The organism is Marinomonas sp. TI.3.20, from assembly GCF_038155025.1.
Classification (GTDB): Bacteria; Pseudomonadota; Gammaproteobacteria; order Pseudomonadales; family Marinomonadaceae; genus Marinomonas; species Marinomonas flavescens.
In genome coordinates this window covers 1-57,671 of record NZ_JBAKAS010000009.1, presented here as the reverse complement: position 1 = coordinate 57,671, position 57,671 = coordinate 1, and the positions used below count along the sequence as shown (strand labels likewise).

The 57,671-nt window shown below is 42.0% G+C and carries 53 protein-coding genes, 1 tRNA gene and 1 pseudogene (1 of these 55 running past the window's edge); 35 read left to right on the top strand and 20 right to left on the bottom strand.

The annotated features are described in order from the left end of the window. The 4 genes from lon to V6259_RS10685 all read left to right on the top strand — a co-directional run. Positions 1 to 2,033 carry the 3' portion of an endopeptidase La gene (gene lon / locus V6259_RS10700; protein ID WP_207923179.1) on the top strand. Its footprint begins 355 nt before the window's first position, so 2,033 of the gene's 2,388 nt are visible here — the last part of the coding sequence; its start codon lies off the left edge, out of view; its stop codon occupies positions 2,031 to 2,033. Positions 2,034 to 2,158: 125 nt separating this feature from the next. Beyond that, positions 2,159 to 2,431 (top strand): HU family DNA-binding protein, encoded by a 273-nt coding sequence (locus tag V6259_RS10695; RefSeq protein ID WP_133010540.1) that lies wholly within the window; start codon positions 2,159 to 2,161, stop codon positions 2,429 to 2,431. A gap of 7 nt (positions 2,432 to 2,438) precedes the next feature. After that, positions 2,439 to 2,515 (top strand) — tRNA-Asp (locus tag V6259_RS10690). 78 nt (positions 2,516 to 2,593) lie between these two features. Further along, positions 2,594 to 4,426 carry a SurA N-terminal domain-containing protein gene (locus V6259_RS10685; protein WP_341584512.1) on the top strand — a complete coding sequence of 611 codons (1,833 nt, stop codon included), beginning with the start codon at positions 2,594 to 2,596 and terminating at the stop codon, positions 4,424 to 4,426. 211 nt (positions 4,427 to 4,637) lie between these two features. On the opposite strand, the gene V6259_RS10680 is transcribed toward V6259_RS10685, so the two are convergent. The 7 genes from V6259_RS10680 to V6259_RS10650 are packed head-to-tail and all read right to left on the bottom strand — an operon-like array spanning position 4,638 to position 12,550. Next, positions 4,638 to 5,561, bottom strand: a complete 924-nt coding sequence (locus tag V6259_RS10680) for a Dyp-type peroxidase (protein ID WP_341584511.1) — start codon at positions 5,559 to 5,561, stop codon at positions 4,638 to 4,640. A gap of 41 nt (positions 5,562 to 5,602) precedes the next feature. Next, the gene (locus V6259_RS10675; RefSeq protein WP_341584510.1) at positions 5,603 to 7,459 is read right to left on the bottom strand and encodes a BatD family protein; all 1,857 of its coding nucleotides are present in this window, start codon (positions 7,457 to 7,459) and stop codon (positions 5,603 to 5,605) included. Next, a complete protein-coding gene (locus V6259_RS10670; protein WP_341584509.1) occupies positions 7,453 to 9,201 on the bottom strand; it encodes a VWA domain-containing protein in 1,749 nt (582 codons plus the stop codon). The genes V6259_RS10675 and V6259_RS10670 overlap by 7 nt, the downstream gene beginning before the upstream one ends. Then, the gene (locus tag V6259_RS10665) at positions 9,198 to 10,196 is read right to left on the bottom strand and encodes a vWA domain-containing protein (protein ID WP_133010545.1); all 999 of its coding nucleotides are present in this window, start codon (positions 10,194 to 10,196) and stop codon (positions 9,198 to 9,200) included. The genes V6259_RS10670 and V6259_RS10665 overlap by 4 nt, the downstream gene beginning before the upstream one ends. Next, on the bottom strand, positions 10,189 to 10,665 hold the full coding sequence (locus V6259_RS10660; RefSeq protein ID WP_133010546.1) for a DUF4381 domain-containing protein: 477 nt from the start codon (positions 10,663 to 10,665) through the stop codon (positions 10,189 to 10,191). Before V6259_RS10660 ends, V6259_RS10665 begins: the two co-directional genes overlap by 8 nt. Continuing rightward, a complete protein-coding gene (locus tag V6259_RS10655; RefSeq protein WP_341584508.1) occupies positions 10,665 to 11,576 on the bottom strand; it encodes a DUF58 domain-containing protein in 912 nt (303 codons plus the stop codon). The genes V6259_RS10660 and V6259_RS10655 overlap by 1 nt, the downstream gene beginning before the upstream one ends. 5 nt (positions 11,577 to 11,581) lie before the next feature. After that, the gene (locus V6259_RS10650) at positions 11,582 to 12,550 is read right to left on the bottom strand and encodes an AAA family ATPase (protein ID WP_133010548.1); all 969 of its coding nucleotides are present in this window, start codon (positions 12,548 to 12,550) and stop codon (positions 11,582 to 11,584) included. 129 nt (positions 12,551 to 12,679) lie between these two features. Between V6259_RS10650 and V6259_RS10645 the strand changes: the two genes are divergently transcribed. From V6259_RS10645 to V6259_RS10625, 5 genes are all read left to right on the top strand, one after another. Continuing rightward, the gene (locus V6259_RS10645; RefSeq protein WP_133010549.1) at positions 12,680 to 12,901 is read left to right on the top strand and encodes a DUF2835 family protein; all 222 of its coding nucleotides are present in this window, start codon (positions 12,680 to 12,682) and stop codon (positions 12,899 to 12,901) included. A 41-nt stretch (positions 12,902 to 12,942) separates the two neighbouring features. Next, entirely contained in the window at positions 12,943 to 13,983 is a 1,041-nt protein-coding gene (locus V6259_RS10640; protein ID WP_133010550.1) for a quinone-dependent dihydroorotate dehydrogenase, read from the top strand. Between the two features lie 386 nt (positions 13,984 to 14,369). Next, positions 14,370 to 16,547 (top strand): bifunctional 23S rRNA (guanine(2069)-N(7))-methyltransferase RlmK/23S rRNA (guanine(2445)-N(2))-methyltransferase RlmL, encoded by a 2,178-nt coding sequence (gene rlmKL / locus V6259_RS10635; protein ID WP_341584507.1) that lies wholly within the window; start codon positions 14,370 to 14,372, stop codon positions 16,545 to 16,547. A gap of 90 nt (positions 16,548 to 16,637) precedes the next feature. Further along, on the top strand, positions 16,638 to 17,495 hold the full coding sequence (gene purU / locus V6259_RS10630) for a formyltetrahydrofolate deformylase (protein ID WP_133010552.1): 858 nt from the start codon (positions 16,638 to 16,640) through the stop codon (positions 17,493 to 17,495). Positions 17,496 to 17,743: 248 nt separating this feature from the next. Then, positions 17,744 to 18,004, top strand: a complete 261-nt coding sequence (locus V6259_RS10625) for a formyltetrahydrofolate deformylase (RefSeq protein ID WP_341584506.1) — start codon at positions 17,744 to 17,746, stop codon at positions 18,002 to 18,004. Between the two features lie 71 nt (positions 18,005 to 18,075). On the opposite strand, the gene V6259_RS10620 is transcribed toward V6259_RS10625, so the two are convergent. Then, a complete protein-coding gene (locus tag V6259_RS10620) occupies positions 18,076 to 19,143 on the bottom strand; it encodes a DUF3549 family protein (RefSeq protein ID WP_341584505.1) in 1,068 nt (355 codons plus the stop codon). A 100-nt stretch (positions 19,144 to 19,243) separates the two neighbouring features. Here V6259_RS10620 and V6259_RS10615 point away from each other — a divergent pair, with 100 nt between their 5' ends. The 5 genes from V6259_RS10615 (at position 19,244) to can (ending at position 24,133) form a co-directional block, all read left to right on the top strand. Next, positions 19,244 to 19,591, top strand: coding sequence for a YqcC family protein (locus V6259_RS10615; RefSeq protein ID WP_341584504.1), 348 nt, complete (start codon positions 19,244 to 19,246; stop codon positions 19,589 to 19,591). 5 nt (positions 19,592 to 19,596) lie between these two features. Further along, entirely contained in the window at positions 19,597 to 20,436 is an 840-nt protein-coding gene (locus V6259_RS10610; RefSeq protein ID WP_341584503.1) for a DUF1853 family protein, read from the top strand. 62 nt (positions 20,437 to 20,498) lie between these two features. Beyond that, entirely contained in the window at positions 20,499 to 22,514 is a 2,016-nt protein-coding gene (locus V6259_RS10605) for a putative bifunctional diguanylate cyclase/phosphodiesterase (RefSeq protein ID WP_341584502.1), read from the top strand. A 133-nt stretch (positions 22,515 to 22,647) separates the two neighbouring features. Continuing rightward, on the top strand, positions 22,648 to 23,511 hold the full coding sequence (locus V6259_RS10600; RefSeq protein ID WP_341584501.1) for a putative RNA methyltransferase: 864 nt from the start codon (positions 22,648 to 22,650) through the stop codon (positions 23,509 to 23,511). Further along, a complete protein-coding gene (can, locus tag V6259_RS10595; RefSeq protein ID WP_133010559.1) occupies positions 23,501 to 24,133 on the top strand; it encodes a carbonate dehydratase in 633 nt (210 codons plus the stop codon). Before V6259_RS10600 ends, can begins: the two co-directional genes overlap by 11 nt. 142 nt (positions 24,134 to 24,275) lie before the next feature. Here can and V6259_RS10590 read toward each other — a convergent pair whose 3' ends face one another. Both V6259_RS10590 and V6259_RS10585 read right to left on the bottom strand, forming a co-directional pair. Then, positions 24,276 to 25,229 (bottom strand): LysR family transcriptional regulator, encoded by a 954-nt coding sequence (locus V6259_RS10590; protein ID WP_133010560.1) that lies wholly within the window; start codon positions 25,227 to 25,229, stop codon positions 24,276 to 24,278. Positions 25,230 to 25,310: 81 nt separating this feature from the next. Continuing rightward, positions 25,311 to 26,507: an AGE family epimerase/isomerase gene (locus V6259_RS10585; protein WP_341584500.1), complete on the bottom strand. Its 1,197-nt coding sequence runs from the start codon at positions 26,505 to 26,507 to the stop codon at positions 25,311 to 25,313. 172 nt (positions 26,508 to 26,679) lie between these two features. On the opposite strand from V6259_RS10585, the gene V6259_RS10580 reads away from it, so the two are divergent. Then, a complete protein-coding gene (locus tag V6259_RS10580) occupies positions 26,680 to 27,906 on the top strand; it encodes an ROK family transcriptional regulator (protein WP_341584499.1) in 1,227 nt (408 codons plus the stop codon). A gap of 35 nt (positions 27,907 to 27,941) precedes the next feature. Beyond that, positions 27,942 to 29,435, top strand: a complete 1,494-nt coding sequence (locus V6259_RS10575) for a TyrR/PhhR family helix-turn-helix DNA-binding protein (RefSeq protein ID WP_341584498.1) — start codon at positions 27,942 to 27,944, stop codon at positions 29,433 to 29,435. 64 nt (positions 29,436 to 29,499) lie between these two features. Here the strand turns inward: V6259_RS10575 and V6259_RS10570 are convergent, their stop codons facing one another. The 4 genes from V6259_RS10570 to V6259_RS10555 all read right to left on the bottom strand — a co-directional run bounded on the left by V6259_RS10570 (position 29,500) and on the right by V6259_RS10555 (position 32,312). Further along, on the bottom strand, positions 29,500 to 29,658 hold the full coding sequence (locus V6259_RS10570) for a hypothetical protein (protein ID WP_341584497.1): 159 nt from the start codon (positions 29,656 to 29,658) through the stop codon (positions 29,500 to 29,502). Positions 29,659 to 29,778: 120 nt separating this feature from the next. Next, positions 29,779 to 30,600: an HAD family hydrolase gene (locus V6259_RS10565; protein WP_341584496.1), complete on the bottom strand. Its 822-nt coding sequence runs from the start codon at positions 30,598 to 30,600 to the stop codon at positions 29,779 to 29,781. A gap of 110 nt (positions 30,601 to 30,710) precedes the next feature. Further along, entirely contained in the window at positions 30,711 to 31,061 is a 351-nt protein-coding gene (locus V6259_RS10560; protein WP_341584495.1) for a HopJ type III effector protein, read from the bottom strand. 54 nt (positions 31,062 to 31,115) lie between these two features. Continuing rightward, positions 31,116 to 32,312 (bottom strand): Bcr/CflA family multidrug efflux MFS transporter, encoded by a 1,197-nt coding sequence (locus V6259_RS10555; protein WP_133010566.1) that lies wholly within the window; start codon positions 32,310 to 32,312, stop codon positions 31,116 to 31,118. 298 nt (positions 32,313 to 32,610) lie between these two features. Here V6259_RS10555 and V6259_RS10550 point away from each other — a divergent pair, with 298 nt between their 5' ends. Together V6259_RS10550 and V6259_RS10545 are read left to right on the top strand one after the other, a co-directional pair. Beyond that, positions 32,611 to 34,452 carry an ABC transporter ATP-binding protein gene (locus V6259_RS10550; RefSeq protein WP_341584494.1) on the top strand — a complete coding sequence of 614 codons (1,842 nt, stop codon included), beginning with the start codon at positions 32,611 to 32,613 and terminating at the stop codon, positions 34,450 to 34,452. Between the two features lie 12 nt (positions 34,453 to 34,464). Next, positions 34,465 to 34,794, top strand: a complete 330-nt coding sequence (locus tag V6259_RS10545; RefSeq protein ID WP_133010568.1) for a DMT family transporter — start codon at positions 34,465 to 34,467, stop codon at positions 34,792 to 34,794. A gap of 105 nt (positions 34,795 to 34,899) precedes the next feature. Here the strand turns inward: V6259_RS10545 and V6259_RS10540 are convergent, their stop codons facing one another. From V6259_RS10540 to V6259_RS10530, 3 genes are all read right to left on the bottom strand, one after another. After that, positions 34,900 to 36,684, bottom strand: coding sequence for an alpha-amylase family glycosyl hydrolase (locus V6259_RS10540; RefSeq protein WP_341584493.1), 1,785 nt, complete (start codon positions 36,682 to 36,684; stop codon positions 34,900 to 34,902). A gap of 83 nt (positions 36,685 to 36,767) precedes the next feature. After that, positions 36,768 to 37,994 (bottom strand): glycosyl transferase, encoded by a 1,227-nt coding sequence (locus V6259_RS10535; RefSeq protein ID WP_133010570.1) that lies wholly within the window; start codon positions 37,992 to 37,994, stop codon positions 36,768 to 36,770. Between the two features lie 124 nt (positions 37,995 to 38,118). After that, complete coding sequence (locus tag V6259_RS10530) at positions 38,119 to 38,940, bottom strand: HAD-IIB family hydrolase (RefSeq protein ID WP_341584492.1); 822 nt, start codon at positions 38,938 to 38,940, stop codon at positions 38,119 to 38,121. A gap of 248 nt (positions 38,941 to 39,188) precedes the next feature. On the opposite strand from V6259_RS10530, the gene V6259_RS10525 reads away from it, so the two are divergent. After that, positions 39,189 to 40,073 (top strand): DMT family transporter, encoded by an 885-nt coding sequence (locus V6259_RS10525; protein WP_341584491.1) that lies wholly within the window; start codon positions 39,189 to 39,191, stop codon positions 40,071 to 40,073. A 216-nt stretch (positions 40,074 to 40,289) separates the two neighbouring features. Here V6259_RS10525 and V6259_RS10520 read toward each other — a convergent pair whose 3' ends face one another. After that, the gene (locus tag V6259_RS10520) at positions 40,290 to 40,718 is read right to left on the bottom strand and encodes a DUF3010 family protein (RefSeq protein ID WP_341584490.1); all 429 of its coding nucleotides are present in this window, start codon (positions 40,716 to 40,718) and stop codon (positions 40,290 to 40,292) included. Positions 40,719 to 41,040: 322 nt separating this feature from the next. Between V6259_RS10520 and V6259_RS10515 the strand changes: the two genes are divergently transcribed. From V6259_RS10515 to V6259_RS10470, 10 genes are all read left to right on the top strand, one after another. After that, positions 41,041 to 42,273, top strand: coding sequence for a pyridoxal-phosphate-dependent aminotransferase family protein (locus V6259_RS10515; RefSeq protein WP_341584489.1), 1,233 nt, complete (start codon positions 41,041 to 41,043; stop codon positions 42,271 to 42,273). 387 nt (positions 42,274 to 42,660) lie between these two features. Further along, a complete protein-coding gene (locus tag V6259_RS10510) occupies positions 42,661 to 43,653 on the top strand; it encodes a Bug family tripartite tricarboxylate transporter substrate binding protein (protein WP_341584488.1) in 993 nt (330 codons plus the stop codon). Positions 43,654 to 43,737: 84 nt separating this feature from the next. After that, positions 43,738 to 44,178 carry a tripartite tricarboxylate transporter TctB family protein gene (locus tag V6259_RS10505; protein WP_341584487.1) on the top strand — a complete coding sequence of 147 codons (441 nt, stop codon included), beginning with the start codon at positions 43,738 to 43,740 and terminating at the stop codon, positions 44,176 to 44,178. 2 nt (positions 44,179 to 44,180) lie between these two features. Continuing rightward, positions 44,181 to 45,701: a tripartite tricarboxylate transporter permease gene (locus V6259_RS10500; RefSeq protein ID WP_341584486.1), complete on the top strand. Its 1,521-nt coding sequence runs from the start codon at positions 44,181 to 44,183 to the stop codon at positions 45,699 to 45,701. 121 nt (positions 45,702 to 45,822) lie between these two features. Further along, complete coding sequence (locus tag V6259_RS10495) at positions 45,823 to 46,506, top strand: response regulator transcription factor (protein WP_133010578.1); 684 nt, start codon at positions 45,823 to 45,825, stop codon at positions 46,504 to 46,506. Continuing rightward, entirely contained in the window at positions 46,469 to 47,938 is a 1,470-nt protein-coding gene (locus V6259_RS10490; protein ID WP_341584485.1) for a sensor histidine kinase, read from the top strand. Before V6259_RS10495 ends, V6259_RS10490 begins: the two co-directional genes overlap by 38 nt. Continuing rightward, a complete protein-coding gene (locus V6259_RS10485; RefSeq protein ID WP_133010580.1) occupies positions 47,935 to 48,993 on the top strand; it encodes an ABC transporter substrate-binding protein in 1,059 nt (352 codons plus the stop codon). The genes V6259_RS10490 and V6259_RS10485 overlap by 4 nt, the downstream gene beginning before the upstream one ends. A 107-nt stretch (positions 48,994 to 49,100) precedes the next feature. Continuing rightward, a complete protein-coding gene (locus V6259_RS10480; protein WP_341584484.1) occupies positions 49,101 to 49,721 on the top strand; it encodes a methylamine utilization protein in 621 nt (206 codons plus the stop codon). 121 nt (positions 49,722 to 49,842) lie between these two features. Further along, entirely contained in the window at positions 49,843 to 50,709 is an 867-nt protein-coding gene (locus tag V6259_RS10475; protein WP_341584483.1) for a DUF3034 family protein, read from the top strand. Next, positions 50,703 to 51,134 (top strand): group I truncated hemoglobin, encoded by a 432-nt coding sequence (locus tag V6259_RS10470; protein WP_341584482.1) that lies wholly within the window; start codon positions 50,703 to 50,705, stop codon positions 51,132 to 51,134. Before V6259_RS10475 ends, V6259_RS10470 begins: the two co-directional genes overlap by 7 nt. Positions 51,135 to 51,214: 80 nt before the next feature. Here the strand turns inward: V6259_RS10470 and V6259_RS10465 are convergent, their stop codons facing one another. Beyond that, positions 51,215 to 51,349 (bottom strand): hypothetical protein, encoded by a 135-nt coding sequence (locus V6259_RS10465; RefSeq protein WP_276312837.1) that lies wholly within the window; start codon positions 51,347 to 51,349, stop codon positions 51,215 to 51,217. A gap of 385 nt (positions 51,350 to 51,734) precedes the next feature. Between V6259_RS10465 and V6259_RS10460 the strand changes: the two genes are divergently transcribed. Beyond that, the gene (locus V6259_RS10460; RefSeq protein ID WP_240536928.1) at positions 51,735 to 52,520 is read left to right on the top strand and encodes a YoaK family protein; all 786 of its coding nucleotides are present in this window, start codon (positions 51,735 to 51,737) and stop codon (positions 52,518 to 52,520) included. Between the two features lie 96 nt (positions 52,521 to 52,616). Next, the gene (locus V6259_RS10455) at positions 52,617 to 52,961 is read left to right on the top strand and encodes a carboxymuconolactone decarboxylase family protein (protein WP_133010585.1); all 345 of its coding nucleotides are present in this window, start codon (positions 52,617 to 52,619) and stop codon (positions 52,959 to 52,961) included. Positions 52,962 to 53,036: 75 nt separating this feature from the next. Here V6259_RS10455 and V6259_RS10450 read toward each other — a convergent pair whose 3' ends face one another. Beyond that, entirely contained in the window at positions 53,037 to 53,876 is an 840-nt protein-coding gene (locus V6259_RS10450) for a YcgJ family protein (RefSeq protein ID WP_341584481.1), read from the bottom strand. A 282-nt stretch (positions 53,877 to 54,158) separates the two neighbouring features. On the opposite strand from V6259_RS10450, the gene V6259_RS10445 reads away from it, so the two are divergent. The 4 genes and pseudogenes from V6259_RS10445 (at position 54,159) to V6259_RS10435 (ending at position 57,552) form a co-directional block, all read left to right on the top strand. Further along, positions 54,159 to 54,752, top strand: coding sequence for a hypothetical protein (locus tag V6259_RS10445; protein ID WP_341584480.1), 594 nt, complete (start codon positions 54,159 to 54,161; stop codon positions 54,750 to 54,752). A 774-nt stretch (positions 54,753 to 55,526) separates the two neighbouring features. Continuing rightward, a pseudogene (locus V6259_RS20050) lies at positions 55,527 to 55,683 on the top strand (IS91 family transposase); the annotation flags it as partial. A 325-nt stretch (positions 55,684 to 56,008) separates the two neighbouring features. Further along, positions 56,009 to 57,112, top strand: coding sequence for a hypothetical protein (locus tag V6259_RS10440; protein WP_341584479.1), 1,104 nt, complete (start codon positions 56,009 to 56,011; stop codon positions 57,110 to 57,112). A 173-nt stretch (positions 57,113 to 57,285) separates the two neighbouring features. After that, the gene (locus V6259_RS10435) at positions 57,286 to 57,552 is read left to right on the top strand and encodes a transposase (RefSeq protein WP_341584478.1); all 267 of its coding nucleotides are present in this window, start codon (positions 57,286 to 57,288) and stop codon (positions 57,550 to 57,552) included. The last annotated feature ends 119 nt before the right edge of the window (positions 57,553 to 57,671 follow it).

The window sequence follows — 57,671 nt, the reverse complement described above, 5'->3', positions numbered from 1 at the left end:
ATGAGTCTGAGCACAATGTGATTCGCGGTGCGTTGCTAAAGCAGCTTGATGAGTACGTTGCCGGCAGTAAGCGTATTCCTGCAGAAGTGGTAACCTCAGTTAAGTCGATCGATGATCTTTCAAAGCTGATCGATAGTATTACTGGTCACATGAGTCTAAAACTTGAAGATAAACAGCAAGTTCTCGAAATTGATTCGTTAACAGAGCGTGGCGAATATTTGATGGCGTTAATGGATGGTGAATTAGACATCGCCCATCTTGAGAAAAATATTCGCAGTCGCGTCAAAAAACAGATGGAAAAAAGCCAGCGTGAATACTATTTGAATGAGCAAATGAAAGCCATTCAGAAAGAGCTTGGTGATATGGAGGATGGCGCTAGTGAACTAGACATTCTTCAAGAGAAAATTGCTGAAGCAGGTATGTCTCCAGAAGCAACAGAAAAAGCAGAAGCAGAATTGAAGAAATTGCGCATGATGTCTCCGATGTCAGCGGAAGCGACAGTAGTGCGTGGCTATATTGACTGGTTGGTTTGCCTCCCTTGGAAAAAACGCAGTAAGGTTCGAAATGATTTGGCCTATGCAGAAAAAATCTTGGATCAAGATCATTATGGTTTACAAGATGTAAAAGAACGAATTCTTGAGTTCTTGGCCGTTCAGCAGCGTGTGAAAAAAGTAAAAGGCCCAGTATTATGTCTTGTTGGACCTCCGGGTGTAGGTAAAACATCATTGGGCCAGTCTATTGCCAAAGCGGTAAATCGTAAATACGTGCGTATGGCGTTAGGTGGGGTGCGTGATGAAGCGGAAATTCGTGGTCATCGACGTACTTATATCGGCTCTATGCCAGGTAAGTTGTTGCAAAAATTGGCAAAAATCAAAGTTAAAAACCCACTGTTTTTACTTGATGAAATAGACAAAATGGGCATGGATCAACGCGGAGACCCGGCGTCTGCTTTGTTGGAAGTGTTGGATCCAGAGCAAAACCATACGTTCAGTGATCATTATTTAGAAGTAGATTATGATTTGTCGGATGTCATGTTTATTTGTACTTCAAATACGATGAATATTCCTGGCCCGCTGTTAGATCGAATGGAAGTTATTCGTATCCCTGGCTACACAGAAGACGAAAAGCTTAATATTGCTAAGCGTTATTTATTGCCTAAACAGATTAAGTTAGCGGGTTTGAAAGAGAAAGAAATTCAAATTTCAGATGAAGCGTTGATGGATGTTATTCGTTATTACACTCGTGAAGCGGGTGTGCGTGGACTTGAAAGAGAGTTAAGTAAGATTTGCCGCCGAGTTATTAAGCAACAAACCTTAAGTAAAGAGGCAAAAACCGTCAGTGTGTCCTCTGAAAATCTAGAGGAATTCTCTGGTGTGCGTAAATGCAGCTATGGTAAAGCGGAAGAAAAAAATCAGATTGGACAGGTTACTGGTCTAGCGTGGACATCCGTCGGTGGCGAGTTGTTAACGATTGAAGCCGCAGGAATGCGTGGTAAGGGTCGTAATGTTAAGACTGGTTCCTTAGGGGATGTGATGCAAGAATCTATTCAAGCGGCCTTAACGGTTGTTAGGAGTAGAGCTGTCGGTCTAGGTATTGATGAAGATTTTCATGAGAAAACCGACTTGCATTTGCATGTTCCTGAAGGGGCTACGCCGAAAGATGGTCCAAGTGCTGGTGTGGCTATGTGTACCGCCATTGTGTCAGTGCTAACAAAGATTCCTGTTAAAGCCTCTGTGGCGATGACAGGTGAGATTACGTTGCGTGGGGAGGTGTTACCTATAGGTGGGCTTAAAGAGAAGCTCTTGGCTGCTCATAGGGGCGGGATTAAAACTGTTATTATTCCTCAAGAAAATGCGCGTGACTTAAAAGAAATTCCTGATAATATCAAAGCAGATCTGAAAATTATTCCAGTAAAATGGATTGATGAAGTGCTAGATATAGCTTTAGAGTACATTCCTTCACCAAAAAAGGAAGAAACCTTGGCTTCAAAGGAAAAAACTGTTGATGAACAAGAAACTGTGAGTCATCATTAGTTCAAACCCCGTGTTGACAAGGGGTAGGGAGGGCTTGTATAACTTTGGCTCGACCTTGTCGGTAGGCTTTTATACAGCACCGAAAATAATTCTAAGGAACAACGACAATACTGAAGGGGTAAAATGTGAATAAATCTGAACTGATTGATGCTATTGCGGCATCTGCTGACCTATCTAAAGCTTCTGCTGGTAATGCACTTGATGCGACTCTTAAAGCAATTGAAGGAGCTTTGTCAAAAGGTGACCAAGTAACATTGGTAGGTTTTGGTACTTTTGCAGTTAAAGAGCGTGCGGCCCGTACTGGTCGTAATCCTCAAACAGGTGCGGAAATTCAAATCAAAGCAGCGAAAGTTCCTGGTTTTAAAGCCGGTAAAGGTCTTAAAGACGCTGTAAACTAATGAATTAGGAGCAGTAGTTCAGTTGGTTAGAATACCTGCCTGTCACGCAGGGGGTCGCGGGTTCGAGTCCCGTCTGTTCCGCCATTAAATACAAAAAGGTGTATTCCCAGCGGAATGCACCTTTTTTATATACGAATTATCATAAATTCATTGGGAGGCATAATGCTCCAAGATATAAGAGATAAGTCACAAGGCATTGTAGTAAAGATCATCGTAGGCTTTATTGTCGTGACTTTTGCTCTATTTGGCGTTGATGCATTAGTTAAAAGCTTTCATACGACCGATAAAGTAGCGGAAGTTGATGGTACTGATATTACTCGTGCGCAAATGCTTCAGGGAGCTGAGACTCAGCGTCGCCAGCTCATTTCTATGATGGGCGGCAAAATTGATCCTGCATTGTTGCAAGAAAATGTGCTGCAAAGTCGTGCTATTAATGAATTAATTCAACGTGCATTGTTAAGTAATCAAGCTAAATCGATTGGTTTGGGTGTTTCTGATGAGCAAGTGAATTCATACTTGCTACAAGCAGAGCAGTTCAAAACAGATGGTAAATTTGATCAAACAAAGTATTTAAGCTTCATTAATTCTTTGGGCTATACGCCGCTCGCTTTTAAAAATCGAATCAAAGAAGATATCCTTATTCAGCAAACCAGAAATGCGATTGCTGGATCAGAAATTATTTTGCCATATCAAGTGGATAGTATTGCTCAATTGCAATCGCAAGAGCGTTCTTATGACTACGTAAAATTTTCGTTAGCAGATGAAACTGAGAAAACCAGTATTTCTGATAAAGAACTAAAAGCTTACTATGACGCTCATCAAAGTGACTTTAAAACGCCAGAGGAAGTGAAGGTTAACTACGTTGTTATTAAGTCATCTGATTTTGATAGCAAAGTGAAAGTGACTGACGCTGAACTTCAAGATGCTTATAAAGCATTTGTAGCGGGATCTGCTAAAGAAGAGCGTGAAGCGTCTCATATCCTTATAGACACTTCAAATCGCACAGAAAAACAAGCTGAAGCTCGTTTGGCTGAAATAAAAGCTAAGTTAGCGGCAGGTGCTAAGTTTGCTGACCTTGCTAAAGAATATTCTGATGACATTGGTTCTAAAAACAAAGGTGGTGATCTAGGCTATATTGCTAAAGGATCCATGGTGAAACCTTTTGAGGACACTTTATTTAGTATGAAGAAAGGTCAGGTTGAGTCAGTTCAAACAAAATTTGGTTTGCACCTAATTAAACTTGACGCCATATCTGAAGCTAAAGTGCCTAGTTTTGCGGATAAAAAAGCAGAGTTGAAGAAAACGCTACTTGCTGGCAAAGCGCAAGATGCGTTGCTAACGGCGCATGAAAACATTACTGATTTAGCGTATGCGAGTGATAAATTAGATCCGCTTGCTAAAGAATATGGCCTTAAGGTTCAGCAAAGTGCTTATTTTAGTCGTCAAGGTGGTTCCAGCGCTATAACGAGTAATGCTTCTGTTATTGCGGCGGCTTTTAGTGATACCGTTCTTAAAGATGATCAAAATAGTGATCTGATAGACATTAACGATGGCGAAGTCGTTGTGTTGCATCTTGTTGATCATAAGAATGAAGCTGTTAAGCCTTTTGCCGATGCGAAAGCAGAAGTAGCGTCTGATGTTGTCCAAGAAAAAGCGGCCGCTGCGGTTAAAGCAAAAGCAGATGCGGCTAAGACAGCAACGGATACAAAATGGCAGAAAGTGACACTGGCAAAACGAGGTCAAGATGAAATTACCTCTTTAGCTTTTACTATGCCACATCCGAAAGACAAACCAGTGATGGAAGTTAAATCGCTTACTAACGGCGATTCAGTTTTGATTCGTTTGAATAAGGTAGAAGCGGGTTCTGATAAAGCGACCGATGATCAGAAAAAAGCGTACGAAAGCTATCTGAATCAAACGCAAGCTAACATGAGTACTCAAGCTCAAGAGAAGTTGTTAGAAGACAATGCAGATATTGAGCGTACAGCGCTTTAATCTCTCCGTTTTTTAAATCTAAAAAGGCCGCTCATTTGTGAAGCGGCCTTTTTTTGTTTTGTCTTACTATCAGAGGTGAAGGTGAAGGCGTTAGATTCTGTTAACGTTTTTTTGATCGCGTTTAGTTAGATTTAAAACAATTAAGCCACCCGATTTAAAGGAAAAAGGGGGCGGCTTAATGTGATAATGGTGAGAGTCTGAAGGCTATGGGTTAGTTTTTAAGGGCGGCTAACCAGGTCACAGGGGGAATGAAAAAAGCGTTACCAGTGTGTGCGGTAGTGAACTTCATCAAATGGTCGGTATGGCCATCCTCATCACCTTTCACCATACTTTCTAGCATTCGATTAAAGGTATTGGCCGTTTTGCTGTAGCTGGCAAACATCAGACCTTTTTCTGTGAGTGAGGCAAAAGGCATGCTGTGACGTAATATCTCCAGCGATTGTCCGTTGCTATCTTTTAAAGAGGTTCGTTTAGTGTGGGCATGGGGTGACTTTTGAGCAGAATCATATTCTTCATTGGAGTATTTAGTACGTCCATACACATCTTCTTGGCTCTTTAGGTCTTGGTGCTCCCATTTTTCTAAATCGTGGACAAAACGCATTAGGTTTAGGTAAGAGCCATATTCAAAGTCAGGGTCTTCTTTGCCTACCAAAGCGACCTGCTGGCGGTCTTTGCCTGTCGGGTTCTCTGTACCATCGACAAAGCCAGTGAGATCGCGATTATCCAAGTATTTAAAACAGCTCACTTCTTCTACTATCTCAAGGCTATGATCAAAAGCTTGGAACAAAGCATTAGCCAATTGATAAGTCGCGTCTCGACGCATTGAGCGGATGTGAAAAATCAGTTCGCCTGAGGTTTCTTTTACCTCAACATCTTGGTTTTTAAAATGTGGGAAAGGAGCTAGGTCATGGGGTTTTTTGGCGTCATCAAAAAGAGGCCAGACCGTATGGTTTAACCCAATTGAGGCATACAGCTCGGCCTCAGGAAACTGCTTTGCTATGGCATCAATAATATCGGTCGAGGCCGCGAGAGCTTGTTTCGCTTGCGTCACACGGTCGCGCACTAGATTAAATGTGATAAAAAGCGCATCACTGGATGCTTCTGGGGTGATACCAGTTTGATATGCGTGTGTCATTGTTGCCGTTTTCTCCATAAAATGGGTCTGTTCAGGCCAGTTTAAAAATTCGGATACAGTGTTTTTAACTGACTAGCTTGTGATTTTTTTGGCTGCCCGCTTTGGTATTCCTCAAGTGCTTCCGCCAGCGGAGTGCCTTGCCATTGGTTACTTGATTGATTGGAATACAGCATAAGCTCCGCTTCCATTAATAATTGAGTCAGCTTAACAGAAGAGGCTAAGCGTTTAATGTCATCAACGCTTTTAATTTGCTCATCTCCCCAGCGGTGTCTTGACCATTCTAGTAAGTGAGATCTTAGTTCTGGAAGGTTGTCCTGTTTACAGCATTGCACCAGACTCTTGAAAGCGCTTGTTTCATCGTTTGAGCTCAATGGAGCGAATTCTTGTAGCGTAGGTACAATATTCTCTTCGTTTATAGGGGGGCTTTTTCTCTTAAAGAAAATGATTAGCCATGCTGTCAGTAGGGCGGCTAATAAGACAATTAACGCAATAATGAGGTAGAGGCGCCAAGAAGGGCTAGTATTAGTTTTTTGTTTTTTGTCTGGTGTAGCTAGCGTTGTTGCTGTCTTCTTTTCTTTTTTTGCTAATGAAATAGGAGCGCCCGTATCATTTTTTGGCGTAGCTGTGTCTATCTTCGATGTTGCTGAATGACTGATTGGTTTACCAGAATCATGATTGGATGTTTGCTTTTTATCATTTTGTTTAGCCTGAGCGGGAGCTGGTAGGGCGGCAATATTGATTGTCTTCGTCTTCGCATTGGCAATTTCTGTACTTTCTGATGTGGTATTCCAATAGGTTACATTCACATCAGGCAGCGTTAGTGGGCCCGGTTTAGTGGGGACGACTTCAATTTTTAGTAACTGATGTCCAGTGATGCCTGCGTCTGTTTTTTCACTGCTAAATTTAATGGGCTCTGGGTACAGTTTGTAATCTGGTGTGCTTTCAAATGTTATTTGTGGAATTTGCTCTGGTAAGGAATCTTTGGCGCTGATATTGATGGTCCAAATTAGTGTGTCACCGACTTTTGCTGTGTTGCTGGTTTTTGTTAGGTCGGTTGAAACGCTAACCGCTTTGCTAGGAAGCCAATTGTCACTGGTGTAGCTCGCAGGGATAGGTTGCACTTGCAGATTGATTGGCTCGCTTTGAATCTTAATGATTCGTTTACCAGAGGCGGTGTTAACCATGGCACGAACTGTTTGTGGGGCGATATTAATCAGCCCGCTTTTCTGTGGGAAAACAAGGTACTTTCGAGTTAATACCTGGTATTGAGTGCCCTTAATCGTTTGATAGCCCATTTGATCGTCACTGAGTCGCTCGATGACTAAATCTGGGTTCGAGGGAGTCGAAAGGTTGGCATTTTGTAAGGATACAGAGGTAAGCAGTTGCTCGGTAAGAATGACTTGTTGCTGCAGGTAAGGTGCATTTTCTGTTACTTGCGTTTTCACTATTACTGGTGGGTTACCATTACCGTCAAGAATTTGTGGGGCATTTTTGACGGTTAGAGTTAGGGGTTGAGACTCATGGCCGCCAATAGTGATGGATGGAATTTCGATTGTTCCTACCGATTTTGGCATTAATGAGATGACCCAATAACTTAATGCGGTATTAGAACCTAGGTTGAAGCTAAATTGACTGTTTTGGCTCTGACCTAAAATATCAAAGTTTTTCTTTAGGACGCTCAAGTCTGGGCCTTTACCTGTTTTGGTAAAGTCTGCTCTTAGGGTGAGTTGTACCACGTCATTTTCAGCAACTGTACTTTTATCTAAAGAGGCGACAACGCTATCGGCATAAACAGAGAAGGAGGACGATATTAAAAGTAAGGCAATCAGTAAGGTGACGGCATTACGTAGCGTCTTAGCTAAGGTGAATAATGAATGGAACAGACGCTTGGTTACCATGGGTTTTGTTCATCCTCTTGACTGAATTGGTTTTCGTGACGCTTTTCTTGATGAAGGTACCAGAGCTTACGTTGTAATAAGGTGCCAGGGTTATCTTGTATTTGCCTTAACCATTGATTAAGTGCTTGTTTCTGTTCGTTATTAAGCTTTTCTTTGGCTTCTTTTTGCTGCTCTTCTTTGTTGCTATTACTTTTTTCTTTATTATCCTCGGGCGACGGCTTTTTGTCTTGTTTTTCAGGTGTTTTATTGTCTTTTTTAGGGTTGTTATGGGAAGACTGTTGGTTTTTTGAATCAGATGAGTCTTTGTTAGACTGTTGGTTTTTAGAATCAGATGAATCTTTGTTCTGTTGTTTCTTATTCTGATCTTTTTGGTTTTTCTGCTGTTTGTTTTTTTTCTGTTGCTGTTTTTCCAAATAGGCTAGATTTTCTTTGGCTTGTTTGAATGTAGGATCTAGTTCTAAGGCTTTTTTATAGGCGTTGATAGCGTCTTCTGTTTTACCAGATAAAGCTAATGCGTTACCTAGGTTGTAATTATCCGCCACACTACTTTTGAGTGTTGATAGGGTTTTAGCCGCTTGGTCGTAATGGCCTAAAGCGTAATCTGATGCTGCCTTCCAGTCTGGACGTTTAAAGTGTTTTTCTGCTGTTTTCCAATCGCCTTTATCAACGGCTTGTTGGCCCTGTTGATCCGCAGTCATAAACCAGTCAAGCGGTGAAGCCGAGGCTTTATTAGATGGTAGAGAGAAAAAGCCAATAAGTAATATAAATAACATGCCTCGACGAAACTGGAATGCTAGCCATAGTAAAAAAGGAAGTGCTAGCCATTGACCTTGGTCTATCCAGTGGATGCTTTTGTTGTCTGCTTGCTCAGATTTGTTCTGAAGGACTGCTTGGCCTGTTATTTTATTCAAATCCGTTTGATCTAATCTACCGTGATAGAAGTTGCCACCTAGTTTTTCGGTGAGCGCTTTTAAATCGTCAATTGGTGTGGATGGAATAACGGCCTTACCGTTAGATTTTAGAGGTCTGCCATCAGGGAGTTGTATTTCTCCCCCTTTTTTAGTGCCAACGGCGATAAGGTCTAAGCGCACGTTATGGTCTTTTAGTAAATCTGGGATTTTGCTTTGGTCCTTTGCGTCTAGGCTATCGGTTAAAACAATCAGATGTACTGGTGTTTTTTTACTTGGAAGTAGAGACAGAGCCTTCTGAATTCCGCTGGTTAAATTGCTACCATAAACGGGCATGATGAGAGGGTTTAGCGCGAGTAAAAAGTGTGTGATTGTTTTTTTATCTTGGCTAAAAGGGCTGATGGTATAAGCATCGCCAGCGAAGGCAACAAGAGCGATATCGCCGTCTTTACTTTGTGACAGGATATCTCTGATTGTCTGCTGTAGTCGAGTTTCTCGGTCAGGCTTAATGTCTGTTGCGTACATTGACATAGACTGATCGACGACTAATACGGTTTTATTGGTCGACTCAAACATCGTAGAGGCGGCTTTAGTCCAACTGATGCCAGCAAGCCCAAACCAGCAAAGGCTAAAGCAAAGTAAGCCAATCCATTTGTTGGCAGTTCGTTGTGTTCCTTTATGCTCTAGAAATACTAATAGGTTTTTATCAATGGCTCTATTTAGTGTCGTTGACGAAGCGTGTTGATAGCGGATGAAAGCAAATACTAACCAGGTCGCAGGAATGAATAGTAGCCAATAGGGACGATCAAAATGGATCATATCGAGGAAGGTCATGCTTTTTTCCTCATTCTAAGAGTTAATTTTCCACTGGATAATAAGGCGAGTCCTAAAAATATCATCGAGACAAGGCCTAGCCAGTGAAAGTAGCTAGTGATGGGGCGTTGCCAAATATTTTGGGCAGGCGTTGGTTCTAATTTATCTAATGTTGCATAAATACGACGTAAATCAGCCGTGCTTTTCGCCCTGAAATATTCGCCACCGGTTTTATGGGCGATGCTTTTTAGCATTTTCTCATCAAGGTCGCTAGAAGGGTTGATCGTTTGTGGGCCAAAGAATCCTTGGACTTGCATGCTGTCCGCACCAATGCCAATCGTATGAATGCGTAAGTGCTGGGTGGCTGCAAAGCTAGCGGCTTGATCAGGATTCACTCTGCCTGCTGTGTTGGCGCCATCTGTCATTAGGATGAGTACTTTTTTGTCTGAAGGTTTATTTTCGAGGCGCTTGATCCCCAGTCCGATGGCATCGCCAATCGCGGTTTGCTCACCTGCAAAACCTATTTGTTCTTCTTGAACGAGTTGATTTATGGTTTTTGTATCGAAGCTCAGCGGAGCTTGTAAATACGCTTTTGAGCCAAATACAATCAATCCAATTCTATCGCCGCGTCGTTTTTTGATAAAATCGGATAAAACCGCTTTTTCGGCATCTAGGCGATCAACAGGATGCCCATCAAGGGTCATGTCTTTGATTTGCATGCTGCCAGATAAATCCAAGGCGATCAGAAGATCTCGACCTGAAGGCGTGACCTGTGTAGGTTCGCCAAGCCATGTAGGGCGAGCGATTGCACAAACTAAGAAAACCCAAGCGAGTGATAGAAAAATAAGCGGTAGGCTAATCGACTTTTTAGAAGGCAGATTTTCTTGCCGTTTTTCTAAGTAGCCAGCGTTTGGAAACCATAAGGCACTGCCTTTAGGCGCAACTTTAGGTAAAAAATGAATCAGTATTGGAAGCGGTAATAGGCAAAGAAACCAAGGCCAAGTGAATTCAAACATGGTGTTTCCTTATCCAATATCGAGTGATGCTGAGAATGTTTTCTCTCTGTTTTGCTGTCAGTTCAACGTTTCCACGATAAGGGCCATTTATAAAGTCGTCACTAAGAAGATGAAACTGTTGTTTCGCGGGAAGTTTCTCATCAAGCTTTTCGATCAAAGACTCTACTGGCAGAGCCGCGAGTGACATTCTGTTTTCACTGACCAGACAGCGCCGAATTAGCTCATGACATAGCGTAATAAGCTCTTTATCTAATAAATTGTCATCTGCGTGTTTAAGCGATGCAAGGGCTTCTCTACGATAGGTACGTTTATGACGTCTTTTAATAAGCAGTAACACAATCCCTATAACTATCAGGATGACGATAGCCAGAGCGAGCCAAGTCCACCATGCTGGTGGCCACATTGGAACCGCTTGTGGAAGCATATAAGCCTTGTGTGGCAGCTCTAGTGGTGGTGTTTGAGGAATCATTAGCGCAATGCTCCCTGGTCTAATAAGCGTCGAGCAATTCCTTCTGGGGGCTCACTGATATCAAATAGCTGGTGGCGAATCCCAATGCGAGCTAAGCGCTGACGCATGGTGTTGTTCTGTTCGAAGAAATCCTTTTTGGCCTGCTCAGAGCTTTTCTTTGTTATTTTGACGGATTTCATTCCGTCCGCATCGGCAAATTGGTATTGGCCAGGAGGCAGCTCAAAGGTATGGTGGTCAAATATTTGTATCCAGTGGATTTGGTTGTGTTTAGCCAGCTGTTGTAGCGATATTTGTTCTTCAGCACTCCACTGTTGTTTGTCTGTTAAAATAATAATGTCTTTATTGCGTGCTTTAGTGGCGATTTTTGAACCGTGCCAGCCAAGATTTTTTGGCGCTAAATATTCTCTGTTTTGGACTTTTGACGCATTTTTTAATTGATTTAACATGTTCCAAACAGAGCTTTTATTAAGGTGCTCTACGGTTTGATTACCAAAGCGTAAATTATAGAGTAGCTTGTCACCTTGTTGTTCTGAACGCCATGCAATCAAGCCAGCAAGTTGAATGAAACGGGTCGATATAAAGGCAAAGCGGGTGCTGAAATAGGCGGCGGGAGACAGATCTAAAAAGAGCAATCGTTGATGGTCGTTTTCTTGAGCATAAAGGCGAGTGTGAGTATGGCCTGTGCGAGCGGTTACTCGCCAGTCTATGTGTCTTAAATCATCACTCATTTGATAAGGGCGTAACTCGAGCATTTCCATGCCGTGGCCTTTCTTTTTAGAACGTTTTTCTCCCGATTTTACGGTAAAACGGGCAGCTTTAGATGCCCGACCGAGATGCTTTGCAAAATGTGCGAGCAAAGCAAAGTCAGGATCATCAAGCTCGGGTGATGCTGGGGAGAGTAATGAAATCATAATATCTATAATGCTGGTACGTGACTGATGAGCCTATTTAATAATTCATCTTCTGATAGGCCAGCGGCTTGAGCTTCAAAAGACGTAATAATGCGATGACGCAAGACGGGAAGTGCTATTTGTCGAACATCATCTGGTGTCACAAAATCTCGACCTTGAATAAGTGCGTTTGCTCTAGCGCAACGATCCAGTGCCAGTGTGCCGCGTGGGCTAGCACCAAAATCAATTAGGCTAGAGCCGTTAGCTGTTTCGCCAAGGTAATGTTCAGGGTGACGTGTCGCCATGACCAATTGGACTATATAGTGCTCAACAGATTCAGACATATAAAGCGATAATGCTTTTTGTTGCAAAGCCAGAATGTCCGCTGGACTACACACAGTTTGAGTTTTACTCGCAAATGTTTTGTGAAGATCTTGTTGTCTGACCAGTCGTAATACTTCCAGTTCGCTTTCTGCACTTGGGTAGCCAAGATTTATTTTCATCATGAAGCGATCAAGTTGCGCTTCAGGAAGTGGGTAGGTGCCTTCTTGTTCAATAGGGTTTTGTGTTGCGATGACAAAAAATAAAGCAGGTAGCGTATAACTGTGGTTACCAACAGTCACTTGCCTTTCTCCCATGGCTTCTAAAAGCGCAGATTGAACCTTAGCTGGTGCACGGTTGATTTCATCGGCAAGCACTATATCGTTCATGATAGGGCCAGGAACAAAAGTAAACTGTCCTGTTTCTTGCTGATAAATATCCGAACCAGTGACGTCCCCCGGCAATAAATCTGGAGTGAACTGAATTCGTTGAAAGCGGCTGTCTATCGCACTTGCAAGCGCTTTTGCCGCTGTCGTTTTCGCTATGCCTGGGGGGCCTTCAAGTAAAACATGGCCGTTGGCAATAAGCGCTACCAGTAATTCATTTGTTAGATCGGGCTGGCCGATAACGGCATGATTTAGATGGTCTTTTAACTTCTCAATTACTGATTCCATCGAACCTAAGTTCCTTATACTTCTGTCAAAAAAGGTGTCAACACAATATAATAGGCACCATCTTATCGGATTCAAAACTTTACATACAAGTCGTTAGTTGTAATAGATGCGTAAGCATAGGAAAGGAAAGTGGCAAAAATCGTAGTGGAAGTGATATTGAGCGCTTCTCAATACGAAGCGACGTACTCTGGTATGGCGAAAAATGTAGTAGCAAGTAGCCTTGATGGGCGAAAGGTACAACTGCCTTTATCGGCTTTTCAGCGCTTTGTGACTTATCACGGCGTGAATGGTATTTTTGAAGTAGAATTCGATGACAGACATAAATTGGTTGGTGTGACAAAAATACGTTAATCCACTTCGCCTCATACTCAACACGGTTAGGAGCCCTGTCTATGTATAATCTTGCTCGCTCATTACTCTTTAAATTAGATCCTGAAGTTTCTCATGAGCTATCATTAGACCTTTTAGCGGCAAGTAGTCGATTAGGAATAACGAAGTTCTTTGATGGTTTGCCTTCTACAAAACCGATTGATGTGATGGGGTTGCGTTTTCCCAATGCAGTAGGCCTAGCGGCCGGCTTGGATAAGAATGCTGATGCTTTTGAAGCGCTAGGGGCGTTAGGTTTTGGCTTTGTTGAAGTGGGAACCGTGACGCCAAAAGGACAAGATGGTAACCCTAAGCCTCGTCTTTTTCGCTTGCCTGAAGACAATGCCATTATTAACCGTATGGGCTTTAATAATAAAGGTGTAGCGCATGTGGTTTCTCGTATAAAATCACATCGTTATCCGGGTATTTTGGGTGTTAACATTGGTAAGAATCTGACTACGTCGGTTGAAGATGCGGCGGCCGATTACCTTACTTGTTTGCAAGAAGTGATCCCTTATGCGGATTACATTACAGCCAACATTAGCTCACCTAATACACCGGGCTTGCGCAGTCTGCAATTCGGTGAAAGTCTGGCACAATTAATAGCACCATTGTGTGAAGCGCGTAATCGTTACGAATCAGAGCATGGTAAACGTGTACCACTGGCGGTGAAAATTGCTCCAGATATGACTGATGATGAAATTAAATTAGTGTCTGATACCCTGCTAGCTCAAGGGGTGGATGGTATTATTGCGACGAATACCACATTGGCTCGTGATGCGGTTGCTGGCCATCAATATGCCAATGAAGCAGGTGGTTTGAGTGGTGCTCCCGTTCGCGATGCGGCTACTCATGTGGTACGGGTATTGGCGGAACACCTTAAAGGCGAATTACCTATTATTGGTGTTGGCGGCATATCAAGTGGCGAGGATGCGATTGAAAAACTCCAAGCTGGCGCGCAATTGGTACAATTGTATACAGGCTTTATTTATAAAGGGCCTGAACTGATAAAAGACGCGATAGCGTGTACCGATAGTTTTTACCGTGAGTTAGATTTGGACCGTTAACAAAAACAGTCAATTATTTTTTAAAATAGTGAGGCAGGAGTTAATCCTGCTTCACTTATTTGTAATAGTCGCGAGACGCGATAAAGACCGAAATTAAAAGAAACAAAAACCTAATGTGTCAGGCTAAATGTTTTATGGGTTCCTTCAATAGAAGATAGTCCATGCCACATATTTTTTCGCCAACCAGCTAGCCTATATTGATGTACGTGATGTTGAATGGAATGGCCTTTTTATCAGGCAATCATTCCAGCATAGTAATCACAGCGGTAGGCGTGGTGGTGAACATCTTGTTTTATGTCGAGCGTTAAAACGAGTTTAGATACGAGAAATTGTCCAAAACACGTTGCTCTAATACATTCACAGAAATTTAAAAAAAGTAATTAAAAATGACGACAGATATACAGACAACAGATTCAGTAGAACAGGTTTATGCTTTAGAGATTACCTGTCCACTCGGATTGGAGAATGTTTTAGAGCAAGAGTTGCATGCTGAAGGGTTGCTGAAGACTCGTTTAGGCGAAGGCCAAGTGAAGCTCTCAACAAATTTAGAAGGCATATACAAAGCATGCCTTTGGTCTCGTGTTGCGACGCGTGTTATGTACCCTGTGGCAAACTTTAATATTGAATCTGCAGACGATCTTTATGATGCTGTTAAATCAATTGATTGGTCTAAACATCTGACGGCCACAAACACGATTGCTATTGACTGTCATGGTACTAACGATCATATCCGAAATACTCAGTTTGGCGCAGTACGTACGAAAGATGCGATAGCCGACTATTTTGTCGCACTTTCTGGCGAGCGTCCAAGTGTTGAGAAAGAGCAGCCGGATGTTCGTATTGCAGTACGTATCAAGCGTGAAGCCGTGACGGTTAGTATAGATCTAGCCGGTGAAAGTATGCATCGACGCGGTTACCGTCAACATGGTGGTATGGCGCCCTTGAAAGAAAATCTTGCCGCTGGTTTGCTAATGCGAGCCGGTTGGGGAAGAGATTGCGGTTTAACACAATTAATTGATCCAATGTGTGGTTCAGGTACTTTTCTTGTTGAAGCGGCGATGATGTCATTAGATATGGCGCCAGGTTTGGGGCGCCAATATTGGGGCTTTAAAGGCTGGAAACAACATGATCACCGTTTGTGGCAACAGTTGATGGATTTTGCGAAAAACCGCAAAAAAGATCCCGCTACGTTAGGTATTCGTTTTCAGGGTACTGATATAGAGCAAAAAGCCATAGCAGCATCACGAGAGTGTATTAAGCGTGCAGGCTTAACGAATTTGATTGATGTCACCATGACACCATTTCAAGAGCATGAGTTTGAAATTGATAGTGAAAAGCCTGGTCTTGTAATTTGTAACCCACCTTATGGTGAGCGTCTGGGTGATGAAATGACCTTGATTGCGCTTTATCGTGAGCTAGGAGAGTGGGTTGTTAATCACGTTCGTGGTTGGCAGTTTATGATGTTGACGAGTAATGAGCAGTTAGCAAGACAGATTCCAGTTCGTCCAGAGAAAAGTACACGAGTCATTAATGGTGGATTAGAGTGTCGTGCTTATCGCTTTCCAATATTAACAGGCAGCGTAAAAGAAGATGTCGTGGCGCAATCGGTTATGTCGCCAGGCGCGAAGATGTTTGCAAACCGTCTTCACAAGAACATGAAGAAATTCAAAAAGTGGGCTGATAAAAAAGGCATTGAATGTTATCGAGTTTACGATGCTGATATGCCTGAGTACGCAGTAGCTATTGATATATACCAAGACTGGGCGCATGTGCAAGAGTATCAGGCCCCAAAAAGTATTGATCCTGAAAAAGCTAAACAACGTTTATTTGATGCTGTATCTGCTATTCCAAGTGCCCTTAATATTGCTGAATCTAAAGTGGTAGTGAAACGTCGTCAGAAGCAAGTCGGCAAAACACAATATGAAAAACTTGATCAGTCGCAGCACGAAATGGTTGTGGGAGAGTACGGGTGTGATTTTATTGTTAATCTTAAAGATTACTTAGACACAGGCTTGTTCTTAGATCACCGTCCAGTTCGTAGATTGATTCAGGATCGAGCTAACGGAAAACGTTTTCTAAATCTATTTTGTTACACGGCAACGGCTTCAGTCCATGCGGGTCAAGGCGGAGCAAGAAGTACTTACAGTGTTGATATGTCAAACACGTATACTGAATGGGCGCGTCGTAACATTGAGCTGAATGAGTTCTCGCCTCGTGACCATAAAGTAGAGCGTGCTGATTGTTTTGAATGGTTACGGACTAATAAAGATAAGTTTGACTTTATTTTTATGGACCCACCAACGTTCTCTAATTCAAAGAAAATGTCTGAAGTATTGGATATTCAGAGAGATCATGGTGAACTAGTGCGTTTGGCTATGGCAAGATTATCGAAAAAGGGCGAGTTGATTTTTTCTAATAATTACCGTCGCTTTGTTCTTGATGATTCGTTAGTTGCTGAGTTCGATGTGGATAATGTGACTAAGCAAACGATGGATCCTGATTTCGAACGTAATACCAAAATCCATCAGTGCTGGATTATTCGACATAAGAAAGTAGCTGAGTAGAAACAGAATTAGGCTGTTTTATTTTGCTTGAATCACGTTAACTAATATGTGTGCTACGTATTAAATTGTATAGGTTTATAAGTTTTTAAAATGAGAAAAACATTTCGTCTTGTTATTAGTTGCCCAGATCGTACCGGTATAGTTGCCGCGGTGGCTCAATTTATTAATGATCGTAAAGGGTCTATTGCTGAGGCCAGCCATTATACTGATTTGGAATCTAAGTGGTTCTTTATGCGTCATGACATTGACGCTGACTCTTTATCCATGGATGTCGATACTTTTCGCCAAGAGTTTGCGTCTGTCGCAGAAGAATTTGATATGCGCTGGTATGTGAAAGACAGTGAGGTTAAGCCAAAGATTATGTTGTTGGCGACTAAGGAATCACATTGTCTAAACGATATTATGCATCGTTGGCATACGGGGGAGTTGAATTGCGATATCGTCGGTGTCATAGCGAATCATGAAGCACTTCGTTCTATGGTGGAGTGGTACAATATTCCGTATCACTGCATTACGGTACCGAAAGAGAATAAAATGCCGGCCTTTCAAGAAATTGAAGCCTGCATTGATAACGCTCAGGCAGATACGATTGTTTTGGCGCGCTATATGCAAATTTTCCCTGAATATTTGTGTGAAAAGTATCGTCATCAAGTGATTAATATACATCATAGTTTTTTGCCTTCTTTCATTGGTGCTAAGCCTTATCATCAAGCAGCGGTACGCGGTGTTAAGTTGATCGGGGCGACGTGTCATTATGTGACAGCAGATTTGGATGCAGGTCCTATTATTGAGCAGGATGTAATTCGTGTTCGTCATAGTCACACGGCGGCAGATATGGTTCGTCTAGGCAAAGATATTGAGAAGCTTGTTTTATCCAAAGGCTTGCGTTATCACTTAGAAGATCGAGTCTTGGTTCATGGAAATAAAACCATAGTATTCGCTGATTAGCTTACTTTGTGACGGAGCGACAGGCGTTTTATAAAAAGAAGGCGATAGGGCCTTCTTTTTTGTTTCTAAGCTCATTTTTCTAAGTGCAGTTGAGTCTATTTATTGAAAAGAAAAGCGATAAATAATTGTTTCTTGAAAAGAAAGGTAGTCAAACGGTAGATTTTAGTATGCTTACTTCTTGTTCTATTGATTATTGGCTATAGTTAAACAGAATCATCTTAAATAGAGACGGCTCTGCGAGGAACATTATGAAACTAAAATTAACACCAACTCAAAACTTATGTGTCGGTTTTTTAGAATCAGGGTTTGAGGTTGTTCGGTTAGATGAACAATTTTATTTTGTAAAGGGTGATAAGCGTCAAAAAGTATTGCCTAAAACATTAGATGCCTTGGTGAGTCGTGGTGCTTTAAAGTACACAGAGCAGGGTGACTACCTTCTTAGTGAAGAGTTTATGAACCATCGTAAAGAAATGCGATCGATTGTTAAGCACCGCGTCACTCATCACTAAAGTACATTATTATAAAGTACATCGTTAAGGTTAATGGCCCGCAGCAAACACTTGCTGCGGGCTAAGTTCGTTTATTGGACCGAGGTTGGTGTTTGCGTAAATAAATGGCTTACAGCCTGTGCTAAACGTGGGCTTATGCGATCACTTTTGAATAAATCCCATAATGGTTGTCTTGTCTCTGGCTGGTGGCTAAGTTCAATGGAAACATGCTTAAATGCCACGTATGCGTCGTCTCTATGTGCCAGCTTTTCCATGATGATTCTTAGCAGTTGAGGGCTCTTAGCTAGCCAATGAGGGCATTTTGCAGCAAGAGCAACAATAGGGTGAGTCTGCTCGTCTGAGCATTCGTTTAGATTGCCTAGTATTCCAAATAATGGCAGTAACAGATTGTCATCCAATTCAGTACGGGATAAGGCTCTAATATAGCTGGCTTGCATTAAGCTATCTTGTTCTTGAAGTAGCTTATCTATAATGGTTAAAGACAAATCAGCGGGTAATATTTCATGTTCTAAGGCGTGACAAAGAGCGCTAACAAAGGGCGTTGGTGCTTGCTTAATTGCGCGAGAAACCAATGCTAAGTAGCGTGTGTCGTGAATTTTAACTGCTAATTCCGCAATGCCTTGTAGACCAAGTTTTTGCCATTCTTCGTCATCGATTATCTCATTTGATAAGTACTGCACAACATCCTGGAAATATTGAGATTGAGCCCCGTTCAGATTGGTCGCTAATATTGCATGGAAGCTTGCCATACGCTCTTGATCTGGCTTGTAGACATATGGGTTATCTTCGAGGGCTTCAGATAAGCCAGTGGCTTCTCCCTTATTCATAATCTTATCGACAATAGACTTTATAAAATGATCCCGTGTTCCTAAATTTAAACAGCCGGTCTCATCTAGAGGCAGTTTAATAAACCAAATAACACCGGTATCACTGGCTTCTTTTTTGTCGGTATTTTTGTTTTTTAAAAAACAGGCCAGCCATGCGCATTGACGAAAAGGGAAAGGGTAAGCTTGTTGTTTTTTATCAAACTGAATGACTTGCTGTGGAGTGATTTTTCTAATATGCCGGCCAAGATCATAAAAGGTGGCATCACAGCCAACTAGCTCAAAAAGATCACAAAGCGATTCAATGTTTTTCATGGTAAATTACAGACTCATTTGATTAATAGCATCATAGTTAAGATGGTGATAATGAAAGAAATATTACATCATATTACCGTTTTTTATTGGAGAAATCAGGTTGAATAATGAGTTCGAAAATCATTATGTTTTAGCGGACATGTTGTTAGAGTTGGAAATTGCTTTAAGAGAGTGTGGTGTTTGGGAATGCGATCAACCCAGTTTAGAGGCATTGGCAAGTGTTGAGCCATTTTGTATTGATACCATGGATTTTTCACAATGGTTAAGGTTTGTCATGATTGAGCGCTTTAAAAGTATTTTAGAGGCGGGCGCCACTCTACCAACGCGTTGTCAAATTTCCCCGATGGCGGCTGAAGCCTTTAAGCTTTATTCCCACGGCCATGTATCCAGAATAGTAAAGGTGATTGATAATATTGACGATCATTTGAATCGACAAAATCAGGGCTAATGAGTATGAACTCTCCTTATATAAATGATCTTTTATGGCTTATGGAAGGTCACTTTATTGAGAGTGATATTGACCTTTCCTTATACTGGAAAGAGGGATGGGAAGAAGATTTTCAGACTCTTTCGGATGCTCCAGAGTCTCTAGAGCAGGTTGTTCGCTCCTGTAAGTCACATTTTCTAGGGTGCTATTTTGAAGTGTTATTTTCGTTTGCGATTCGGCATTTTTCTACCCTAACCGTACTTCTTGAACATGTGCAAATTTCAGAGCAAGGAAAAACGCTAGGTGAAATTGATATGCTGGTGGAAACCCCTGAAGGGGAGTTGCTGCAATTTGAAGTAGCCATTAAATTTTATTTGGAGCGGCCAGACCTTTACCCTGATCATTGGATTGGGCCTAATAAAAACGACAGTTTGAGGCAAAAAGTATCTCGCGCTAGGAGTCATCAATTAACCATTTTTGATACTGATTGTGCCAAAACGCAGTGTCAAAATGTTATAAAAGACCGTCCGATAAAAACCTGTTTGTTAATTTATGGGCGATTGTACTTGTCTTTAAATAATAGTAGCAATGTAGCTGAGCGGATTGAAAACACACAGTTTGGAGGATGGGTTTATGCCTCTAAAGCGGAGGCTTTATTTTTCGATTTTCCTTGTGTTATGCTGGCAGAAAAGCCACATTGGTTGTCATTACAAAACTTTACTCGTTCTTGCGCGCTATCTACGACAAAATTGATTGAAGATTTTAACATTGATTCTCGCCCAAAATATTTATGTTTGTGGCAAGGATCTAAAGAAGTTATATCAACACCTAAGTATAGTATTTTTGTTGTGCCTGATACTTGGTGATGAGCAAGTTTGTTGCGGATTTAAAATACGTCTTCCACTGTATGAAGTAGAATGAAAATCGAATGACAAAATGTCCTAACTTGTTAAGCCGTAAAGTTAGTAATCCTTCTTGGGTTATTGATATTAAGCACGCAAATATTTCTTGGTGTAACCAAGATGCGAAGTGGCTATTCAGCCGATTTTTTGGCATCGATGACCTTTCATTGCTTAAAGTGGACGAAAAACTGTTACTTCGTCTTCAGCAGTTTTCACAACATCAATCTATTGGCACAACACTCAATTTTAGTTGGTCTCATTCAACCACAGCGAAAGATTACTGTGAATGTATTGGTACATTGATTTCTCTAGGCGGTGATAGCAAAGGTGTTTCAGTCAAGGCGAAAATACGAGAGCCGAGCCAAGTGACTGTTAATAAATCTTTGGATCTAGCTTGGTCTTCTTTTGAAACAATTAAGCGCTTTAAAACATTACCAATGGCTATTTTTGATGGTCAGAGTTGTCGCGTTGAAGTAAATGAAAGTTTTAAGAAAATATTTGGTGAAGTGGAAAAAATAGAAGACCTTTTTGTTGTCTCTAGTGCCGTGCATAGCATTATGGCGTCTTTATCCGAGCAGGAATTATTAACCCAAGAAATACGCTTATCTACGTTAAGTGGAATACGCTGGTACCAAATAGAACTGTGTTATCAAATGTCGAGCGATAGGGTTTTTCTTTTGACTCATGATGTTCAAGAGAAAAGAGACCATGATGTCGCGCTCTATCGACTAAATAATTATGATTCTCTAACGAATTTGCCTAACCGAAATTTGCTCTATAGTCAGTTAGAAGGCGCTTTAGTGAATGCTCGTAAAAGAAATTTAAAATTCGGTGTTTTATATTTCGATTTAGACTGTTTTAAAGTGGTGAATGATACATTTAGTCATAGAGTTGGTGATGAATTGATCCAGCAAGTGGCTGAAAGAATTAAAAGCATAATACCTCAACAAGCGTGTTTATACCGTTTAGGAGGAGATGAGTTTGTTATTGTTCAAGAGCATGCTGAAATAGATGACTTGATTTCGATTGCTGACATGATAATGAAAAACTCAATTAAGCCTTATCCAGTTTCTCAGATGGAAATGATGATTACGGCCAGTATGGGCATAGCCAGCTATCCAGAACATGGTGAGGATATTGATCATCTACTAAAAAATGCGGATGCTGCTATGTATCGGGCAAAATCCATTGGTCATAACTCTTATTCTATTTATGAGAGTGATATGAACGATAATATTCGAGCGCATTTAACCTTGGGAGGAGGGCTTCGTAAGGCAATAGAAGAAGAGCAATTTGAGCTTTTTTACCAACCTAAGATACGTTTGTCAGATGAAGTAACGGTTGGTGCTGAAGCATTGATTCGTTGGATGCATCCGGAATTAGGCATGATTAGCCCAGATGAATTTATCCCTTTAGCAGAAGAGAGTGGCTTGATTCTTCCTTTGGGAGAATGGGTTCTTCGTCGTGCTTGTCTTCAGTTAAAAGAATGGCGAGAGCAAGGTTTTCCTCCTATTAACTTGTCCGTTAACTTATCTGGTCGACAGTTTATGCAATCTGATCTTGTGGAAATGGTAGGCCAAATTCTAGAAGAAACAGGTGTAGATCCAAAATATTTAGAACTAGAATTAACAGAAAGTATGCTGATGGCGGATGCACAGCAAACGATTGAGAAACTTCATGCTTTTCGAAAACTGGGCCTGACGTTGTCAATTGATGATTTTGGAACAGGTTATTCTTCACTAGCATACTTGAAAAAATTCCCTATACAGACGTTAAAAATAGACCGTTCTTTCGTCAATGATTTAGGGGTAAACAGTGACGATAACGCCATTGTTAAAGCCACTATCGCAATGGCAAATAGCTTAAATTTAAAGGTTATTGCGGAAGGGGTAGAAAATCGAGTGCAAATTGATGTGCTTAATGGATACAAGTGTGAAGAAGTGCAAGGCTATCTTTTTGCCCGGCCGATGAGTAATAGCGACTTTTCCTCTTATATGAATATTAATGTGATGGGGCAAGCATCAATGCTGGCTGTTCATTAAGCGCTAATATTATGTAGGCAATATGTAAAATACCGTCCTATATAGACGCTTTTGTTTTTCTAAGTGTTAGTTGACTTGTTAATAAGGCGATATCCCCATAAAATAATGCAAAATTATATTCATCGGAAATATTTTGCCAACGTTTGAACATCTCTCCTGCCCAATTGACAGATTACCGCTGAGCCTTCAAGAGCGAAGTTTGGTCTGTGCTCACGGACACTCCTTTGATATAGCCAAATCGGGTTATATCAATCTATTGCCAGTCCAAAATAAGCGTTCCAAAGACCCTGGCGACAGTAAGGACATGGTTTCTTACCGACAGTTCTTTTTAAATCTTGGTCATTACTTTCCTGTAGTCAAAAATATTATTGACCAGTGGCCTGATGATTTTACTGGAAGCGCCGCTTGTCGTATTTTAGATGCCGGATGTGGCGAAGGATATTATCTTCACCATTTAGCTGATGAGTTTAAAAAGCAGGAGTTAAAGACACATCGTTTAGGTTTAGATATTTCAAAATGGGCAGTCGCCGCGGCCAGTAAGCGAGACAAAGAGACCACTTGGATAGTGGGCAGTAACGCAAGCTTGCCCATGCCAGATGCTTGCTTGGATGTGGTGCTATGTTTGTTTGGTTTTCCGGTGTTTAGTGAATTTCATCGAACGCTTTCTGAGCGAGGCTATCTATTGCTGGTTGAGTCCGGTGAAGATCATCTAATCGAGTTGCGTCAAATCCTTTATCCAAGCATACACCCCTTTAAAGAAACGCACAGTAGCGGTGTTGACGGTTTTAAGCTGGTTAAAGAAAGCTCGCTTCATTATCCGTTTACTTTGAATTCGCAAGATGAAATACAGCACCTCTTATGTATGACACCGCATATACACAAAGCCTCTTATGAGGGGAAGGAAGCGGTGAAAAAATTAAGCACACTAAATTTAACTGCAAACATTAATTTTCGTTGGTATCAAAAAACGATAGAGGGAGATCATAATGCCGAATAGTTTGAATCATCTTTTTCAGAAAAATAGAGAATGGGCTGAAAAAGTTAACAAAGATGACCCTACTTTTTTTGAGACATTGTCTCAGCAGCAAAAGCCAGAATATTTGTGGATTGGCTGTGCAGACAGCCGTGTGCCCGCCAACCAAATTGTTGATTTACTTCCGGGTGAAGTTTTTGTACATCGAAATATAGCCAATGTCGTTGTTCATACTGATCTTAACTGCTTATCTGTTATTCAATTCGCCGTTGATGTACTGAAAGTTAAACACATTATGGTTGTTGGTCATTACGGTTGTGGTGGCATTCAGGCTGCGATGGACGCCGATGAGCTTGGTTTGGTTGATAATTGGTTGCGCCATATTAAAGATGTGTATCGTCTTCATAAGCAAGAAGTAGACAGTATTGAAGATAATCATCAGCGTTATGATCGGATGTGCGAATTGAATGTAATGGAGCAAGTCTCTCATGTTGCACAAAGTAGTATCGTTCAAAATGCTTGGAAGAGTGGGCAAGAGCTGCATGTACATGGTTGGTGTTACAGCATTAAAAATGGTTTTGTGACGGACCTTGAAACAACGCTTTCAAATGTAGAAGCGGCTAAAAATAAGCTTAATGAGTTATAGATAGTACTTACTAATACATAATATTTAGATATAAAAAAACGAGCATTCATCATGCTCGTTTTTTTATATTGTTACTTACAGATTAATCACTTACAGATTAAGTGCCAACATTTCTTCTTTTAAAGAAGAAAGCCAATGTATTCTATAGACTATGATTTTCTGCAATGGCTCTCGCACAACCAGCAATGGTGGATCTTATCCAAATATGGCCGGGATCATGTTGTAATAAAGGGCTCCAAAGCATCTTTAGTTCCACCGGTGGAATATCAAAAGGCGGTGGTAGCACAATCACGTTTTTATTACCCTCCATTAGTTTGGTCGCTAACGATGGTAGTGTTGCAATAAGACCGAGTTGCTCAGTTGCCCTCATTGCGACATTGTAGTTTCGAGTAAATAATCGGATGTTGCGTTTATAGCCTAAATCCGCGAGAGAGCTGTCTACCCAACCCAGTTTTTGAACTTCTTCAGGTTGAATGCCAACACCAACACCAAAGCCGGTCTTACTCACCCACACATGGGGAGACGCAAGATAGGTTTCTAAGGTGAAATTTTTCGCGATGTCTGAATTGGCAGGCACTAAGCAAGAGAAGCGGTCTACCCAGACGGATTTCTGATGAAACGACTGTGGCAGCGTTTCAAAGCGGTTGATCACTAAGTCGACTTTGCCTTTTTCTACATCGTGAAAACTCACGTCGCTTGGATTCATGACGTCAAGAATGACGTTTGGTGCTTCGCTTTGTAGTTTCTTCATTAAAGGCGGAATCAGTGTTGCTTCAGCGTAATCGCTGGCCATAATTCGAAACACGCGAGAGCTGGATTCTGCCTCAAAGCTTTGACCCAGATGAAGTACTTCATCGACAGATTGTAGAATGCGCTGTACGCGAGGCTGTAATTGTATAGACAGAGCAGTAGGCATCATGCCATCGCTAGTACGAACCAATAAAGGGTCGTGAAACAGATCTCTTAATCGTCGTAGGCCATTGCTCATAGCTGGTTGGGTAATACCGAGCTGATTAGCCGCGTGAGTGACATTTTGCTCTCGTAAAAGAGAGTCTAAATAACGAAGTAAGTTAAGATCTATTTTATCTAACTGCATAAGGGGCTCATGTCGATTAGCATTGGGCTGCATCATACTGCATTTTATCAATGAATAGAACGATGAGCCTCAATATTGCCGTTAGTTTGAGTTGGTTTTATTAAGCTGTTCTATTACTTCATAGCAGGCGCCCATGGTGTGGTAATCCGTTTTTCCGGCTGGGCTTTTGCAATCGTCGTAGGCGCGGTTGTCTTGATGTAAAATTCGGAACCAAGCGCCAAACTCATGATCAATCATGTGTTGCCAGCTGTATTGCCACAGTGACTCATAGCGCTGCCAGTAGCGTTCTTCTTTTGTTTCTAAAGCGAGCATGGCCGCCGCCGCAAAGGATTCCGCTTGTACCCAAAAGTACTTGTCACCATCGCAGACATTGCCTGCGGTATCATAGCCGTAGCATAGCCCGCCGTTGTTATCATCCCAAGACTGAGACCAGGCGAACTCAAAAAGAGATACGGCCTTTGGCACTAGCCAATCTTGTGGTTTGCGTTGTTGGATTAGCAGCAATAACTTAGACCATTCAGTTTGATGTCCTGGCTGGAAACCCCAAGGGCGGAACAGGTTTCTAGGGTCTTGTTTATTGTATTCCCAATCAATTTCCCATTCTGTAGTGTAATGTTCCCAAATTTGTCCCTTACTCAGAGCGGCTTGTCGCTGACAAATATTTTCTGCAATGCGTAATGCACGATCTAGGTATTGTTGTTCTTGAGTGGCATCAAACGCCGCGATCAGTGCTTCACAGCTGTGCATGTTAGCGTTTTGTCCACGGTATGGTGACACGGTTTGCCAATCGGCTGAAATCTCATCTTTATACAGCTCGAACTTGGCGTCCCAGAAGTGACTTTCCATTAACGCGAAGGTTTCGGCAATCCAAGGTTTGGCTTCCTCAATACCGGCCTTGTAGGCGGTGGAATAGGCTAATAAGACAAACGCTAAACCATAGCAGTGGTTGGTTTCATCTAGGTTTTCGTCTTTGCTGAGTAGCCAAACGTAACCGCCATTATCACGCTTATGACGCTCGCGTAAGTAAGCCAAACCATGTCGAGTGGCTTCTAAATACTCGCTTTTGCCTTCATTTAGGTAGGCCTTTGCGTAATTAAACGCAAAGCGAGTACTGCTGACGAGATGGCGAGTATCATGATCGTAAATGTCGCCATTATCTTTGAAAAAATGATAAAAACCACCGTTCTGATCAATGCAATTCGGATGGTAAAAATCCATGGTCGATTTGATGTGCTGATCTAAAAAAACAGTTGAGCGAAAGTCTGGAAGGTAGCTCATGGCGTTTTCCTTGCTAGGGCATTATAGGAATGCATTTGAATTTTTATTTTTAAAATCTCGTTATGTATAAGATTGAATGCAATGGCATACTAACGCCTTTTATTATTAAATCAATTAGATTTATTAATAATAAATCGTTAGTTTTACGCCCTTAATAACAGAGCAGTTGTGTATGAGATCATCCGGTAGTACTTCAGAACAGAGTCGTATTTATAATGAGCGCATCATTCTTCAATTGATTCGCCAAACTCCAGGCCTGTCTCGCGTTCATATTGCCAAACAAACCGGATTGAGTTCGCAAACTATTTCTGTCATCACATCTTCTTTATTAGAGCGCGAGCTGTTAAAGATTGACGGCAAGGTTAGAGGACGTCGAGGTCAACCATCGGTACAGTTAAGCATTAATAAACAAGGTGCATACGGGGTGGGAATCAACGTAGATAGAGACCATATTAGTGCCGCACTGCTTGATTTTAGCGGTCAGTGTGTATTATCTCTTGAAAGGACGGTTTCTTTTCCAACGGAAAAAATTGCGAAAGACATTGCTCAAGAACTTATTTCTGAGGTTAAAACAAGGCTGCAAAACGATTGGGCTAAAGTTCAAGGTATTGGTTTGGCTAAACCAGATTATATGGATGCTTGGTTAGACTCTTTAGTCACAAATACTGAGCAGCGAGAAGATCTTGTTGGCTTACAAGCAGAATTGATTTACTGGCAGTCACCGGCTTTTGAAACCTGGCTTAGTGAGCAAACATGTTTACCCTGTTACAAGGAAAATGATGCCGTAGCGGCGGCCACCAGCGAGCTTCTATTTTCAACTGGAGTGCCAAGAAAACATTTTTTCTACTTGTTCGTCAGTATTGCCTGTGGTGGCAGTATTGTCACTGATGGAGAGTGTTACTCTGGAGCGCATGGAAAAGCCGGTAGCTTTGGTTTGATTCCGACAGCGACGGGCAAACATGGGAAATGGATACTAGAAGCGCTCTCAATATCCTCGTTAAAACGTTTTTTTAATGCGTTGTCGATAGTCTGGCCGCAAGGTGATGATTGGAATAAAACAGAAAATCAAAGCGTTATTATGCAATGGACTCAAGAAGTGGCATTTGAAATACAACCAGCGCTAAGTGCGGTCATCGCCTTATATGACCCAGAAGCCATTGTTGTCGGTGGTCGCTTACCTGACGTTGTTCAGAGCAAGTTGATTGATGCTATTCAATCGGTTCTTGTTCAGCAGAGTGTCTTACCTGTACCAGAGATTTGTTCTGCCCATGCGGATTCAGTCGCGGTGATCCTTGGTGCTGCGGTACTGCCTCTTTATGAGACCTTTTCCCCACAAAAAGAGCTACTTTTGTTAAGTTCTTCACCTTCACTCAAGCGACCCTTGTCAACGAGTGTCTAGGTTATGATTAAATTTAAACCTGTTAAGAGAATATCATGAGATTAGAAATACAGTGTGAAGATCGTATTGGCATGGTGCGAGAAGTACTGGATATTTTTGTTCCTCATCACATAGACATTCGCTTAATCGAAGCCGACACAAAACATCATTGTATCTATTGTGGTTTTCCAGATATTACTTTTGCAACGCTACAGCAACTGCTTGGTGAATTGCGTCGTTTGGAAGGTGTAGAAGATGTAAAAAGAGTGATGTTTACACCTTCTGAGCGCGAGCATAATTCCTTATACACACTGCTAGAAGCCTTGCCTGATGGTGTGATTGCTGTTGATCTGAAGGGTGTCATTACGATGGCAACAGAGTTGGCAGCGCAAGATTTGGGTGTTGATATCGCAGATTTATTACACCGACCTTTGCAGCAGTTTATCAAGGGGGTGAGCTTTGCCAAAGTTACTTGGGATGACATTGTTAATGGAGTGAGTAAGCGTATCCGTATTCGTAACAAGGCGTTGTTACTTGAGATGAAACCTATCTTTGTACCGGATGAATATGGGAGTGAAAATCCGGCGGGAAGTGTTATTCATTTAAAGTCGCAGGCTCGTTTAGACCGACAGGCGGCTAATTTTAAACAAGTTCCGGACGCAGAAAATCATCTAGGAAAATATTTTGTACCAGATGTTATAAAAAGTGCGGCAATGCGAAGTATGTTAAATCGCGCTAAGGCATTTACGAATATGGTGGAGCCTTTACTTATTCAGGGAGAAATTGGTACGGGTAAAAGAGATTTAGTGCGGGCCTTGTTTCAACACTGGCAAAAAGAACAAGTTGATCGAGATAGTCAAATAACCATTCGACATGCTCGTGATATCACCATCAAGGACATTGCCAAATTAGATCAGTTTAATGGTTGGCTCGTGATTGAAGACGTCGAATATTTGCAAGCGGATGTGCAAGTATCGCTCGCTAACTGGTTGAACCGACATCCAGAATTTTCAACTAGCTTTGATTGTGCGTGTCGAGTCGTGTCGTTAACGACCCAAAAAGAGCCGCAGCTTATTGCGCATGACGGATTGAATCCCGCGCTATATTTCGCTTTATCAAGTTTGTTTTTATATGTTCCTTCATTAAAAGAGCGCCGTGAAGACTTAGCGGGTTTAATTCAGCAAACAGTGCTTTTTTATGCGGAGCGTTACGTTATTTCTATGCCGAAAATTTCCAAAGGAGCCCTGCTTAAAATGTCTCTTTATTCTTGGCCCGGAAATTTAAAAGAGCTACAAAATATCTGTTTACAAACGTTAAATCTGAATAAGTTAAATACGTGGGTACCAGAAAACATTAGATTACCTGGAGATAGTGGCACTATGTCTCTAGAGTTGGTGGATGGATCCCTAGATAAAACAGTTAAGCAGTTTGAAGCGAGTTTGCTAAAGGCGCTGTACCCTGAGAACCCGAGCACACGTCGTTTAGCAAAAGCCGTTGGAATAAGTCATAGCGCTATCGCGAATAAACTCAAAGAATATGGGATTAGTTAAGCTGGAAGCATAGAAAAGCCACTTATCAGGCGATAAATGGCTTAAAAATAATTAAGAACAAGTCTTAGTATGGACGACGAGTCGGTACTTTTTTTCGAGGTGTTTCGCGTTCAATTTTGATTGGCTGCAGTTTCACCTTTGGTTGAGAGGCAAGTTTCTGCACATTAACGACCAGAACCGCAATCGCAGTACAAGCAGCAATGAAAAGTAAAAATTCAAACATAGTGTCTCTCCAAACTTATTCTTCTTAAATCTATCATGGGCCATTATGCTGGCTGGGTAAAGTCCATTTTGTTGTATTTAAGTAAATGGGGGCGATTTCATTTATAGCAAGCTTTCTGCCTTAAAGGTCGTACCTTTTCCTTAAATAACGCGCTACGCCATCTTCATCATGATGACCAATAACGCTATTAGCGGCTTCTTTTACATGTTCAAGTGCGTTTTCTGTCGCAAAAGCTTCATCAGATGCTTCAAACATAGACAAATCATTGTCGCCATCACCAAACACGATCACTCGTTGGGCACCCATTTGCGTTTTTAGTTCCATCAAAGAAGAGCCTTTACAAGCATTACTGTGATGAATGTCTAGCCAGTAGGCGTCTGCTGTATAAATGCCACCACCAGAATAGGCAGTAAGATGGTTGTGTTTTTGGCAATCAGAGACAAGGCTCTCTACCATGTCAGGTCGCCCCATGGCGCTAATATTAGTAATAATGGCATCAGAAGAAAGTTGCTCAATGGGGTGTAAGCTGAGCTGATCATGCGCACCTAACTCATTGGCGATATGGTCACTTAAATCACCATTTAGAGGTGCGTGATACACCTTATGTGAGCCATCTGGATCTAAACAAAAAACAAACGGAGTAACTTGATGATCAGCAAATGCCAATAGGGTCTCGGTGATTAAATCTGGTGTGAGAAAGTTTTGATGGCGATAGGAGTTATCCTGAGGGTTCCACCATTCAACACCATTTTTAAAAATCTGCCAATGAGGGAAATCGTGATCAGCAATGCAGGGTTTGGCTGCAAAGTGCGTCCTGCCTGTCGCCACGGTATAAGCAATACCGGCCGCGTCTAAGCGTCTTAGGGTGTCGCAAGTGTATTCTGAAAGACGTTGCTGACGGTTCAATAAGGTGCCGTCTAAATCAAATGCTAATAAATCCATAATTACCTCACCTTTAAGACGACATAACACTAGCGTATTTTGTCTTACGAAGGAAGCGCTAAGGGGAGGTGGAAAAGCAGACTCGTCAAGGTCGACCAGTCTGCTTTTTATTAGGCTTTTTTAACCAGAGCAGGGGATTGAAAGGTAATGCCTTTCCAGCCAGAAATCATAAATTGGCGGATGTTTTGGTGATCATTTGCTGTTGGATTTTGCAGTACATCTACACGATAAAAATCACCAAATAACTGAAGCGTTTCTTCTTGGTTTAATTGGTTAAGCGCCGCAAAGGAAAAAATTTTACAAGAGCCATTGTTTTCATTTTTGGCATTCGCTTGTTGGCCATTAGAAAAGTCAGTAGGAGTAAAATCGTACTCAGTCTCAATGACACTAATGACGTCTTTAAATTGAACCTGTTGTGGTGAGTCTTTTAATTTCGCTAAAAGTGTTTCGCTGTTTAACATAGGAGCTCCATTTTAAGTAACAAGGCAGTATCAATGGTTTTATAAATTAAAGTATTAATGTTTGTTTACAGCGGGTTCGAATCGACGACTTACAAGCTGATACGTAATAAAAGCAGAAATCCCACAGAACGCCATAATTAGTAGCATAGGCGCAAAGGTGCCGGTATGAAAAACACTGACCGCAACACCACTTAACGCACCGGAAGAAAAACGAAAAGAGCCTGCAAGTGCCGCAACACTGCCATTATGATCACCTGCATTTCGCATCGCACCAGCCATAAACCCACTACCAAGTATGCCGATAGAGCCCATAAAAAATATGCAAGCGATAACAATGACTGCGAGCGGTGGCTTAGTGAAAAAACTAATAACAATCATGCTAATAGAAGCGCATAAGAGAATGGAAATAGCGTATTTAATGAGACTGTCAACGCCTACTTTTTCCACTATGCGGCTATTAATTGTGGTTGCTGTCATCATGCCGATAACGTTTAACGCGAATATAAAACCAAAATGAGAAGGTTTTACATCGTAGAGTTCAATATAAACATAAGAAGAACCGGTGATAAAACACATCATGCCCGCAAAATGAAAAGAGCCTGCCGCTATGTATCCCATTACCGTTGGATTTTTTAACAGCGTGTAATAATTACGCAAGGCACCAGACAGTGACAAAGGTTTACGGTGGTCTTTGTGCAGCGTTTCAGGAATGGTTCGAATAAACAGGACGGCGCCAATTGCTGAGATAATCGCGAGAAAGACAAAGATAAAGTGCCAATTTAAAAATACCAGAATAGCACCGCCTAAAATAGGCGCGACAAGGGGAGCCAAAGACATGGTCAACATTACTAGAGACATGGCTTTAGCAAATTGATTTGTCGACATTTTATCTTTGACGAGCGCAGGAATACTGACAGCAACAGCAGCCCCACCGACGGCTTGAATAGCGCGCCCAATAATTAACATTTCATAATTTAGGGCGCAGGCACAAATAATACTGCCCAAACAAAAGAAGCCAAGGCCACTAAGCACCACTTTACGGCGGCCAATAGCGTCAGAAAGCGGGCCAAAAATAAGCTGTAATACAGCAAAGACAATCAAATACATACTGAGAGTCATCTGCACCAAACTTATTTCAGTGTTTAGGTCTTTCGCTATGGATGGAATACTGGGTAAATAAGCGTCTATTGCCAGAGGTGTTAAGCCTGATAATAAGCCAAGAACAAGAATAACGGGAAGAGTTAGCTTCATATAGGTTCAACGAAAATATGAGATTAATTGGAGATGGAAAATTGATTAAAAATCCGCCATGTATGCAGGGATAATTATAATCATTTATGATCGGCTGTGGATTGTTAATTGTGCAAATAGTACGAAAGCAAACTGATTGTTTGCTTACTTTCGTCTTTTGTTAGCTGTCTTTCGATATTATTCACTCTATTGCTGTTAGATTAAAAATAAATTGATTCGCTTGTTGTATCAGCGTCTGAAATTCGCGTGTCTTTTAAACACGTATTTCGAGGCGTCTCTCTAATTACTAAGGAATGTTATGTTACGTTTTTTTGAAAGATGGATAGAAGCTTATCCTGATACTGAGCCTTTTCAGGCGCCAAGTACGCTGTATGCATTCTGTCGATATTATTCAAAAGGTGTTGAAGTTCCTTTAATCTTAATGTCAGTCCTTACTGCAGTCATTGCGATGTTGGAAGTGACCTTGTTCAGTTTCATGGGGCAGTTGGTTGATTGGCTGGTGGAGAAAAATCCTAAAACTTTTTTTGCCGAAGAAGGGACGCATTTACTGGGCATGGCCTTAATGGTGCTGTTAGTCATGCCAGTGGTGACATTTTTGCATTCTGCCATTATTCATCAAACCTTATTGGGTAATTACCCAATGCGCATACGTTGGTTGGCACACCGTTATGTGCTTAAGCAAAGTGTCACCTTCTTTCAAGATGATTTTGCTGGGCGAGTGGCGACCAAAGTCATGCAAACCTCGTTAGCCGTTCGCGAGAGTGTCATGAAATTACTCGATGTTTTAGTTTATATCGTGGTGTATTTCACCTCCATGCTGGTGTTGATCGCCAAGGCAGATTATCGGCTAATGCTGCCGATGCTGGTTTGGCTGGGTATTTATATTGCTTTGCAGTTCTATTTTGTTCCTAGATTAAAACGAGTGTCTACGAAACAAGCGGATGCGCGCTCTACTATGACGGGTCGTATTGTAGACAGCTACACTAATGCATCGACAGTAAAACTGTTTTCTCATACTCAACGCGAAGCCAGTTATGCAAAAGAGGGAATGGATGGATTTTTAGAGACGGTTCACCAGCAGATGCGTTTGGTAACTGGGCTCAATGTGGGCGTGCAAGTGTGTAACTATGTGCTGGCATTTAGTGTGGCTGGGGTGGCTATTTTACTTTGGACATATGGCCAAATAAGTATTGGTGCGATTGCTATTGCGGTCAGCTTATCTTTGCGAATAAACGGCATGGCGCAATGGATTATGTGGGAAGTGAGTTCGCTGTTTGAGAATATCGGTATGGTAACCGATGGCATGAAAACGTTATCCAAACCACTGCAAATTCAAGACAAAGAGGGGGCTAAGCCATTACTGGTTAAGCAAGGTGATATTCGCTTCGAGCAGGTGCATTTTCATTACGGTCGACAAGACAGCAAAGTTATCGAAAACCTGAATTTGTCCATAAAATCAGGTGAGAAAATCGGTGTGGTGGGCCGCTCTGGTGCAGGTAAATCAACGATTGTGAATTTGCTGATGCGGTTTCATGATATTGAATCAGGTCGTATTTTGATTGACGATCAAGACATCACCCAAGTGCAACAAGATACCTTACGAGCCAATATTGGTATGGTGACGCAAGACACGTCTTTATTGCACCGTACGGTACGCGAAAATTTACTTTATGGTCGTCCTGATGCCAGTGAAGAAGAAATGATCGCGGCGGCAAAACAAGCCGAAGCGCATGATTTCATTCAAACGCTAACAGATTCTTTTGGCAATGCAGGATACGATGCCATGGTCGGTGAACGTGGCGTTAAATTGTCAGGTGGTCAGCGTCAGCGTATTGCCATTGCGCGAGTGCTGCTAAAAGATGCTCCTTTACTTGTTTTGGATGAAGCCACCTCGGCGCTCGACTCTGAAGTGGAAGCGGCTATTCAAGAAAGTCTTTACCGATTAATGGAAGGTAAAACTGTGATTGCGATCGCCCATCGGCTGTCTACTATTGCGGCTATGGATCGTTTAATAGTGTTGGATAGCGGTGAAATCGCTGAACAAGGTACTCATGAAGAGTTAATCCAGCGTGGTGGTATTTATGCCAAACTCTGGTCCCATCAAACCGGTGGATTCTTAGCGGAAGACATTATTTTATAGCGAGTGAGTAATATGACGTATTTGATTTTATGTGTGGCGATTTTGTGTGAAGTGATTGCCACCACGGCACTGAAAGCATCGGACTCTTTTACTCGATTGGTGCCCAGTTCTATTACTGTGATTGGTTATGTTGTTTCATTGTATTTGCTGACAATTGTGATGCGAGCAATGCCCACAGGGATTGCTTATGCTATTTGGTCCGGATTGGGGGTTGTACTGATTTCGTTGTTTGGTTATTTATTTGCTAATGAGAAACTGGATTTAGCCGCTTGGTTAGGGATGAGTTTTATTGTTGCCGGAGTCGTGGTGATTAATTTGTTTTCTAAATCAGTGAGTCATTAGCGTTGTTGTAAGCAGAACCTAAAAAACAGTATAAACGCGGCTTTGGCCGCGTTTATACTTAAATTTGGGTGTTATCAGTGCAAAGTATGCCGAGAGTGGGACGCTTTACGACTGAGTATTACTGCTGGTAGGCTGAGTAAGTTTGACCTTACCTATTTTATTGGCAAGCCAAACAAATTGATAAGGCATAAGCGTGACTGTTGCTAAATGATCTTCATAAATTTGATCGGTGATCAAATCTCTCCAATCGTCGGTAGCAATCAAGTTAAGCTCTGACAAGTTAAAACTCTGCGGCTGATCCGTCATGTTGTACACTGCAAATAAGCTTTGGCGTCGATCTAAACTTTGGCGCCAGAAAGCAAATAGATTGTCACCCATGTGCAGTACATATTGCGTAGCATTAGGATGGAAAGACGTTTGAGCCCGACGAATTTGTGTTAAACGCGATAGCCCATTAAATACTTTCTGATGATGTGTTGGCGTGTTTAGCGCGTGTTCTAAATCGTCCATTTGCCAAATGTGACGATTAATGGAGCGGAACTGACCAGTATTATCTACACGCTCATTATCGTTTTCTGTGCCAAAGAAGCTGTGAATATAAAAGGCCGGAACACCTTCTAATGACATCATTACCCCAGCAGCACACATAAAGCGTGCAAACTGCCATTGATCCGGTCCTTGCTGTACCGAACCAGACAAAGCATTCCATAAGCTAATGTTTATTTCGTAAGGCTTGGCCTCGCCTTGTGGTGTGGTTCTAGAGCTTAAACGACCGCCAAAGCGCTTCATGGTATTGATCAGTGTTTCCAGCTCCCATTCAGATAAGAGGCCTTCCGTAGGGCGTAAACCGATACCGTCATGAGAGGCGATAAAGTTTAGATAAGTCGTCCCCTGCTGGGCTGGAGGCATAGACATGAGCCATTGCTTGAGATGCGCGCAATTCCCCGTAATTAAGCTGTTAATAAGCAACGGAGGTAAAGAAAAGTTGTAAATTAAATGCGCTTCGTTGGCGTTACCAAAGTAGGTCAGATTTTCTTGGTTCGGAATATTGGTTTCAGTAATGATCACGGAGTCCGGCGCGTAATGCTCGATCATTAAGCGCAATAAACGAATCATTTCATGAGTTTGTGGTAGGTTGATGCACGGCGTGCCGGGTATTTTCCATAAAAAAGCGACCGCATCCAGACGGAACCAACGAATGCCTTTTTCTAGATATAAACGGATAATACCGAGAAACTCTAAGAGTACGTCTGGGTTTTCAAAGTTCAGATCAACTTGGTCATGACTGAAGGTACACCAAACATGTTTTTCGCCATTTTTGGTTTGTACTTCGCGCAATAAAGGGGATGTTCTTGGTCTAATGACCGCGCTTAAATCGGCATTAGGGTCGGCTTCATAAAAAAACGTTGCGCCTGGATTAACGCCTGCTTTGTAGTTTTCAAACCACATGCTTCGGCTAGAGCAATGGTTGATGACTAAGTCTCCCATTACTTTAAAATCTTTGGCAATTTCTGAAATATGCCCCCAACGGCCAGAGGCAGGGTTTACCGTGGTGTAATCCATCACACTAAAACCATCATCAGAGCTGTAAGGGAAAAATGGCAATAAATGAACCGCAGAAATACAGTCGGTTAATTTGTTTTTGATAAACTTTTGCAGGGTTGCTAATGGTGCTTCACCTTCAGTGCGCAAGGTATCTGCGTAGGTGATAAGCATAATGTCGGATTGATCCCATAAATTTAGATGGGGTCGTGGGGACTCTGTTTTTGGGTCAAGGTTAAACCTCGCAAGGCAGGTGCGGGCAAGTTCACTTGCATCATAATTAGGGTACAAGGTTTGCAAATGAGCCATAAGTCGTTGTTCTAATTGAGAGGGCGCAGCATTTTCCATGACAACCTACCTGTAATAAATTTGAAAAAGGAAATCCAAGTCCTGTTATTTAACAGAACTTGGTACTGTTGTGAAAAGAGTGTTTATTTTGCTCCGAATTCATTCATATCTTGTTCAACAGCAAGAGCGAGTTGGTTCATTACGCCAGGGAAAGCACTAACGACACGGTTCCAGCTTGGAATAAATGGAGCCTCCATTGGGTTAGCGAGATACATTTCACCGGCTTTCATAATATTACCGGCGAACAGCTCAACTGCTTGTTCTTCCAAGTGTACATCTAACTTAAGGCCATTAATTTCTGCGTCGTTGCGGTAAGTTTCAATAAAGTCTAATGCCACTCGATAGTAAGTTGCCTTGATAGTACGGAAGGTCTCTTGATTAAAGATAATACCGTTTGTTGCCAGCTTTCTGAAAATTGCTTTGGTGATGTCGATGGACATTTTAGACAATCCTCCATCATCATTTTCTGCTGACAGATCTTGGTGTTTATGGTCGTAAACATCGGCAATATCAACTTGGCATAAACGGTTATTAGAGTAGTTACGTTGCATTTCGCTCAGTACGCCAATTTCTAAGCCCCAATCGCTCGGAATACGAATATCCGTCATCACATCGCGACGGAAAGAAAACTCACCGGCTAATGGATAACGATAGCTATCTAGATAATCCAAATACTCCAAGTTACCGAAGACTTTTTTCAATGAGTAGAGCAGAGGAGTAACTAATAAGCGACTGACGCGACCGTTCATCTTGCCGTTAGCAGTACGAGAATAAAAACCTTTACAGAATTCGTAGTTAAACCTTGGATTGGCAACGGGGTAAATTAAGCGAGCTAATAGCTCTCTATCATAGGTGACGATATCGCAATCATGCATAGCGATAGATTCGGCTTTCCCCGCGGCTAAGTTGTAGCCCATACAAAACCAGACATTACGACCTTTACCAGGAGCAGAAGGCGAAAGATGCTCGCCTTTTAATACGCTATCAATTGCGCGCAATCGAGGGCCGTCGTTCCACAATACTTTGTGTTTTTGCGGCAGTACGCTGAAAAACTCCAGAGCGTGGCGATATTGTTCTTCAGTAGCACGGTCTAGGCCAATGATTATTTCTTCTAAATACGTGACTTTTTTCAGATGCTCAATAATATTCGGCATCGCATCGGTTTCTAATTCGGAATATAAGCAAGGAAGAATAAGAGACATAGGCCGAGTTTTAGAAAACTCGCATAATTCTCTTTCCATTTCTTCAAGAGGGCGGTGCGCTAAATTGTGTAATGTGGTGATGATTCCGTTTTGATGAAAATCGCCCATAATATTTCTCCTAATGCCGTTATGCTATGACTCGGCATAACGAACGTTATTGTTGTACTAAGTGAGTGGTTTCTAAAATCGTGTACCTTACGCTTGTATTTCAATGTTATGCAGGGCTGTTTTTTTAAAGAATGCCTTGTTTACTCAGTGCCTTATCAATAGCTTGTGCCCACCCTTCAGGGCCATAGGCATCAGTCAGCCAAGCATCATTACGATTAGGGATTTCTAGTGGTGCGTGAACAGGTGAGCGAATCACCACAGCAATGTCTGCTTTACTGAGCATGCCGATATCATTTTCGCCATCCCCAAGCGCCATAGTGGTGACCGCTTCTTTATAATGTGATTGGTAGCGTTCGCTTAGCCATAGCATTGCGCGTGCTTTATCGCAGTTTTTCCCCATCAAATGAGTGAAGCGTCCCCCTTTTTGTACTTGAACCCCTTTTATTTCAAGCTCTTGATTTAATTGGCTCAGAGCGATGGTCGAATCCTGCCATACCATGGGTTCGGTAAACTCTCGTTGCATTGCAAGCTTGGCATTGGCTTCAGACAGTCCGGTTAAATCAACCACGTCCTGCCATTGCATGTCATGAAAACCTTGGAATCGGTAACGCGCTTTGCAATCATCGATTATATCGATCAAGGCTTGACGGTTTGGACCGAAGGATTTTAACCAAAAGTCACCGTGATCTTCTAAGGGATCATCGATGGGCAACCCTAGGTGTTTGGGAAGATAGATAGCCGCCCCATTTTCCACGATAAATGGATCTTGGTGGCCGAGCTTGGTTCGTAGTTGGATTAATTCTGCGTAGGTTTTACTGGTGTTTAAAATACAAGGAATGCTAAGCGTTTTAAGTGCTTGAAAAGCCTGTATAGCAGGTTGGAAACTGTAAGTATGATGGTCAAGTAAGGTGCCATCGAGATCTGAAAATACTAAAAGACGAGTCATTGTTGTAGGACCTATTTAAAGGAGCAAAGGCAAATCTGTGCCCTGCGACGTTAAATGATCTTATACCTCCTAATTAGCTAGGCAACGGATTTTATTTATCGAACGTTGCTATTTCACTCAAACTATTCCAGTGAAAGATGATTCATTGATCTTGCAAATCTGGTGCCAGTCAGTGAAAGTAACCTTTCGTGCGGGGCTGTTGAGTTCCTGTTTAGACACTAACGCGTTAATTGAACAAACATATGACAATGAACTTAAAATTAATATTTTCTACTTTTTTGGCATTGGTGGCTTTTGCTGCTAACTCTGTTTTATGTCGTCTGGCGCTGGTGCAAAATGATTCTGGTGCCTTAATTGATCCAGCGTCTTTTACCCTAGTCAGATTGGTCAGTGGTGCCTTGATGTTATGTGTGTTGTGTCTTTTTTATCGAGATAAGAACAGCACGCCAGCGGTTAAAACTCGATTGCAACAAGCATGGTTGTCTGGCAGTTGGCCCTCGGCTCTGGCGTTGTTCGTTTACGCGCTTGGTTTTTCTTACGCGTACGTTTCATTAGCCACAGGTATTGGTGCCCTTATTTTATTTGGCGCAGTGCAGATTACCTTGATTTTATTGTCTTTTATCAATGGGCATCGGATGAAATGGCTAGAGTGGTTGGGGCTTGCGGTGGCGTTTTCCGGTTTTGTTTATCTAGTATTGCCGACGCTTTCAACGCCGTCTGCTATCGGCTTTGTGCTAATGGCTTTAGCGGGTATCGCATGGGGGATTTATACCTGGCATGGTAAAAAAGTGACCAAGCCATTGTTTGCCACGGCGTCTAACTTTGTGCGTACGCTTCCGTTGCTGTTAATCGTGCTGGTTTGTGTTGGTTTTCAGCTCGACATCACCCTAAAAGGGTTTTGGTTGGCGGTTGCATCTGGTTCGATTATGTCTGGATTGGGTTACGCGATTTGGTATGCGGTGCTGGCACACATGAGTGCGTCTGTGGCGGCGGTATTGCAACTATTAGTACCAATTATTGCGACATTAGGCGGTGTTATTTTCGCTAATGAAAGCGTGACTTTGCACTTGATTCTGGCGTCAGCGGCGGTGTTAGGTGGTGTTTTGATTGTCTTAGTTGGTAAGCGAAAATAATATTTTTCGCACAGAAATGGTGCGTATTTTTGCCTTTGCGCTAATTTGGATGTCTTGTGTGCATCAGAATCGTCTGTTTGATGGGGCGGTATTTTAGTGCTATCTAGATAAGAGTTTTCTGAGTAGGCGTTGAGGTATTTTGCGAATATAAAAAAGGAGAAAAACGAAAGGATCGTTTTTCTCCTTTTTTGATTTCTATAGCAGAGAACTTACTTACTACTGAACTTCGCTAAGCGCTGCATATGCAACAGTGAAAGCACCTTCTTGGAATGCTTTAAGTCCTGTTGATTTAAATGGTACAGGGAAAGGGTTGTCTTTCACTATGTCTTTTACTTTTGCGCCAGTTAGCAACTCAACATCGACGGTGTCGATTAATTGAATGCACGCTTCGATTTTGAAACCGACGGCGCTACCAGCAAATTTGCCTTTAGTAGGGCGTTCACGAATGACGGCTCGTGAGACTTTGTAATCTTCAAACAGTTTCTTCAGCATAAACTGAAATTTTCGCACGCTTTCACTGCTATTTGGATTGCTCAATGTATGACGAATCTGGCGACAATCAGCGATCTGAAAGAGACCTTCTTGTTTCGACAAAAGACAAAGGATGACTTCGCTGCCTTTGATTTCGATACCACAAGTATTCATAACCTGTTCCTGAATAGGGGATTTCTTGAATTATCGCACAGATTAGTGAAACTCGTAGAGTAAATTACGCAGAGAAGAGAGTAAAAAACACTGCTTGGTTAAGAAGATGCAAGTCAGATGTAGGGCAAAATTGAGAAGGTGTGAAATATCGTACTGTTTTACTGCTGATATCTCTTTTTTAATACGAGAATATTGTATTATTTCCGAACATTATTTTGAAAAAAATATAAAAACGATATTTTCTGCTACTAAAGTGCAAAAAATGTGCGTTAACTTTTCAAAGTCTCTTTCATCGTAATAATTAATCAATAGGTTGTAAATTATGATTGCTTCATCGCCAATGGGCATTCCTCGTCCCCAGGTGAAATCACTAGATGACATTCTTCCGCGCGAACCATTATTAATGATGGGCGCTGGGCCAGTGCCAATTCCAGAGTGTGTCGCTAAGGCGAACTCAGTGGTTATTAACCACTTAGGGAGTGTTATGGCGCAGGTAATTCATCAAGTAAAAGCAATGGCGAGGTATGTCTTTCAGACGGAATCAAAATGGGTATTAGGCGTGGCAGGTCCTGCTTCTGCGGCAATGGAAATGGCCGTGTCTAATTTATTAGAGCCCGGTGAAAAAATTCTGTGTATTAACAACGGCTTTTTTAGCCATCGAATGGCAGAAATGGCGACACGTATCGGCGCAGATGTTCATGAACTGCATGTGCCTGTATTAGAAGCCGCTGATCCAGAATTGGTGAGAAAGGCGATTGAAAAAGTACGGCCTAAAGTGTTGAGTTTAGTGCAAGGTGAAACCTCTAATACGGTGTTCAACCACACTCTAGAAACCATTGCAAAAATTGCCAAATCTTATGACTGTTTAGTGATGGTAGATGCGGTTTGTACATTGAGTACTATGCCGTTGAAAATGGACGAGTGGCAAATTGATGTTGTGATTACAGGTGGTCAGAAAGGGTTGTCTTCTATTCCCGGCGTTTCTTTGCTGGCTTTTTCAAATGACGCATGGACCAAAGTAAAATCTCGAACTAAACCGGTTGTGCAATGGTGTTTTGATGCTCAGCTAGCAGAAAACTTTTGGCATAAAGACGGTTATCATTACACGGCGCCTGTATCGGGGATTATGGCTCTACATGAAGCGCTTAAACTGGTGTGCGATGAAACTTTAGAGCAACGGTTTGCTCGTCATTTGCGTTGTTCCAAAGCTTTACAGGCTGGTATTGAAGGGATGGGGTTAGAGCTTTTTATACCATCGTCTTCGCGATTAAATTCAGTTGTTGGTATTAATATTCCCGAAGGGCTGACGGCAGGGGGTATTTGCCGTCATATTTCCGATGCGTATCGAGTTGAAATTGCCGGCTCATTTGGTCAGCCGATTGTGCGCATTGGTCAAATGGGCGAGCAATGCCGTGAACATAACTTGTTCCGTACCTTGCACGCTTTTGGCAGCACCATGCGAGACTTAAATGTGAGAGTTGACCAACCAAATGGTATGGCTGAGATGGAATCCTATCTACAAAGTGTGCCACGCACCTTGTATCACGTAGCATAAAATATCTATCTGGTTACACGCATAACCAGATTGGTCCTGTTTTAATCAAAGGTGCTTCTATGAGGCACTTTTTTTGTCTCCATTTTTATTAGACCGTTACTAGGAAATAGATGGTTTCCCAAGCAGTAGAGGTTTTTCCACCCTAATCCAAAGACTAAAACTGCAATTCTTGATATCGGCACTGCTATCCTTTTTATTGATATCGTGAGGAGAAATTAGTGCGCCTGTAAGATTTTTTTACACATTCTATTGATATAAATCACACATGACAGGATGGTGACAGTTTTGGGATGTATTGTCGGGTGTCTAGTTTGGAGTACGCAAACCTTGATGTTTGAGGCTCAGGCTAAAGCTCGCTAATAAAAAAATAACAAGCAGGAGAAAACCATGCTAACTAAAATGTCCTTAAAGACTGTTCTTCTTTCAAGTGTTGTCGCACTTTCAGCCGTAAGCCAAGCCCAAGCATTTGAGCCTAACCGCAGCGTTGATTGTATTGCTCCTGCAGCACCTGGTGGCGGCTGGGATTTTACTTGTCGTAGTGTCGGTAAAGTACTAGTTGATCAGGATTACATTAAAGGAAACGTCCAAACTATCAATATGGGCGGAGCGGGCGGTGGTGTTGCTTTTGCACATACAGTGAGTAAACGAGCTACCGATGAGAATCTTATTGTTGCAGCGAGTACGGCTACAACAACGCGCCTAGCACAAGGCCAGTTCCCTGGTATGCACACTGACCAAGTTCGTTGGGTTGCTACATTAGGGGCAGATTACGGTGTTATCGCAGTAGGCAAAGATTCTAAATACACATCACTTACACAGATGATGAATGCGCTTAAAAAAGACCCTTCAGCGGTAAAATTTGCTGGTGGTAGTGCCTCTGGTGGTTGGGATCATTTAAAAGTCCTAATGACAGCTAAGGAAGCACACGTTGGTAACCTACCGAAAATCCGTTACCTAGCATTTAGTGGTGGATCTGAAGCTTTGGTACAAGTGGTTGGTGGTCATATTGATGCATTTACTGGTGATATTTCAGAGGTCAAAGGCTTTATGGCGTCTGGTGATTTGCGCGTGTTAGCGGTACTTTCTGAAAAACGTTTACCAGCACCATTCGACAAGATCCCAACGGCACTAGAACAAGGTATTAGCTCTGTTGCACCAAACTGGCGTGGATTTTACGTACCAGGCAATGCAAGTAAAGCATCCTACGATTGGTGGGTAAATACTATGAATGAGTTATACGCAACACCAGAATGGAAAGGTGTTATGGCTAAAAATGGTTTAATGCCATTCCACAAATCAGGCGAAGAGTTAACAAAATTTGTTAACAATCAAACGCTAGATATTAAAATTCTATCTAAAGATATCGGTCTTATTAAGTAAGCCTCGACCGTTAGGGGGAGTTCTATCCCCCTATATTACTTTACGATTATCCCCCTAACGATTTAACTAATTCGGAGCAAAGACATGCGTATTAATGACCGTGTGTTTGGCTTGCTGATGCTGATCCTAGCCGTTGCTTACGGCTGGGGAGCGATGCAATTCCCCATTCCATTTGGCGGACAAGAAAGTGTCGGCCCAGAAACTTTTCCTATTATATTGTCAGTGGTTATGTCCATTAGTGCGATTTACATGATGGTCAAACCGGATCCAGATGAAAAATGGTCACCGGTACCAATGTTAATCGAGTTGATCGTAGTCGCGTTGTCGATTCTTTTGTTCGCTTGGGCGATTGAGCCAATTGGCTTTATCCCAGCGGCGACTTTTGTTGTCTGCTTTTTAAGTTGGAGAATGGGAGCGAACTTTGTTAAGAGTTTGATTACAGGCGTTGTATCGTCGGTAATTATCTTCTTCTTATTTAACAATGTGCTAGAACTTGCACTGCCTTTAGGTCTGTTGGAGCTGTAGTCATGGAAACAATGAGTTTACTGATGAATGGCTTTGCGGTGGCATTGACACCTGAAAGCATCATGTTCGCTGTTATTGGGGCTATTTTAGGTACCCTAATTGGTGCTTTACCTGGCCTTGGTCCTGCTAATGGCGTTGCGATTTTAATACCGCTTGCCTTTAGTCTTGGGTTATCGCCTACGTCTTCGTTGATTTTGCTGACGTCTGTGTATGCCGGAGCCATGTATGGCGGTCGTATTTCTTCTATCCTACTGAACATTCCTGGTGATGAGCCAGCCATGATGACGTGTTTGGATGGTTATCCGATGGCGCTAAAGGGAAAGGCGGCCGAAGCGCTGGCTATTTCCGCTATTGCGTCTTTTATTGGTAGTTTTATCGCGACTATTGGCTTGGTTATCCTTGCTCCGATCCTGTCTAAATTTGCTCTTAAATTTGGTCCTTCTGAATACTTTGCTTTGTTTGTATTAGCCTTTGCGACACTAGGTGGTGTAACGGGTAAGAATCAAGTTAAAACAGTCATGGCCGCAGCGATTGGCTTGATGATTTCTACTGTCGGTATTGATATTTCAACCGGTGTTCAGCGGTATACCTTCAATATGCTTGAGTTGTTTGAAGGGGTGGATTTCATTATTGCGATTGTTGGTTTGTTCGCCATTAGTGAGTTGTTCTTCTTCCTTGAGCGTCATGCGGGAGACGGCCTTAAGCAAGTGGCGATTAATAAGCTTAAGCTAACCGCTCGTGATATTTTGAATGTGTTACCAACCTCAATTCGTGGTGGCATATTAGGTTTTATCGCCGGTGTTTTACCGGGTGCTGGTGCTTCTTTAGGGTCTTTTATCAGCTACTCGTTAGAGAAGAAAATTTCTGATAAAGGCGAATTTGGTAAAGGTGACCCACGTGGTGTCGCGGCGCCAGAGTCTGGTAATAACGGTGCGGCATCGGGTGCGTTAGTTCCTATGTTGACATTAGGCGTACCAGGAAGCGGAACCACAGCGGTGTTATTAGCGATGTTGATCTCGTTAAATATTTCACCGGGTCCTATGTTGTTTACACAAAACCCTGATCTTGTTTGGGGCGTTATTGCCGCGATGTTCGTTGGTAACTTTGTGCTACTTCTATTAAACATTCCGATGGTCGGCATCTTCGTTAAGTTGTTGAGCGTACCGCCTAAATACCTTATGCCAGTGGTGACCTTGATCGCTTCTGTGGGTATTTATTCCGTTAGTCATAGTCCAACCGATTTGTATTTTATGGTGGCATTTGGCGTGCTGGGCTACATTTTACGTAAAGTGGACATTCCATTAGTACCTGTGATCTTAGGGTTGTTGCTTGGGCCAGAAATGGAAAAAAGCTTACGTCATGCCTTGGTTCTTTCCGATGGTGATTGGAGTGTGCTTTTTAACAGTGGATTGAGTATCGGTTTATGGACTGTCGCAATCTTAGGGCTGCTTCTTCCTCTTATCGTGGGTCCTATTGTGCGTTCAAAAATGCGTAAATCAAAAGATTCTGTTCAAGACGATTAACACCTGCAATACTACGCAAAGTGAGTTTAAAAAAGTTCGAGTCGTGTCAACGGCTCGGACTTTTTGTTTGTTAAGCTTTTTTAATTTGCGATGAAATAAACAGCTTTGGTAATCACGTAGTATGCGAATTTTGGTGGTGGAAGATACTCAAGTTTTAGGGCAAGCCATTTGCGAGCGCTTAGCAAGCTTAGGCCATGGCGTCGATTTGATCGGAGACGGCAAGCGAGCCGACGATTTACTTAAATACCAGACATTTGATCTTATTTTACTGGATTTGAATTTACCCGGCTTATCCGGTCTGCAACTGCTTCAAAAGCTCCGTCAACGAGACGATTCAACACCAATCTTGATTCTAACAGCTCGCGACCAAATCGATGATCGAATACGCTTGTTAGACGAAGGTGCAGATGATTACCTCACTAAGCCTTTCGATTTTGGTGAGCTGGAAGCGCGCTGCCGTGCGTTATTGAGGCGTAAGCAAGGGTACGCGACGAACGTTACTGAACATGGAAACATCACCGTAAATCGTGACAGTCGTCAGGTATTTGTCTGTGGTGAATTGACGGCAGTGACCAACCGAGAGTTTCGGTTGTTAGAGATTTTTCTTGGTCATCTAGGCAGAGTATTAAGCAAGGATGAAATTACTGATCACCTGTTTAATTTCGATGAAGCCCCCAGTGCGAACGCCATTGAGTTGTATGTCGGGCGTTTGCGTAAAAAGTTATCGCAAGGTGACCTTGCCATTAGTACCCTAAGAGGAATTGGCTATGTGGCAGAAATCACTACAAAACCAAAGCCCCACTGAAAGGAATCTCAGCGAAGAACGCGAAGCGCTGAAGCGAGCGCCGTCATTGCGTTTTCGCTTTATAGTGGTTGGTAGCTTAGTCATTAGTATTATCGCGGCATTGGCGATTAGCTTTGTGTTTGATTACAGTAATCGTTTGGCTGATTTATCTTACGATCGCTTACTGCGCAGTGCTTTGCTGCAAATGGATGAAAATGTTGGCTTGATCAATAATGAAGTCAGTATTGATATTCCTTGGTCCGCTTTTGCCACACTTGCCCAAGCCAATGACGACAAGGTTTTTTACAAGGTAGAAAGCTCAGATCAGGGCTTTATTACTGGTTATAAAGATTTAGACATTACCCCGCCAGAAGAGCCTATTTACGATAAGGTTCAGTTTTTCAATCGCCAATACTCCGGTGAAAAAGTACGCTTTGCTTTTCTCGAGCGGCACTTAATTGAGCCTGATGCCACTGGGACGGTTCGTATTATTCTAGGGCAAACGCGTTTATCTCGGGAGGAGCTTGCTTCATCAGTGACACAGCGTGCGGTCGATATTGTATTGATAATTGCCTTAGCCGCCATTGCACTCATTGTCATCGGTAGCCACTTAGTGCTTCGTCCTTTACACCGTATTGGGCACGTATTAGAAGAGCGATCTCCCGGTGATCTGACTCCGTTAGACATCAAAACACCCAAAGAAACCCACCATTTGAAAGTGGCAATTAATCATTTTATGTCGCGCCTTCAAGTTAACTTAGAGCAATTAGAGCATTACACCGCCGATGCTGCTCATCAATTACGAACACCACTTGCAGGGCTACGAGCATTAGCAGAAAACGCTCGTGACCAAACGTCGCCAGAACGACAGCATCAGGTATTAGAAGACATTGTTAATCAGTGCGATGCATTGAGCCAAACCGTCACTTTGTTATTGAATCAAGCGGTGGTTTCCCATCGTATGCAAACGCGTCATCGAGAGCCTATCGACCTATTAGTGCCTATTGCGGCATCGTGTCGGGAACAAGCTGTGACTGCACTTCATCAAGGCGTTAGCCTGTCTTTAGACACTGAGTTAAGCAACGCGACTGTGTTAGGTGATGGATTTGCTTTGCAGCAAATGATGCAGAACTTAATTGAAAATGCGGTGCGCTACAGTAACCAAGGAGAGCAGCAAGCGACCGAAGTCGTGGTGACTGTGGCTGAATTTGCCTCCTATTATCGTATCCAAGTTATTGATCATGGTGAAGGTATCCCTGACGATGAGAAAGAGCGAGTGTTCGAGCGCTTTTATCGAGGGCGTTATGACATTGCAGGCAGCGGCGTTGGCTTGGCGATGGTTAAAGATATCGTTGACCATCATACTGCACGTATTCGTATTTTAAATACCGAACCCAAAGGCACGACCTTTCAGATTGATATTGCTAAATTCAAAGTGGGAGTGACCATATGAAGGGATTAATCGTTATTATCTGTGTTGGCTGTTTGTTTTTATCAAATGCGCTAAAAGCAGAACCAGTTTGGTTTGGGAAACCCGATGCAACACGGGTGCTACGTATAAACTCTTCATTGGATTTAGCGTCTTTCTCCCCCTTGTTAGAGCGTTTCGTCACGCTCCATCCTGATGTTCGTGTTTCGTATTTAGATGTAAACACACTTGAATTGTATAAAAAAACGATTCAAGAAAAGGCCAACCCCAGTGCCAGTTTAGTGATTAGCAGTGCGATGGATTTACAGTTTAAATTGGCCAATGATGGTTATGTGCAGACCTATTCGTCCGATGCGACCGCACGTTTACCAAGCGATGCAAAATGGCGTAATCAAGTGTTTGCTTTTTCTCTTGAGCCTGTCGTTATGCTGGTAAATAAAGATAAGTATCCAGGAAAATTACCAGAGGATCGGCAGGATTTGTTGCAGGCCATTCGCCAATACGAAGATAAAATGACCGGTAAAATTGGCACTTATGATATCCGAAATAGTGGTGTTGGCTACTTATTAGCGAGCCAGGATGCGCGTCAAGCGGATGCTACTTGGGGGCGCTTGATTGAAGCTTTCGGCAGTCATAAATTACAAACTTATTGCTGCACCCACGAAATAATAGACGACGTTGCCAGTGGTAAATTAGTACTGGGGTACAACTTATTAGGCTCATACGCTTCACAGCGAGCGCGTACTGATCCTCGTCTTAAAATGATTTTGCCGAAAGATTATACCTTGATGGTAATGCGAGTCGCATTAATCCCTAAAAATGCCCCTAACCTTGAGGATGCGGGGCATTTCTTAGACTTCCTATTGTCGGATGATGTGCAAAAAATCATGCAAAAACAAGCGCTGTTGTTTCCCATTCTCCCCGAAATGACCTCAGTGAAAACGCCTTATATAGTTGAAGCTCCGGGGCCAAAGCGTGTCATTGAGATGGATCAGCAGCTGCTAGTCGGTCGCGATTATGCAAAGCAACGCCGCTTTATTAAAAGTTGGGAAGTCGCTTTAGAAATAAGTGAGAAGTAGCGGTTAAGGAACGTATTTAAATACCTGATGTCTTTATTTTAGCAAGCTAAGTGATTGGCTTATCATTGAAAATGACCAAGCGGAGTAAGTACGTAATGGATAAAATCATGAAACCTTTTTTGGTCATGGCGCTCGTCTTCACAATACACAATGCCTGGGCAGATATTAGTGTCCAAGTCATCGATGAAAATCACCAACCAGTGCCTAATGCTGTTATTACCTTGCCAAATCATGAGCAGAAAACACCAGATAGCATTGCAGTTATGGATCAGGTAAATGTCCAATTTAGCCCTCGAGTACTAGTGATTCAGAAAGGTCAGTCTGTCAGTTTTCCAAATAGCGATGATATTCGCCATAATGTTTATAGTTTTTCGGCGCCAAAAGCGTTTCAAATTAAACTTTATAAAGGCAACTCGACCGCTCCTATCTTATTTGATAAGCCGGGTTTGGTGGTTTTAGGCTGTAATATTCATGATGATATGATTGGTTATATTTATGTGGCCAACCATGAATTTGTGATCAAAACCGATAAAAATGGTAAGGCCACTCTCCCTGCTAATGCAGGAGATCGAATTAATATTTGGGATGAAAATTTATCCTCAACGATTAATTCAACAAAAACCTTGGTTTTGGGTGAAGAGGCGAGCCAAACGATTATGCTAGATTTATTACCTAGCGCGAAACAAGCAGAGCATAAACAAGCCACAAGTTTTGGCAAAAAGTTTTAAAAGGGACTATCTAACGGAAGGGGAAGTCATAACAATCCTAATAACAAAGATGTTATGGCGCTTAGCTGCAAATGGCAAGAATGTCATTTTGCCATTATTGCCGAAATAAAAAAGGATTAGAATGAGAATAACAGGGCTGAAAACGCTGAGTTTATTATGCGTTATGACAAGTGCAACCAGCGTTATGGCAGATGCTGGAAAGTTGTTAGCAACCGCAGGATTATCCCAAATAGAAGGCAGCGGTGGCGGCGGTCTAGTCCCATGGGCGACGTTAGCGGGTTACGATACCCGCGATGAAACATCGGCCTCTGTGTTTATGACTAATGTGGACGTAACCGACTATCGACTTTCTTCAATAGGTATTGCGAGCAGTTTTTATGATCGTGTTGAGCTAAGTTATGCTCAGCAAACATTTCATTTACCCGTTTCTCTAAATAAAGCGTTAGGTGTTGGTGAGATTAAGCAAAATATCTTGGGTGCAAAGGTTCGACTATTCGGTGACCTTGTTTACTCGGATTACCCACAAGTAAGCATTGGGTTGCAGCATAAAAGCTTGGATCAAAACACGGTAGCGTCTTACCTAGGTGCAAAGAAAGACAGTGGCACAGACTTATACTTAGCGGCGACAAAAGTGCACCTTGGCCTTGTTGCTGGGTATGATCTTATTTGGAATCTCACCGCACGTGCAACCAAGGCCAATGAGATGGGCTTGTTGGGCTTCGGCGGAGACGACAACAATCACTACCAAATGGTGATGGAAGGCAGTGTCGGCCTATTGCTCTCGCCAAAATGGGTAGTGGGCATGGAATATCGTCAAAAGCCCAATAACCTTTCTAGAGTCGAAGAAGACGATTGGAAAGATGTATTTGTTAGTTATAATCCGAACAAAAATTTCAACCTTACCGCCGCGTATGTAGACCTTGGAACAGTGGCCACGCAAAAAGATCAAGCAGGTCTTTATCTCTCAATGACGGGGTATTTATGGTGAGTTTTATCAAGGCGTCAGTGCTCATATTTTGTCTTTTTTTAGTTGCTTGTGCGAACCAGAATAAAGCATCTGAAAGTCTCTATGATGACGTTGGCGGACAACCCGTAATGATAAAAATTACGGATAATTTCATTCAGGAAATTAGCTTTAATAGAACTATTTATCAGTATTTTGCCAAAACGAATATAGACAGGTTTCGTGAAAAGTTTATTGAATATCTCTGTGTAAGTACGGGTGGCCCTTGCCAATATACGGGTGACACCATGCTAAAAGTTCACCAAGGACAAAAAATAACCGAAGCGGATTTTAATACCACGGTGGATTTATTAGTTGCTGCAATGAAAGACGCAGGGCTTACCTATCCGCAACAAAATAGAGTATTAGAAGTGCTAGCGAAAACACGTCGTGAGATGCTGTACCAATAAATAAGACAAAGTTACTCATAAAAATTATTACATAAAAAAAGCGACTTAAGGGTCGCTTTTTTTATGTGATAATCGGTTATTTAGTAAGAGCAATAACCGCCTTTGTGGTGTGAACCTGTTCCACCATATGGGTGTTCGCCTTTAGGACAAGCTAAGGTAGAAAAGGAAGCTGTGGTTAGCAGTGCTACCACAAATATAGCTAATAGCTTTCTCATTATTCATCTCTTTAATAAATTAGTGTAAGTGACTAGAGCGTCAGTTTCATCAGTTTATTCTCCAAATTCATAGATGACAAGAGCAACTAATTGACTGTGGTCAGTAAAACTGTTTCTCTATTTTTCTTGCTGCAAAACACGTTGATTTTTTCTTCCCATTCTCGTTTTAGTCCCAGCACAAAGAGGAATTCGACAAAGACAAACAAAGGGCCAATGATGAACCCGGTAATGTTGTGATATCAGTTAAATACATTTCTTATAAAAATAGAAATGATTTTTTGGTATGTCATATATCGACCATAAGGTGCTTTTATGCTTAAGGTCTCGCTAAGCTGACCATTGCCGTGTCGATTTTCTTCGAAAAGGAATAGGATAGAGGGGTTGAGTGGCGCCGAATCTGACGCTGGGCTCAACGGACATTTATTCGGCTAGGCCAGCGGTTAGACAGGCCAATCAATCTACTTTTAAATATTTATATTTCGGAGGACTCTTGATTTCACGGTTGCCAAAATGGATTGAATACGGGGCGTTTATTCTTGCTTTTGTGGCGGGTTTTATTAATGCCATAGGGCTGATTAGTCTTGATCATCAGGCCATCTCTCATCTTTCCGGTACAGTAACGCTGCTCGGTGCAAGTTTCCTTGATGCGCCATTAAGAACCAGTGCAGACCTCACCGGTGTTCTATTGTCTTTCTTGCTCGGCGCCTCGTTATCAGGTGTCTTGCTACACAGTCGTACTTTAAAGCTTGGTCACCACTATGGTTTAGCCTTGATAATCGAAGCTTTATTGATTTTTTGGTCTATTTACCTGTTTTCGAACGGCTCGTATTACGGTTGTTATGCCGCCTCTGCAGCTTGTGGGGTTCAAAACGCTTTGGCCACTAAGTACAGCGGAGCCATTGTACGAACTACTCATATGACGGGTATTTTTACAGATTTAGGCATTATGTTTGGCTCAGCACTTAGAGGTGAGGAGCTTGATAAAAGAAAATTGATTCTTTTCTTGCTGATCATTGCAGGCTTTATCACGGGTGGAACGCTCGGGACTTATTTATTCAGAGTCTATTTGTTTAATGCTTTATACATACCGGCGTTTATTTGTCTTATTTTGTCTTTTGTGTACACCGCTTACTCGAAACGAAAACACTTAGTAACGGCAGAGCGTATTTAAGTATTGCGTTAGATCAGTATTTGGGTGTTATGGGTTTTATTGGGTCAGCTTTTCGGAGTACATTAGTTTTTTCTAATTTATTCTGGAGAGTTTGCTATGAAAAGCTATAAAGAAATCAATAATGATCAAAAAACACTGTCTTCTGAATATCGTAAATCCGCACCAGCGGTGTTAGATGGCTTCATGGAATTACACAAAGCCTCCATGAAAGAGGGAGCGTTATCCAGTAAAGTCAAAGAGCTCATGGCATTAAGTATTGCTATTTCTGCACGCTGTGATGGTTGTATTGGTGCACATGCTAAAGCCTCACTTCGTGCCGGCGCAACAAGAGAGGAAATGATTGAAACGATAGGCGTCGCTATCATGATGGGCGGCGGCCCTTCCATTATTTATGGTACTCAAGCGTTAGGTGCCGTAGACGAATTCTTAGCTGAGAAATAATAACTTCTAACACGATCCACGCTAGTTATTTTTACTTGGAACGTAACCAGATTTTTAAAGTGGTATAGAAGTGGTTTAATATTTGTCTTGGATCATGGGTTCTAATTGGGTTTGATCAAAGAAAGCGATGTTTCCTTTTGGGGAACAGATCTGACGATTGAATGGCAAACTGACGGTACCACCTTGAAGAGTTAAGACGGTTTTATTTGGCGTTACGCAATGGGCGTCATCAAATACATTGCTCGATACCCAGTGTAAGCGCATAGACACTTCTTTATCCGGTTGGATGATAACAGGCAAGAGTACTGGCTCTGAAGGCAGGTCTTTAGGTGTGTTCCGTTTTACGTTAAGAGTAGTGTTATTGGCATCTTTAAACGCTAGTGTGGGTAAGGCTTCAAGCGTGCAGGCCTTCTTGCTGGGATTGCGTAATATCAGTAAGAAACCTTGCTGTGACATGCCATCAAAGGCGCCTTTCTTACTGTCAAAACGAGCCTTTATTTGATCCGCCTGACACTGGGGAACTTGATTTTCCTTTGTGGTCATAGGCACAAAAATTTCCATTGTTAATTTTCTTTCAAACTTTTCTTTTGTTTGAGGATAATAACGGTCCACATAGCATTGCTTCTTATTCGAGTCGCAATAGACACCATTGCTCAGTGTATACTCAGTTAAGCTAACACCAACCCCATCACCAATGACATTCATCAAGGCGTCTTGAGCTTTCTGGCCAAGATACTGTTTGGTCAGCCCCATAGATATTCCTTGTTCATCGACACAATAATTCGATTTTTTATCGCATACGACACCAGAAGCGGGAGAGAATATTGTTGAAGCGAATACGGAGCCCGTGGCACCTAACAATAGCGCCATTATTAACCATTGCATCATTTGAATTACCTTAAATTCTACTGTCATTACTATACTCGAATACCCAACAGGCTTATCGCATAATACGTCATAGGGATACCTTATAGAAAACAAGAATAAGAATCTACAGAGCAGAAATAACCTACCTTTTCTTTCTTAACAAAGAGACAAGGGCCCGCTAGATAGGCGTGGTGAGCTTTTGTATTAAACGACACCAGCCCGAGATGATTTAAGCAAACCTAAGGCAGGTGTTGGCTATGTTAGTCGTCTAAAAGTAATGGTTTTATTCGTTATCTTATTGTACTTTAATTGAAAAACTAGGGAGTGGTGATGTTTGAAGTAGAACGAGACGTGGTAAGAATCGGCATAGCCGCCACGACGAATAAAGCACAAGAAATGGATTTTTTCATCCCTCTTGAATCCCTATCGACAAGTGCATCTTGCGGCATTATTTCAGACAGTCGTCTCGATTTATTGCTGGTCAGTGGTGCCACTCCTCAACAGATTGACATGATAACCACGGCTTGTGGTGCGGTAGGCTGCATAGTGGCATTTGTGGGGAATCCATCAAACGATGACGCGGTTGTTTGGAATGTCATAGAAAATGTAAAAGGCAAATTAGACAGCTATGAAATGCCGAATAACATTGGTATTGCAGACATTAGATTACTGGCGGACGAGGCGGATTACCTTCTCGCTTTTGATGACGAAGCAAGCCTGTTTCAATTTCTAGAAACAACGCCAGCAGAACAGCACTCTGGTGGAATCTACCTAGCAAGTGGTCGTGTTACATTCGAAGCCTTTACTGGCATGAACGAAAGAATAGACGCCCTTATCTCACCGTGTGCGTATTTAGTATCCAGCTTCTACTCAGCAGCAACATCAGAATGCTCAGTAATCATCGGCGTAAGAATAGCGAAATAGTAATGGGTCTTGAAAGGAATTTAACCACGTCTTTCACCTCACCACTCGACCACTACCAGCTCAATCGGCGTTTCTCTTCGAGATTTCCTCCTCAAAAAAAACGCCTACCTCATCGAAAACACCGATTGACCTTACTTGAAGCAACTCTTTTACAAGGATTTATAACCGCGAAACTGAATGGATACGATGGCTTGTACCTTCCCCTTTTTTCTTCCAAGGGGCTAGGATGGGGTGCACTGGAACTAGAACTTGTGGGTTGGAATACCTAAAAAAGAGCGGCCGGTAACTGGAGAATATCTAAAGCCAATCATCGGTTAAAATCGAAATAATCAGTGACGTTATGCACGGCTCAGGGTCGAACCCCTTTTTGCCCTACAGACCTTTTGTAGCCAGAAATACTGCTGCAAAAAGGGCTTTGACCTGACCTCGACCTCACAGCTCAGGGTCGAACTAAGCCTTTCTCGACTAAGGGGCTATTGGTTTTGTGCGTTCCATTCAAACGCTTTGCATTCCTAACCTTTATTCCGCTCTGCTGAGCGTGTAACTTTTTGCTAGCGCCCAAAAAGTAACCAAAAATGCGCTTTAAGATCTTTAGCGTATCGTTTCCGTAGCACAGGAAAGCTTTTGTACGTCGATCATTTAAGGAAGGTGCTTAGCGCCTTTTTAGATGGAGAGACATCATCAAACACGGCCTCAGAAACGTCATCAAGTCGCGCAACTTCGTTGCATCGAATGAAGAACACCAATTGCGAAAACAGCTGACCTCAAAAACCCGAGCCACGAACCAAGGAAGACAGTGAAAAGACGGCTGAATCAAGTTGCTCATGCCCTGCTTGTGGCGAGAGTACTGTGATGTATCTTGGCGATGTATACTGCGAGTAAGGAGATAGGGCGGGTTCGCATCATGCTGCCATGGGACAATGGCAGTTAGCGCAAAGCGAGATCAGAGTATAAAAACAGATCAGGTTATAAGGTTTGAGGTAATCGCTTGCCTATCTGGTCAAATCACGCTACAAAAGGGCACGTAAAGAACCAACATAGCGGCGATCAAAGACGATCTGAAGCGGCATAGTCCAAACAATCTTTGGTATTAAGCGAGTTATTTAACAGGGACGTCCCACCATGAAAAAAGCAAATTCCCTATATAGACCGCAGCCGTTCAACAGTGGGTTATAGCCGCAGCTACGCTGCCGTATAACCCTTAATTGTTATACGTTTAAGCCGTCTGGCATATAGAATAGTTACAAGGATTTTAAATGAGTCAAAGTGTTATTGCTGATAATTGGTCATTACAAAACATTGGTGAGCTGATTAACTCAGGTATTGATGAAAGTAAATCCCACTACATCACTATCGATAAAGAGAAGGATTGTTATTTTTATGAGGCCAGTACGAGTGCCATTATCAATACGGAAGCATTATTTGATTTTATCACTGATATTATCCTTCGAGACCAAATTTTAGTGGAAGAAGATTTCATTCATACGTGGAATCAAAATGGCAACCCTTTTCAAGATGCACTTGCTCAAGGTGTTATTCGACCTTACCCATTTTTGGTTGATTATAAAAAACTTCAAGGTCCTCGTGATGAGTTTATTGACCGCTTGAGTATTACATCAGACCTAAAGAAAGATCATGAAGAAAACCGTGTAGGTTTTCTAAAAAATAAAGTTGCTCCGCATGGCTACCTTTCACAGACACTTTGGGGTGGAGCCGGTATGCTTGCTAGAGGGTTTGTATATGAAAAAGGTTACACACCTCACCCTGTTAGAAAGCGTTTATTTACAGAAGCTGGAATTTTACTTTCTAATGAGGACTCGGTTTTAAAGTTAAATGATTTCGTGTCCGATAAAAGAGCTTCTATTTCTTCGCATCATACTTCTAGCTCAGAGTTATATGCACTAAATGTGAGCATGCTACCTTTGCCCATTCGTGTTATACAAGAATCAAACTCAGCAAAAGATCTGATTACAGTTGCTCTAGAGCTAAGAGGAGAATACCAAGAATTAAGGGGCTGGCTTAATTGTTATCAATTATCCTTAAGTGATGGTAGTTATAAGGATAAAGCTAATTTTTCTAAAATCCTCCATTCTATCTCTCAATATGTCGATTCCACAATGGGGACCGTAGATACCAATGCACCTACGTTTACTGCTGGTATTGGTGTACTTAAGGTTGCAATGAAAGGGCAACCTATAAATACACTTTCCAATCAATTTGGAATTCGTTCTATGGTCAATAAGCTTATCTTGAGCCAAAGTGGGACATCTGATATTAAAAAATATCTAAATTTCTTTGGCCATCGAAATAGTGTTGTTGGTATGAAAGTAATTGAACATTTTTCTCAAAAAAACGTATAACAAGTCAATTAAAAGGACTAAAAACAGCGGGCTATCGCTTCGCGATTTTAGCCCACAATTTTTAGCCTCTTATTTAGGCGTTGAGGCTGTAGAATTTCTCCAAAAAAGAACATTTTTATGTTCTTTTTGATAGTCTATTATCTAATCACTATTATTCTCTACAGTTGAACGTGATGGCGAATTATAAACCTGACTTATCCTGCCAAAGTAAATTCATCCCCGTTGATTTTGCACAACAAATTATCCCCGGTACATTTGAATACGCGCTTTCCCATATTGTCGATAAACATCTTGATTTAACGTCTTTTGATGAATGGTACAACAACGATAATGGTGGCGCTGCGGCTTACCCTCCGTCTGTGATGTTGAAAATTGTCTTGTTTGGTTATTCACGCGGGTTAGTCAGTAGCCGCCGTATTGCAAGAGCATGTGAAACGTGAGCGTCCGGGCATCACCACCTAGGCAAGCTCAAATTATTATCTATTACTTTTTTTCATTTCTGAGTGGCGTAAAACGACAAGTGGATCTAAGGTTATAGATAGACAGAGAGCAAGGGATT

Excerpts from the sequence above, each read along its gene's own strand:
- V6259_RS10685 (WP_341584512.1), top strand. The coding sequence starts at position 2,594 with ATGCTCCAAGATATAAGAGATAAGTCACAAGGCATTGTAGTAAAGATC.
- V6259_RS10680 (WP_341584511.1), bottom strand. The coding sequence starts at position 5,561 with ATGACACACGCATATCAAACTGGTATCACCCCAGAAGCATCCAGTGAT.
- V6259_RS10675 (WP_341584510.1), bottom strand. The coding sequence starts at position 7,459 with ATGGTAACCAAGCGTCTGTTCCATTCATTATTCACCTTAGCTAAGACG.
- V6259_RS10670 (WP_341584509.1), bottom strand. The coding sequence starts at position 9,201 with ATGACCTTCCTCGATATGATCCATTTTGATCGTCCCTATTGGCTACTA.
- V6259_RS10665 (WP_133010545.1), bottom strand. The coding sequence starts at position 10,196 with ATGTTTGAATTCACTTGGCCTTGGTTTCTTTGCCTATTACCGCTTCCA.
- V6259_RS10660 (WP_133010546.1), bottom strand. The coding sequence starts at position 10,665 with ATGATTCCTCAAACACCACCACTAGAGCTGCCACACAAGGCTTATATG.
- V6259_RS10655 (WP_341584508.1), bottom strand. The coding sequence starts at position 11,576 with ATGATTTCATTACTCTCCCCAGCATCACCCGAGCTTGATGATCCTGAC.
- V6259_RS10650 (WP_133010548.1), bottom strand. The coding sequence starts at position 12,550 with ATGGAATCAGTAATTGAGAAGTTAAAAGACCATCTAAATCATGCCGTT.
- V6259_RS10640 (WP_133010550.1), top strand. The coding sequence starts at position 12,943 with ATGTATAATCTTGCTCGCTCATTACTCTTTAAATTAGATCCTGAAGTT.
- rlmKL (WP_341584507.1), top strand. The coding sequence starts at position 14,370 with ATGACGACAGATATACAGACAACAGATTCAGTAGAACAGGTTTATGCT.
- purU (WP_133010552.1), top strand. The coding sequence starts at position 16,638 with ATGAGAAAAACATTTCGTCTTGTTATTAGTTGCCCAGATCGTACCGGT.
- V6259_RS10625 (WP_341584506.1), top strand. The coding sequence starts at position 17,744 with ATGAAACTAAAATTAACACCAACTCAAAACTTATGTGTCGGTTTTTTA.
- V6259_RS10620 (WP_341584505.1), bottom strand. The coding sequence starts at position 19,143 with ATGAAAAACATTGAATCGCTTTGTGATCTTTTTGAGCTAGTTGGCTGT.
- V6259_RS10610 (WP_341584503.1), top strand. The coding sequence starts at position 19,597 with ATGAACTCTCCTTATATAAATGATCTTTTATGGCTTATGGAAGGTCAC.
- V6259_RS10605 (WP_341584502.1), top strand. The coding sequence starts at position 20,499 with ATGACAAAATGTCCTAACTTGTTAAGCCGTAAAGTTAGTAATCCTTCT.
- can (WP_133010559.1), top strand. The coding sequence starts at position 23,501 with ATGCCGAATAGTTTGAATCATCTTTTTCAGAAAAATAGAGAATGGGCT.
- V6259_RS10590 (WP_133010560.1), bottom strand. The coding sequence starts at position 25,229 with ATGCAGTTAGATAAAATAGATCTTAACTTACTTCGTTATTTAGACTCT.
- V6259_RS10585 (WP_341584500.1), bottom strand. The coding sequence starts at position 26,507 with ATGAGCTACCTTCCAGACTTTCGCTCAACTGTTTTTTTAGATCAGCAC.
- V6259_RS10580 (WP_341584499.1), top strand. The coding sequence starts at position 26,680 with ATGAGATCATCCGGTAGTACTTCAGAACAGAGTCGTATTTATAATGAG.
- V6259_RS10575 (WP_341584498.1), top strand. The coding sequence starts at position 27,942 with ATGAGATTAGAAATACAGTGTGAAGATCGTATTGGCATGGTGCGAGAA.
- V6259_RS10570 (WP_341584497.1), bottom strand. The coding sequence starts at position 29,658 with ATGTTTGAATTTTTACTTTTCATTGCTGCTTGTACTGCGATTGCGGTT.
- V6259_RS10565 (WP_341584496.1), bottom strand. The coding sequence starts at position 30,600 with ATGGATTTATTAGCATTTGATTTAGACGGCACCTTATTGAACCGTCAG.
- V6259_RS10560 (WP_341584495.1), bottom strand. The coding sequence starts at position 31,061 with ATGTTAAACAGCGAAACACTTTTAGCGAAATTAAAAGACTCACCACAA.
- V6259_RS10555 (WP_133010566.1), bottom strand. The coding sequence starts at position 32,312 with ATGAAGCTAACTCTTCCCGTTATTCTTGTTCTTGGCTTATTATCAGGC.
- V6259_RS10550 (WP_341584494.1), top strand. The coding sequence starts at position 32,611 with ATGTTACGTTTTTTTGAAAGATGGATAGAAGCTTATCCTGATACTGAG.
- V6259_RS10545 (WP_133010568.1), top strand. The coding sequence starts at position 34,465 with ATGACGTATTTGATTTTATGTGTGGCGATTTTGTGTGAAGTGATTGCC.
- V6259_RS10540 (WP_341584493.1), bottom strand. The coding sequence starts at position 36,684 with ATGGAAAATGCTGCGCCCTCTCAATTAGAACAACGACTTATGGCTCAT.
- V6259_RS10535 (WP_133010570.1), bottom strand. The coding sequence starts at position 37,994 with ATGGGCGATTTTCATCAAAACGGAATCATCACCACATTACACAATTTA.
- V6259_RS10530 (WP_341584492.1), bottom strand. The coding sequence starts at position 38,940 with ATGACTCGTCTTTTAGTATTTTCAGATCTCGATGGCACCTTACTTGAC.
- V6259_RS10525 (WP_341584491.1), top strand. The coding sequence starts at position 39,189 with ATGAACTTAAAATTAATATTTTCTACTTTTTTGGCATTGGTGGCTTTT.
- V6259_RS10520 (WP_341584490.1), bottom strand. The coding sequence starts at position 40,718 with ATGAATACTTGTGGTATCGAAATCAAAGGCAGCGAAGTCATCCTTTGT.
- V6259_RS10515 (WP_341584489.1), top strand. The coding sequence starts at position 41,041 with ATGATTGCTTCATCGCCAATGGGCATTCCTCGTCCCCAGGTGAAATCA.
- V6259_RS10510 (WP_341584488.1), top strand. The coding sequence starts at position 42,661 with ATGCTAACTAAAATGTCCTTAAAGACTGTTCTTCTTTCAAGTGTTGTC.
- V6259_RS10505 (WP_341584487.1), top strand. The coding sequence starts at position 43,738 with ATGCGTATTAATGACCGTGTGTTTGGCTTGCTGATGCTGATCCTAGCC.
- V6259_RS10500 (WP_341584486.1), top strand. The coding sequence starts at position 44,181 with ATGGAAACAATGAGTTTACTGATGAATGGCTTTGCGGTGGCATTGACA.
- V6259_RS10495 (WP_133010578.1), top strand. The coding sequence starts at position 45,823 with ATGCGAATTTTGGTGGTGGAAGATACTCAAGTTTTAGGGCAAGCCATT.
- V6259_RS10490 (WP_341584485.1), top strand. The coding sequence starts at position 46,469 with ATGTGGCAGAAATCACTACAAAACCAAAGCCCCACTGAAAGGAATCTC.
- V6259_RS10485 (WP_133010580.1), top strand. The coding sequence starts at position 47,935 with ATGAAGGGATTAATCGTTATTATCTGTGTTGGCTGTTTGTTTTTATCA.
- V6259_RS10480 (WP_341584484.1), top strand. The coding sequence starts at position 49,101 with ATGAAACCTTTTTTGGTCATGGCGCTCGTCTTCACAATACACAATGCC.
- V6259_RS10475 (WP_341584483.1), top strand. The coding sequence starts at position 49,843 with ATGAGAATAACAGGGCTGAAAACGCTGAGTTTATTATGCGTTATGACA.
- V6259_RS10470 (WP_341584482.1), top strand. The coding sequence starts at position 50,703 with ATGGTGAGTTTTATCAAGGCGTCAGTGCTCATATTTTGTCTTTTTTTA.
- V6259_RS10465 (WP_276312837.1), bottom strand. The coding sequence starts at position 51,349 with ATGAGAAAGCTATTAGCTATATTTGTGGTAGCACTGCTAACCACAGCT.
- V6259_RS10455 (WP_133010585.1), top strand. The coding sequence starts at position 52,617 with ATGAAAAGCTATAAAGAAATCAATAATGATCAAAAAACACTGTCTTCT.
- V6259_RS10450 (WP_341584481.1), bottom strand. The coding sequence starts at position 53,876 with ATGACAGTAGAATTTAAGGTAATTCAAATGATGCAATGGTTAATAATG.
- V6259_RS10445 (WP_341584480.1), top strand. The coding sequence starts at position 54,159 with ATGTTTGAAGTAGAACGAGACGTGGTAAGAATCGGCATAGCCGCCACG.
- V6259_RS10440 (WP_341584479.1), top strand. The coding sequence starts at position 56,009 with ATGAGTCAAAGTGTTATTGCTGATAATTGGTCATTACAAAACATTGGT.
- V6259_RS10435 (WP_341584478.1), top strand. The coding sequence starts at position 57,286 with ATGGCGAATTATAAACCTGACTTATCCTGCCAAAGTAAATTCATCCCC.